This window comes from Desulfovirgula thermocuniculi DSM 16036 (assembly GCF_000429345.1).
GTDB lineage: Bacteria > Bacillota > Desulfotomaculia > Desulfotomaculales > Desulfovirgulaceae > Desulfovirgula > Desulfovirgula thermocuniculi.
Genome location: NZ_KE386887.1, coordinates 1 through 57671 on the forward strand (window position 1 = coordinate 1; position 57671 = coordinate 57671).

Consider the following 57671-nt stretch of genomic DNA (forward strand, 5'->3'; position numbering starts at 1 on the left):
TACTCTACGACTTCGGGCACCCGCACCACGCTGCCAATGTTGATGCCGCAGTGGCAGACAAACACCCCCACGCGGGGCGGCTCATTTCCCACCGGCCGCTCCGGCGGGTACTCTTTGACCCGCACCTCAACACCCCGGGCGGCGCTCAAAAGCCGGGAGACGTAGCCCGCCACCGCGCTGGCCTCGGTGACCGTCTCCGGGATGTCCTTGGGACCGGCAAAGATGCCACTGGCAAAGATCCCCGGCACCGAAGTTACACCCGGGCTTAGTTCATCACACAGGCAAAAGCCCGTGTCATCCGTTCTCACTCCTAAAAGAGAGGCCAGCTTTCTTGCCTTTTCACCGGAAGATAGGCCTACAGAAAGGACCACCAGGTCAAACTCCTCTTCACGCACCTGGCCATCGGGTAAAGCATAACGGATACGCAAATTGTTATTGGCAACCTCTTCCACGTTATAGATACGACTGCGCACAAAACGCACGCCGTATTCTTCCTCAGCCCGGCGGTAGTAGCGCTCAAAGTCCTTTCCGTAGGTACGCATATCCATGAAGAAGATGGTGGTTTCTAGGGAACCGTGACTGTGCTCTTGGGCGATAACCGCTTCTTTGATGGCGTACATACAGCAAACTGAGGAACAATAGTCGTGTCCGAGGCGAACATTCCGGGATCCAACACACTGAATCCAGGCAATGCGCCGGGGCTCCTTCCCGTCGGAAGGACGCACCAGGTGCCCCTGGTAGGGCCCGGAGGCGCTTAAAATGCGCTCGAACTGAATGCTGGTTACCACATTGGAGTAACGTCCATAACCGTAATAGGATAGTTGTGCCGGATCAAAAACTTCCCCGCCAGGACTGAGGATCACCGCCCCCACATCCACTTCCATTACTTCATCCTGCATCTCGTGATTAATGGCTTTGGCCAGGCAAACCTTGACACACTCCCGGCATTCCGAACAAACAGCACAGTTAAGACAGCGACTTGCTTCTTTTCTCGCCTCCTCAGAAGACAGGGTTTTTGCTTCCTCTACGAATCCTTTGACGCGCTCTTGCGGGTCCAGGTGGGCAACGGGTTGAGGCTCGCAGCGAGGTATTTCCTCAACCGCCTGACGCATTGGTGCAATTTTCTCTTCCGGCACCCGAAACTGGCGGCCCTGTTTTAAATCTTGTCCTGTAAGGTAACGGTGAATGGATTCGGCAGCTCTCTTGCCGGCAGCGATGGCGTCAATTACCGTTTGCGGCCCGGTAACACAATCTCCCCCGGCAAAAACCCCCGGAATATCGGTAGCCAGGGTGTCGGGATCCACAAGTATGGTGTTGCCTCCCAGGGCATTATCCTTCAAGCAGGACAAGTCCGGCCTTTGTCCTATGGCCAAAATGACCATATCCACGTCCATGAGGAACTCGCTACCCGCTATGGGCACCGGGCGGGGGCGGCTGCCGTCCTTTTTATCCTCAAGCCGGTTCTTCACGCATTCCATTTGCACCAGCCTGCCTTCCCGGCCAATGAAGCGAACGGGGCTGGTCAACATCATAAACTTAACGCCTTCCTCCCTGGCCGCAGCTATTTCCTCCGGCAGGGCAGTGATTTCCGCTTCCGAGCGGCGGTAAACGATGTAGACTTCCTCTGCTCCCAAACGCAAGGCCGTGCGGGCACAGTCCATGGCCGTATTGCCGCCGCCGATGACCGCCACCCGCCGCCCCACCGTCACCGGCTCACCCAGAGCCACCCGGCGCAAAAAAGCAATGCCATGCTCCACTCCTGGCAAGTCCTCTCCGGGCAGGCCAGGAGTGTTGCTCTGATGGGCCCCAATGGCTAAAAAGACAGCCTGGTAATCCTTGCGCAGCTCTTCTAAGGTGATGTCGCTGCCAAGCCTGGTGTTGTACCTAAATTCCACACCCAGGCGTGCCAGCAATCCCACCTCTAGGTCAACCCATTTTTTCGGCAGGCGGTACTCGGGAATACCTACCCGCATCATGCCCCCGGCCACCGGCAAAGCCTCGAAAACAGTCACCTGGTAGCCTTTCTTTACCAGATGATAAGCTGCCGAAAGACCGGCCGGGCCGGAGCCCACAACGGCCACCCTCTCCCGGCGGGGCGCCTCCACCTCGGGCAAGGGGAGTGAATCCATATCTTGGTAGGCCTGCTCAGCCGCAAAGCGCTTCAAGGCCCTAATGTTTACCGGCTCGTCCACGCTTGCCCGGTAGCAGGCAGACTGACAAGGATGGGTGCAAACGCGCCCGCAGACGGCCGGTAAGGGATTATCCCGGTAAATGAGCTGCCAGGCTTCAACATACTTTCCCGCTTTAATTAACTGCACATAGCCTTGCACGTTAACCCCGGCGGGACACGCCGCCCGGCAGGGGGAAATGCCCCGCTTGTCAATGGCATAGGCGCCGGGCGTGGCCTGGGGAAACAGCTTGTAAATGGCCTTTCGGCTACCGAGGCCGGCGTCAAACTCATTGGGTACCTCCACCGGACAAACCCGGGCACATTCGCCACAGCCAGTACATTTAGCAAGATCCACGTAGCGGGCCTTTTGTTCTAGCAAGGCTCGGAAATTGCCCGGCTCCCCTTTGAGTCCTACTAGCTGCGTATTGGCGAGGATTTTAATGTTTAAGTGCCTCCCCGCGTCCACCAGCTTGGGAGAAACAATGCACATGGCACAGTCGTTGGTGGGAAAGGTCTTATCCAGCCTCACCATGGTGCCGCCAATGGCCGGCTTTTCATCCACCAGGTACACCTTAAAGCCGCTTTCGGCCAAATCGAGGGCCGACTGCATACCGCTAATTCCCGCCCCAACCACCAGCACGGAACCCGAGATCCGCCTGCCGCTCCCCATAAATCACACCTGCCTTACTATAGCATAAGTGAAATGGATTTATAGTTTTTGCTTATGACTTCAAAAATTATTATCTTATGGTTCGCTGTCACTAAGGTTACGTTTATTTTAGCATGTTCATAACCGGTTATCAACTATGTTTCTAAAAAACTACGGCAATGTGTTTCGCAAAATTTACACTTTTTCAAAAGGTTACAGGATAAACCGCCTCTTCACGGGGGTACAGCCGCCGCCCGAAAATACCTCTAAAGAAAAAGGGCCGCACCCTGTACGTGCTGGCCCGGACTTTGCAAGAAAAAACACCAAAAGATTACGCGAGGTGGGCGAAAAGTGAAGACGGCTGCGGAGTACCTGGAAAGCATGAAGAACTTAAACCCCAGAATCTTCCTTGGTGGCCGTGAGGTCAAGCTCCTGGAAAACCCGACCACCCTTACCGTGGTCAGGGCCAACGCCAGGGTATACGAGCTGTCAACCGACCCTCGGTACCGGGAAATAATGACGGCCCTTTCTCCCTACACCGGGGAGCGGGTCAGCCGCTGCCTGCACATCGCCCAGAGCGTGCGCGACCTGGAAATGAGGGCCGAAATGGCTCTGCTCACCAGCCAGGTGCTGGGGACGTGCAACTACCGGTGCGTGGGAGCAGACGTGCTCAACGCCCTGGCGGGAGTAACCTGGGAAATGGACCGGGAACTAGGGACAGACTACCACCGGCGGTTTACAAGCTACCTCCGCTACCTGCAGGAAAACGACCTGGCCGTAAGCGGGGCGGTTACCGACCCCAAAGGGGAAAGGACCAAGAGGCCCGCCCAGCAGGACGACCCGGACGTGTACGTGCACGTGGTGGAGAAGAACGCCGACGGCATCGTGGTGCGGGGGGCCAAGGTCAGCCAGAGCGGCGCCATTGGCTGCCACGAAACGGTGGTCATCCCCACCATGGCCATGCGCCCCGGAGAAGAAGACTTTGCCGTGGCCTTTGCCGTGCCCAACGGCGCCCCGGGCATTACCTACATCTGCCAGTACACTCCCTTTACCGCCGAGCGGGAATTAATTCCTGACGTCAAGTACCTCGGCAATCCCCTTTACGGCCAGAGGGAAACCTGCATCATGGTCTTTGAAAACGTGTTCGTGCCCTGGGAAAGGGTCTTCCTGTGCGGCGAAACCCAGTACACGGGCAGGCTTATTGCCCGCTTTGCCAAAACCCACCGCATGAACTGCGGGGGCGCCTGCAAGGTGGGGTTTGCCGACCTGATGATTGGTGCCGCGCAGCTGGCAGCAGAGTATGCAGGCGTAAGCAAGGCCCCGCACATCGTTGAAAAGATAACCGAGATGATCCGCATCAGGGAAACCTGCTATGCCTGCACCATTGCCGCCGCCTACAAGGGCAAAGAAGAACCTGCCGGCTCCGGCTTTTACCAGCCCGATGATATTTTCGGCAACGTGGCCAAGCTGGCCGCCGCCGACGGCTTCTGGGATTTAATGAAATGGGCCGCCGACATCGGGGGCGGGATGGTGGTCACCGCCCCGTCGGAACTGGAGCTGGAAAACCCCCAGACCTCTAATTACGTGCGCAAGTTCATGAGGGCCACCGCCCCTGCCGAACCGAGGCTGCGCATTGCCAAATTCCTGCAGAACTGGTGTGCGGGCCTGCACGGGGCCGGTACCTGGCACGGGGCAGGATCGCCCCAGGCGCAGAAGCTGACCCTCTATGCCCTGACCGATCTCGAAAGCAAGAAAAAAATGGCCCGCGAGCTGGCCGGTATCGAAGAGTAATCACTCCTTTCGCTTGTGGAGCTGGATAACGGTAACCCCCGCCACAATAAGCAGGCACCCCAGGACCTGCCAGGGGGTAAGCGTCTCCCCGAGCAGGAAGTAGGCCAGCGTACCCCCTATCACCGGCTCCAGGGTGGCGGTAAGGTTGGCTTTCACGGGGGCCAGGTAATTAAGCCCTTTAAAGTAAAAGCCAAAGGGGAGGATGGTGGAAAAGACGGCAATATAAACAAAAAAGAGCCATTCCTGCCACCCGTACCCGAGAAAAGTATTCCAGGGAAGGCGGTAGAAGAGGGCATAAACAAGGCTCCCGGCGGCAAACCCGTAAGCCAGCAGGGTCCACGGGGAATAGTTTTCCAGGCCCTTTTTGCCGTAAAGGGTGTAAAAGGCAAAGGCCAGGGCGGCGGATAAGCCAGTGGCCAGGCCGTAAAGGCTGATGGCCAGGCCGCCGCCGGGGCTCCCTTTGACAATTAAAAAGCCTCCCAGGGTGCTGAGCATGAGGGCCAGGGCGTTGCCGGGGGCCAGCCTTTCCTGGCGCCGCAAGAGACCGTAGGCAAAAACAAAAACAGGCGCCAGGTACTGCATGAAGACGGCTGTGGCCACGTTAGTCAGGCTAATGGTTAAAAGGTAAGTTGTCTGTACGGAGGTAAGGCCCACGGCACCAAAGATAAAAAAATAGAGGTAGTGCTCCCTTTTCACGGCCAGGAGGGCGCGGCGGCCAATTCCCAGCACAACCGCCAGAAAAAGGAAAGAAAGGGTCACGCGCATCTGCACGAGATCCCAGACGTTAACCTGGCGGTTGAAAAGGTACTTGGCCACGTTGCTGGAAAGCCCCCACAGGCATGCGGCTCCCACCACAAATAAAAAGCCCTTCCACTCATCTTTTTTCACCATTAACCATCCTTTACCCTATCACTTCGCGGATGAGGTTGGAGGCGGGCGGCTTTTCTACTCCCAGGGCAAAAGCCTCCTCCACCTCCCTCCTGGCCGGGGGAATCCTTGCGGCGTCGCTGGCGTACAGCGTGGCCAGGGCTTCCCCGGACTTAACGTAGTCCCCTGATTTTTTATGCAGGACCACGCCCACCCCGTGATCGATGGAGTCTTCTTTCTTTTCCCTTCCCGCCCCCAGGAGCATGGCCGCCCGGCCTATTTTTTTTGCCTTTACGGCGCACACGTAGCCCTCCCCGCGGGCTACAACGACCTCGCGGTGGCGGGCAAGAGGTAGGCGATCCGGTTCCTCCACCGTTTTGGGGTCGCCCCCCTGCTCCCTCACCATTTCCTTAAACTTTTCCAGGGCCCTCCCGCTCCTGAGCACCTCCTCCAGGCGCCCCGCACCCTCCCCGGGCGTGGCGGCAGCACCGGCCAGGAACAGCATGTGACCGCCCAGCACCAGGCACAGCTCCACCAGGTCTGCCGGCCCGTTTCCGGCCAGTGCCTCGATGGCTTCCCTTACTTCCAGGGCATTCCCTACGGCAAAGCCCAGCGGCTGGTCCATGTCGCTGATTACGGCTGTGGTCTGCCTGCCCACAAGCCGGCCTATGGCCACCATGGTGGTGGCCAGGGAGCGGGCCTCCTCCATGGTGCGCATGAAGGCGCCGTCACCCACCTTTACATCCAGCACGATGGCCTCGGCTCCTGCGGCAATCTTTTTGCTCATCACGCTGGAGGCAATGAGGGGAACGCTGTCCACCGTGGCCGTCACGTCCCGCAGGGCGTAGAGCTTTTTGTCGGCCGGCACAAGGTTGCCGCTCTGGGCCACCACGGCCAGGCCTATCTTCCGCACTTGCGAGATGAACTCCTGCGGGGTGAGGCTCACCCGCAGGCCGGGTATGGACTCCAGTTTATCGATGGTGCCGCCCGTGTGCCCCAGCCCCCTCCCGGACATCTTGGCCACCGGCACCCCGGCAGCCGCCACCAGGGGAGCCAGCACCAGGGTGGTCTTATCCCCCACGCCCCCGGTGCTGTGCTTGTCTACCTTGCGCCCCGGTATGGAGGAAAGGTCCACCGTTTCGCCGGAGGCTACCATGGCCATGGTTAAATCCGCCGTCTCCCGGAAAGAGAGCCCGCGGAAATAAACGGCCATTAAAAAAGCGGCAGCCTGGTAATCGGGAATCTCTCCGCCCGCGTAACCCCGCACGAAAAACTCGATTTCCTCCCGGGAGAGCTCCTGCCCCTGCCGCTTCTTGAGGATGATGTCGTAAGCGCGCACGCTTCCTCACCCCCATACTTCCCGCGCAAAGCTCGTGCCCCGCGGGTAACGGAGGCCGAAAAGCTCCGCCACGGTGGCCGCCACATCGGCAAAGGTCTGCCGCGTGCCCAGGTCCACCCCTGCGCGGATCTTCTGCCCGTATACCAGAAGGGGCACGAACTCCCGGCTGTGATCGGTGCTGGCCGTGGTGGGATCGCAGCCGTGGTCGGCAGTGATGATGAGCACCTCCTGCGGCAAAAGGGCCTCCACGATTTCCGGAAGCCTCTCGTCAAAGTCCCGCAGGGCCCGCGCGTACCCGTGGGGATCGTTGCGGTGGCCGTAAAGCGTGTCAAAATCCACCAGGTTGGCCATGATGAGACCCGGCTCGCGGCGGTGCATGAATTGCAGGATGGCGTCCACGCCGTCCATGTTGTCTTTGGTGTGCAGCGCCTCCGTTATCCCCCTCCCGGCAAAGATGTCCTCAATCTTGCCTACCGCCAGGACCGCCAGGCCGTTTTCCTTTAAGAGGTCCAGTAGGGTGGGCTCCGGTGGGGGCAGGGAGAAATCTTTCCTGTTGGCCGTGCGCCGGAAGCTCCCCGGTACCCCCGTGAAGGGGCGGGCAATGACCCTTCCCACCGCGTGCTCGCCGGTGAGGATCTCGCGGGCAATCCTGCACATGCGGTAAAGTTCTTCTAAGGGGATGACTTCCTCGTGGGCGGCAATCTGGAAGACGCTGTCCGCGGAAGTGTAAACGATGGGGTAGCCCGTGCGCATGTGCAAATCGCCCAGCTCTTCAATAATGGCCGTCCCCGAGGCCGGCTTGTTGCCCAAGACGGGGCGTCCTATGCGCTCCTCAAAGAGCCTGATCAGCTCCGGCGGAAACCCTTGCGGGTAAACGGGGAAGGGGCGCTCTAAAATAAGGCCAGCAATCTCCCAGTGGCCGGTAGTGGTATCCTTTCCCGCCGAGGCTTCCGCCATGCGGCCAAAGGCGGCCAGGGGGCGGTCCTGCGGTGGGACGCCCTCTATAAAGGTAATATTGCCCAGGCCCATTTTGGCCAGGTGGGGCAGGTGCAGCCCCCCTACGGCCCGGGAAACGTGCAGGAGGGTGTTGCTGCCTTCATCGCCGTAGCGAGGGGCATCGGGCAAAGCACCGATGCCCACGCCGTCCAGTACGATCAGAGTTACGCGTGCGGCCTTTGCCTTCAAAAGTAAACCATCTCCTCCGGCTCATGCCCTTGGGTGGGCGCGGTTGTAGATCTCCCGCAGCTTGCTGCGGGTCAGGTGGGTGTAAATCTGGGTAGTGGAGATATCGGCGTGACCGAGCAATTCCTGCACCGACCTTAAGTCGGCACCGTTTTCCAGCATGTGCGTGGCAAAGGAGTGGCGCAGGACGTGAGGGGTGATGCTCTTGGCAATGCCCCCCCTGCGGGCATAAACCTTGATGATCTTCCAGCAGCCCTGGCGGGTGAGGCGCCTCCCCTGCTGGTTAATAAAGAGGGCCTGGGTATTCTTTCCCTTGGCCAGCCTGGCCCTGGCCTGGGCAAGGTAGGCGGAAAGGAAGTGCCTGGCCACCGAACCCAGAGGGATGATGCGCTCCCGGGATCCCTTGCCCATACAGCGCACGAAGCCGTGCTCCAGGTTGACGTCGGCCACGTTTAAGGACACCAGCTCGCTCACCCTCAGGCCGGTGGCATAGAGGAGCTCCAGCATGGCCTTGTCCCGCAGGCCCGTCGGCGTGGAAGTGCGCGGCTGGGCCAGGAGCTTGTCCACCTCTTCGGGAGTCAAAACCCGCGGCAGGCGCTGGCCAAGGCGGGGTGACTCCAGGTTGGCGGTGGGGTCTTCGGCAATAACGCCTTCCTGCAGGAGAAAGCGGTAAAAGGATTTCAGCGCCGCCAGGTGCCGGCAAATGGTGGCCGGAGTGCGACCCCGCGTTTTAAGCTGCAGGAGATAGGAGGTAACGGCATTGCGCCCTTCTGCAAGCGGGCTAATGCCCTGGGAGCGGCAAAAGGCCCAGAACTGGGTCAGGTCGAAGCGGTATGAGGCGACGGTATTGGGGGAGAGCCCCCTTTCCAGGGTTAAATAATGTAGGAAGGCCTCCACGTAAGCCTGCACGGAACCCACCCCCGGAGCCCTTATTGAGTACCGGCAAAGCGCAGCTTCCGCGTAGCGTGCCCCACGCCTTTAAATCTCCACCAGCTCGTACTCCCTGGTGCCCAGGCCCACCTCTTCCCCGTAGGTGAGCTGCCTCTCCCATACCGTTTGCGGCCAGAGGGCGCGGAACTTGTCCTGTACTTCCCGCCCCTCCAGGCGGCTGCCGGGCAGGACGGCCTCCCGGTTCACCAGGTCGGCACAGGCCTGGTCCAGGGCCACCGGATCCAGGGAAGCCAGGATGCCAATATCCCTCACCACCGGGGCATCGGAGAAGCCGTAACAATCGCAGTCGGGAGTTACGTTGAGCACAAAATTAATATAACCCACTTTTCCCTGCTTGTTTTGCAGCACCCCGGCGGCGTACTCGACTATCTTTTCCTGGATGGCCTCGGGCTCGGTCTTCCAGTTAATTTTAATGGCGCCCACCGTGCAGGTCACCGTACACTCCCCGCACCCGATGCACTTGCCGTGGTCAATGTAAGCCTTCTTTGTTTCCCGGGAAACGGCTATGGCCCCCGCGGGGCACCAGCGGGTGCACCGGGCGCAGCCCTGGCACTCGGCAACCGTTACCTCGGGGAGCACGTCGGAGTGCATCATCTGCTTACCGCTGCGGGAACCCGACCCCATGCCCAGATTTTTAATGGCCCCGCCGAAGCCGGTGAGCTCGTGGCACTTGAAGTGACTCATGACAATCAAGGCATCGGCGTGGTAGACGGCGCTGCCGATCTTGACTTCCTTAAAGTGTTTGAGGTTGACCGGCACGTTAACGTAGTCCTTTCCCGTCAGCCCGTCGGCAATGACCAGCGGGGCGTTGACCACTGCAAAATCAAAGCCGTTTAAGATGGCCGTGCGCAGATGATCCACGGCATTGGAGCGGCTGCCCACATACAGGGTATTGGCGTCGGTTAGGAAGGGGTTCCCCCCTCTTTCCCGGATCTTGTCCACCACGCGCCGCACAAACTGGGGCCGGATGTAGGCCGTGTTGCCCAGTTCCCCGAAGTGGAGCTTGATGCCCACAAGGTCTTTGGGGGCAATTAGTTCCCCCATCCCCGCCCGCTCAAAAAGCTTCCCCACCTTGTCCAGGAGGCTTTCCTTATGGGTGGCCCGCAGGCCGGCAAAAAACACCTTGGCGCCCAAAGGTTATCCCCTCCAAACCCGTACGTGTACTGGGTATGTGTACTCTATAAATATTTTTCTGTTCCTGCCGCAACTCCTTTTTACGTTTCCCTCTTCTTCCCCGGACGACCGTAGTAATAATCGCGCCAGAACTGCAGGAAACGGTCCAAAAACTTTCCTTCTCCCATGATGTCATACGTTCTGGAAGCAGGGTGGTAGGTAACGTCCCGAGGGGTTCTGTGGAGTCCTCCCTTCACGAAGGCCCACATGTGCTGAAAGAGGAGGGCGAAAATGGCCAGCACCACCAGCAGGCGCAGGCAAAACATGGCCCTCCGTTTAAGGCGGGAAATAACAATGATGAGCATACCTTCTCACCCCAGAAAGCCCAGCGCCAGTTTTGCCAGCCACGGGGTCAAAAAAGCCTCCACCAGAACGCCGCCGGCTGCCATGGCCAGGGCAAAGAACATGAGGGCGGTATAGTTGAGCAGCGACGGCCACACTGCCCCAAAGGAAGAGGAGGGGCGGGGGACCAGCAGCAGGGAAAAAGAGAGCGCTCCCCCGGCTCCCAGGAGCAAGGCGGGCAGGTAAAGCGCGTGCTGGGGCAAAAAAGTGCAGAGCGACAACACGGCCCCCTTGGGCCAGGGAAAGCAACGGCAGATCAGGGCCAGCGTAAAGCCGAGGGCAAAACCCTCGAAAAACACCAGGGCGAGAATGAAAGGGATACCCAAAAAAGACAGGCCCAGCAGGTAGAAAAGGAGAATGACCGCCAGTTTGGCGGATACCGCCTCCCAGAGAAGTTGGCCCGGTGCGGGAAAGATGCCGGGAACCTGCCTGGCAAACGCTTCCACAAAGCGGTAAAGCTTTTCGGCCTGTGCCGGGTGAAGGAAGTTTACCTTGAGCGCGCCCAGCAAGAGGCCAAAAACAAAGACTGCCGCCACGCCAAAGTAAAGGAGCCAGTCGCGCCGCAGGGCCTCCCGGATGAAGCGGTGCAAGCTCCACCCCCTGTCCAAACAGCCTTCATGCTTCTAATATATGGCATGCGGGGAGGCCGTTATGCTTCCCAACAGAAAACCCGGCCAGCGGCCAGGTTTTCGTTTAGCTTACTTGGGCCAGCTCTAGCCTCAGCTTGTCGGCCACCATGGCAATAAATTCCGAATTGGTCGGTTTGCCCCTCTGTAAGTTTATGGTATAGCCGAAAAACTTATTCATCATTTCCACGTTGCCCCGGTCCCAGGCCAGCTCAATGGCGTGGCGGATGGCCCTTTCCACCCTGCTGGGGGTAGTCTGGTACTTCTGGGCAATCATGGGGTAGAGTTCCTTGGTTATGGCCCCCAGGAGGTTAACTTCCTTGACCACGGCCAGGATGGCATCGCGCAGGTAATGATAGCCCTTTATGTGCGCCGGCACGCCCATCTCGTGGATGATGTTGGTCACGGCAATGTCCAGATTCTTGGTCCTGGTGGTGGCCAGGTAGGGCGAAATATTAACGCCGTTGGCCAGCTGGCGGATGCGCGTGGCCAGGACGCTGAAATCAAAGGGCTTTAATATGTAATAGTCGGCACCCAGCTCCACCGCGCGCTGCGTGATGCTTTCCTGCCCGAAGGCAGTAAGCATGATTACCTTCGGCCTGGCAGGCGTGCTGCTCAGCTTTTCCAGTACGCCGATGCCGTCTAAGTGGGGCATGATGATATCCAGCACCACCACATCGGGCTTTTGCTGCCGGATTTGTTCCAGGGCCTCCAGGCCGTTGTAAGCAACGCCAATCAGCTGGAAGTCTTCCTGCTGGTTAAAAAATTCTTTTAATAATTCACAAAAATCCCTGTTGTCGTCGGCAATAAGGATTTTTACATTCTTTTTTACCGTATTTGCCATGAAGCCCGCCTCCTAAACATAACTATTGGTATTTATATCCAATTGTCATCTTCGACGCATAAAAAAAATCTCCTGCTGCGGAGAATGAATAAAAAATTTACCATTTTTGCGAATACGTGACACCAATTGAGCCAGTTTTTTCTAATTTGCTTCGTTTTTCTCGCAATATCTCGTTTTTAGTCGAACTCCGCTTATTATGCCGCTTTTTCTTCCCTTGCGGGCATCAAATTTGCATCCAACAGCATCCACTCGGCCAGGACGCCGTAGCCCCGCGTGGGGTCGTTGATGAAGACATGGGTCACCGCTCCCACGAACTTCCCTTCCTGGATAATGGGGCTCCCGCTCATGCCCTGGACGATGCCGCCTGCCTGCCGCAAGAGTTCTTCGTCGACAATTTTAATGATCATACCCTTGCCTTCCCTTTTATTCTGGGGCATGACCTGCAGGATCTCCACGGGAAAGCGTTCGACGCGGTTTCCCTTCAGCACGGTCAGCATTTCCGCAGGCCCTTTTTTCACCTGGTAAACCATGGCCACCGGCAGCGGCTGGGGATACAGGGGGTTAGAAAGGGGTTCCCGCAGGGGGCCGAAAATGCCGCAAGGCGTATTTCTGGTTATCTCCCCCCAGATAACGCCGCCTTCCAGCGTGCCGATTTTCTCTCCCGGCTGGCCGCGCCGGCTCGGGCGGATACCCTGGATGGTGGCCTCCACGATGCGGCCCTGCGCAGCCGCCGCCCCATGGCCCGCAGCCGCCTCTATGATGGCATGCCCCAGCGCCCCGTAGACCCTGCTGCGGGGCTCGTAAAAGGTCAGCGTGCCGATGCCGGCAGCGCTGTCCCTCACATAAAGCCCGAGGCGAAAGCCCCCGGTTTTAGGGCAAAAAAGCGGCTTGACGCGGAAAACCAGGTGGCGGTCCCCCCTCTTTACTTCCACCCTTACCTCCCGGCCATTTTCCCCGCTGGTCTGGATCTCGTTCCTGACCTCCTGCTCGCTGTGCACGGACCGCCCATTAACGCTCACGATAATATCACCGCCGGCTATGCCCGCCTCCCGGGCAGGGCAACGTTTCTTTCCCGCAGCGTCGGTAATTTCGGCAAAGCCCACCACCACCACTCCCCGGGCATTAAGCAGCACTCCAATGGAATGGCCTCCCGGAACTACCTTTACCGGAGGAACGACATTAACGACCAGGCGGGATAGTGGTATCAGGCCCCACAACCTCACTTGCAGGTTTACCCGACCGGGGGAGGTGGCCACCGGGACGGAATCCAGGTCCAGGGCCGGCCCCGCAGCCGGCAAGACCTTTATCTTGAAAAGCCACTTTGGTAGCTCCCGCGGCAGGAGAGGGTCGCCCACCACCACGTGGCTCACCCCTGACGGGATAAGAGACCCGAGGCCCGCCCTTACAACAAGGATGAATGCCAGCACGAAAAGGAAAATTCCGAGAAAAAGCAACCTCTTTTTCTGCAGGCTCCATCACCTCCCTTTGCCGCACTCACCCCCACGTAATTAAGAGCATTTTCGAGATATTGCGTGCATTTTTAAGATTACCTAAGATAATTTCATTTATTCTAGCTAAATGTGGTTGCATGGTGTATTTTCTCGTCTTTTGCCTGCAAAAAGAAAAGCCCTTGCGCGCGCAAGGGCCTGGCGGGAAATTTGGCAATTTTTAATCAGCTATTTTTACGGCGGGCAAGATTTAAGAGGTGCCGGGCGTGCTCCCTCGCCAGGAAATCCTCTTCCTGGCCGCTCAGCATGCGGGCCAGCTCGGCAAGCCGCCCCCCCTCGTCCAGCTTTTCCAGCCTGGCCAGGGTCTGCCCCTCCCTGACCACCTTGCTGATGCGCCAGTGGGTCTCGGCCAGGCTGGCCACCTGGGCCGCATGGGTAATGCAGATTACCTGCCTCCTGGAAGCAATTTCCGCCAGCTTTTCCCCTACGGCCACCAGCGCCTTGCCCCCAAGGCCGGTGTCCACCTCGTCAAAAACCAGCGTGGGCAGCTCGTCGACCCCGGCCAGGATGGCCCGTATGGCCAGCATCACACGGGAAAGCTCCCCGCCGGAAATGAACTTGGCCAGGGGGCGCAGCGGCTCGCCGGGGTTGGGCGAGATAAGAAATTCCACCCGCTCCCGCCCGGCAGCAGAAGGCTGGTCCAGCTCCTCCAGGAGAACCCTGAACGCCGCTTTCTCCATCTCTAGGTCCCCGAGGTGCCGCATAACTTCCCTCTCCAGCACCGCCGCCGCCTGCCGGCGGGCCTGCGAGAGGGCTCTCGCCTTTTCCTCCCACTCCTCCCGGCAAAGCCGCAGTTCACTGCCCAATGCGGCCACCCTCTCCTCGCCGGTGGAAAGTGCCTCCAGTTCCGCCGCCGCTTCCTCCCGGTAGCGCAAAATTTCCTCCACGGTGGAGCCGTATTTGCGCTTCAGCTCCTTAATCCTGGCCAGCCTCTCTTCCACCTGCTGCAGCCGCAACGGGTTGTGCTCCACCCCTTCGCGGTAGCGGGACAATTCCCTGGCCAGGTCCTCCACCTGGTAAAGGGCGTTTTCCGCGGCGGCAAGCAGGGTGGCCACCTCCCCGTCCAGGCGGGCCAGCTCCTCCAGGTCGCGGCGCACGCCCCCCAGGAGGTCCACCACCGGCGGCGCTCCGCCGCTGCCGCCGTAAAGGACCGCATAGCACCTGCCGGCCAGGAAAGCTATTTTTTCCGCGTTGGCCAGGCGCTGCCTTTCTCTTGCCAGCTCCTCTTCCTCGCCGGGAACAAGGCACGCCCGGTCAATCTCCTTTATCTGGTAGGAGAGCATGTCCATGCGGCGCGCCTTTTCCTGCGTCCCCCTCTGCCATTCCTCCAACTCCGCAGATATGCTGCGCCAGTGCCGGTAAAGGGCGGCAACCTCTTCCCGTAAGGGCCAGAGCCCCCCAAAGCGGTCCAGCAGGTCCCGGTGCTTTTCCGGGGAAAAAAGGGACTGGTTTTCGTGCTGGCCGTGGATGTCCACCAGGGAGCTACCCACTTCCCGGTAGAGGCTCAGGGGTACCGGTTGCCCGTTGAGGCGGCACAGGTTGCGCCCGCTCCGGGACAGTTCGCGGGACATGATCAGGAGCCCGTCGTCTTCCGGCAGGACCCCCCACGCGGCCAGCCTTTCCTTTAAGGCCGCCAGCCCCTCCAGCGCAAAGACAGCCGTCACCCTGGCCTTTTCGCGCCCCGTGCGGATGTATTCCGACCAGGCACGCCCGCCCAGGGCCACCTGCAGGGCCTCCACCAGTATAGACTTCCCCGCGCCGGTCTCCCCGGTTAGTACGTTTAAGCCCGGGCCAAATTCGATGCTCTGGTGGTCGATGAGGCCGAAGTCCCGGATATCCAGGGAAACAAGCAACTCCCTCACTCCTTGGACAGCTCGCTAAGGCGTTTGAGGACCTTTAAAACCATTTTCTTGGGCTTTACCACGGCCAGGATGGTATCGTCTCCGGCTACCGTGCCGATGATTTCCGGCCAGGCTGCTTGATCTAGGGCGGAGGCTACCCCTTGTGCCTCGCCCGGCAGGGTTTTAATGACCACCAGGTTTTCGCTGCAATCTATGTACTGTACCGAGGTGCGCAGGAGGCGTTTGAGGCGCTCATCGCGGCGCGGCGGCACGGCCTCCCCGGGAGGCGCGTAGCGAAAGGAGTTCTGGTCAAGAGGGACCTTTACCAGTCCCAGTTCCCGGATGTCTCGCGACACGGTGGCCTGGGTTACGGGAAAGCCGGCCTCCCGCAGTGCCCGGGCCAGCTCTTCCTGGGTGGCAATGACCCGCTCGCGGATGATCTCAAGAATCTTTCTTTGCCTCATGGCCTTCATGGGCCGCACCTGCCTTTTCCAGGAAAAACACAACCGGGGCCCTGCCCGAGCGGTTCCAGAAAGAAATTCTCAGCACCACGAATTCTGCGGGAGGAACGGTGGCGGCGAAGTCTTCCACCGCCCTCAGCTCCTCCAACCCTCCCGGGTGGCCGGTGTAGATGACCATGGATATGCGCCCTCCGGGGGCCAGAAGCGCCAGGGCAGTCTGCAAGGCCTCCAGGGTGGAAGAGGGCCGGGTAACCACCCGGTGGTCGCCCCCGGGAAGGTAACCCAGGTTAAACATCACCGCCCGGACGTTCGGGGGCACATACCGGTCCATTTCCCGGTGGTCGGCGGCCAGAAGGGTGACCCGGTCCAGGAGGCCGTGGCGCTCCAAGAGGGCTTTTGTTTGCGCGATAGCCTCTTCCTGAATGTCAAAGGCATAGACACGGCCCTGGGGGCCTACCCCTCTTGCCAGGAAAAGAGTATCGTGGCCGTTACCGGCGGTGGCGTCCACGGCCAGGGCACCGGGCACCAGCACGGGGGCGATGAACTCATGGGCCAGTTTCACCGCATTGCCGGTCTGGAACTTCACGCCGGTATCCCCCCTCGCCGAGCTTCTGGCGCAAGAGATAGAAAAAGCTCCGCTTTTTCAGCCGGATGAGGCGTGCCCTGTGGGCGGAGCGGCAAATAGACACCGTGTCGCCGAGCCTTAGGCGGTAGCCCTGCTGGCCGTCCACGGTGAGCATGACTTCCCCCTTCTCCGAGCGCACCACCACCCGTACCTCCCTGCCGGCATCAATTACCAGCGGTCGTGCCCAGAGGGAGTGGGGGCAAATGGGCGTCACCACCAGGAGGTCCAGTTCCGGCGTCACCAGCGGGCCCCCGGCGGAAAGTGAGTATGCCGTAGACCCCGTGGGCGTGGCTACGATCAGCCCGTCTGCCGGGTAGGTGGTGACGAAGTCGTCGTCCACATACGTCTCCAGGAAAATCAGCCGGGCAAAGGCCCCCTTGGTAATCACCGCGTCGTTCAAGCCGATAATTTTTTCCATCACGGCTCCTTCCCGGATCACCCGGGCCTCCAGCATCATGCGCTCCTCAACGGTAAACTCCCCGCCGAGGAGCTTTTCCAGGCCGGAGAAAAGCTCCGGCAGGTCGATCTCGGTTAAAAAGCCCAGGTGCCCCAGGTTGACGCCCAGCACGGGAATGCCCCGGGGAGCCGCCTTGCGGGCGCTGCGCAATAACGTGCCGTCCCCGCCCAGCACCACCAGCACCTCCACCTGCCCCAGCAAGCGCTCCAGGGGCAGGCCCAGGGAGGCCAGGCCCAGCATGTTAGCCGCCCCGAGGGGTATGCACACCCGGCATCCCCTTGCCGCCAGCCAGTCAACAATCTGACCTACCAGGGGGGCGATATTCTTCTTTTCCAGGTTGACCAGTAACCCGATGTTCTTCATCGTTCCTCTCCTCCGCCGGCCCGCAGCGCGGCGTGAGCACGCGCCACCACCTCCGCCAGGGCGGAAAAAGCATCCACACCGTCCTTTCCCGTGCGGTCAAAGCAAACGAGGAACTCGATGTTCCCCTCGGGGCCGGTAAGAGGAGAGTAATCCAGGCCGCGGATCCCCCACCCCAGCCCTTTAATCACCCGGCATACGGCGGCAATAACCTCCCGGTGCACTGCCGGGTCCCTAACCACCCCTCTCTTGCCCACTTTCTCGCGCCCCGCCTCAAACTGGGGTTTGATGAGGGCCACGCCAAAGGCCTCCTCGGTGGTTAAGCCGGCAAGGCAGGGCAGAACCTTGGCCAGGGAAATAAAAGAAACGTCCACCACCGCCGCATCCGCCAGGCAAGGCAGGTCCTGCGCCCGCAGGTGGCGGATGTTGGTGCGCTCGAAGACGACCACGCGCGGGTCGCAGCGCAGCTTCCAGGCCAGCTGACCGTAGCCCACGTCCACCGCCAGGACCAGGCGGGCTCCGTGCTGCAGGGCGCAGTCGGTAAACCCTCCCGTCGAGGCCCCCACGTCCAGGACCACCTTGTCCCGGAAATCGAGGTTAAAACTGCGGATGGCCTTCTCCAGCTTTAACCCCCCGCGGCTGACGTAGGGCAGGGAGCCGACCACCTCGATCTTGGCCTCCGGCCCGATCAGCTTGCCGGGCTTGTCCACCGGGTGCCCGTCCACGCGCACCTGGCCGGCCATAATGGCTACCCTGGCCTTCTCGCGGCTTGCAAAGTAGCCTTTCTGCACCAGCCACACGTCCAGGCGCTGCTTGCCTTCGCCCACTACCCCTGCACCCCGGCCAAGCTCTTGCCCAGAAGTACCCTTTTGGCACCGACAAGCTCCAGGGCAGCGTTAACCAGGTTTTCCACCGTCAGCCCGCAGCGCGCCAGCAGGGTGGCCCGGCTACCGTGCTGGATGAATTCGTCGGGGATCCCCAGGCGGGTCACTTTTACGCCCTGAATCCCGCGGTCGGCCAGCAACTCCAGTACGGCCCCTCCAAACCCTCCCTGCAGGGCGTGCTCTTCCACCGTAAGGAGGCGCCGCGTGCGCACGGCATACCTAATGATGCACTCCTCGTCCAGGGGCTTGACAAAGCGGGCGTTTATTACGGTAGCCTGCACGCCCTCCCGCTCCAGCAGGGAGGCGGCCTCTGCGGCCAGAGGCACCATGCTGCCCACGGCCAGGACGGTCAGGTCGTCCCCTTCCCGCAGCACTTCCGCCTTGCCCAGCGGCAGGGGCAGGATTTCCTCGTCGAGGGGGCAGCCCGTGCCCGCGCCGCGCGGGTAGCGTAGGGCTGCCGGTCCGGGATGCATGAGTGCCGTCAGCAGCATGCGGCGCAGCTCGTTTTCGTTTGCCGGCGCCATGACCACCATGTTGGGGATGCACCTCAAGTAGGCAAAATCAAAAGCGCCGTGGTGGGTGGCGCCGTCTTCACCCACCAGCCCTCCCCGGTCGAGAACCAGGGTTACGGGGAGGTTCTGCAGGCAAACGTCATGGATGATCTGGTCGTACGCCCTCTGCAGGAAGGTAGAGTATATGGCCACCACGGGCCTGAAGCCCCCGGCTGCCAGCCCCGCCCCGAGGGTCACGGCGTGCTGCTCGGCAATCCCCACGTCAAAAAAGCGCTCGGGGAAGGCAGAGGCAAAAAGGTCCAGCCCCGTGCCGGAGGGCATGGCCGCCGTAATGGCTACAATGCGCCGGTCGCGGCGGCCCAGCTCCACCAGGGTGCGGCCGAAAACCTCGGTGTATGACGGGGGCTCCCCCGGTTTTTTCTTCACCTGGCCCGTTTTAATGTCAAAGGGGCCCACGCCGTGGTACTTGTCGGCGTTCTTTTCCGCCGGCGGGTAGCCCTTTCCCTTGCGCGTGAGCACATGCACCAGCACGGGCCCTTTGGTAGACCTGGCCTGCTCGAAGACCTTGATCATGGCCCGCAGGTTGTGCCCGTCAATGGGGCCCAGGTAGATAAACCCCAGCTCTTCAAAAAACATTCCCGGGACCACCAGGTACTTCAGGGCGTCTTTTATGCGCTCCACTGCCCTCGCCACGCGCGGCCCGATGGTGGGAATGCGCTTTAAAAGTTGCTCTATTTCTTCCTTTCCCTTAGAGTACATGGGGTCCGTACGCAGCCGGCTTAAGTATTGGGCCAGCGCCCCTACATTGGGAGAAATGGACATTTCGTTGTCGTTTAAAACCACAATTAAATTGGTCTTTACCTGCCCGGCATGGTTTAAGGCCTCAAAGGCCATGCCGCCGGTCATGGCCCCGTCCCCAATTACCGCCACCACGGCGTAGTCTTCGCCCTTTAAATCCCGGGCGAGGGCCAGGCCCAGGGCGGCAGAGATGGAGGTGCTGCTGTGCCCGGTGGCAAAAACGTCGTGCTCGCTTTCCTGCGGGCGGGGAAACCCGCTGATACCACCGTACTGGCGCAAGGTTCTGAAGGCGGCGCGGCGGCCGGTAATCATCTTGTGGGCGTAGCACTGGTGGCCGACGTCCCAGATGATCTTGTCCCGGGGGCTCTGGAAAACACGGTGAAGGGCCAGGGTCAGCTCCACCACTCCCAGGTTGGGCGCCAGGTGGCCGCCGTTTGCCGCCACGGTTTCGATGATTTCCTGGCGGATTTCCTGGGCCAGCCTCTGCAGGCCCCCTATGTCCAGGGAAAGCAGGTCGCGCGGGGAGTTTATAGTGGAGAGTATGGCACCCATTTTTTTCTCCTTCCCGGTTAAAGATGGCCTGGCGGCGTTATTGCTTTTTGCGCTGACGCGGGAAAAATTTTATGCCCGTCAGGGTCTCTAGGGCGGCCATTACTCTGCCCACCAGGAAGATGACCTCGTTGGCCCGCCGGAGGGCAAAGCTTTTCCCGGCTGCCTTGCCTCCCACGGTGAGGGCGGCAATGACGGCCGTCACCAGCATGTTTAACAGGACCTGGTTGGCGCCCTTCCAGTAAAGCAATATCTGCATAACCAGGGCAATGCCTAAGGCGCCGCTGACCGTCCCGGCAATATCACCTATAACGTCATTGCAGATGTTGGCCACCCGGTCGGCATGGCGTACCAGGTAAACACCCTCCCGCGCCCCGGGCAGCTTTTTGGCCGCCCGGGCATGAAAGGGGGATTCGCTGGCCGCCGTGGCGGAAGTTCCCACGATGTCGGCCACAATGCCGATCAGTATAATTATAACTAAAAAAAGGAGGGATATAAAAAGGCTTCGTACTTTACTGGCCAGCAATTCGGAAATCCAAAAGAAAATTACCGCCAGTAAAAACGAAGCCGCACCGACACCGATGACGTATCCCAAAGACATCTTCCGCCTGCTATTACCCAAAAGATTCACCTCTGGACAAGCCTGAATACGAAAAAAGGGGATAAGTGATAGCCACGCGGGTAGACGTTGTGGCTTAAGGTCCAGCAGGTTTTCCCAAGCGGTCACCGGCTGTCGCCAGACCGGCGGTTTCCCCTTAGGACCGCTTCCGGAGCGTCGCCGACTCCGGGGCTGGATTACCACTTAGACCACACTTTAATCCCCGCATGACCCCGGTTTCCCGGACAGCCTAGGAGCTTTCCTCCACAGGAGGGCCTTTTTCTAGCCTCTTTTGCAGTAGCGGTTTCAGCCCCCGCAGCCACCCCGGGCCCGTTAAAGGGACTGCTCTTTCTTACGGCATCCACCGCTACCACTCAAGGCAGGCTACACTGCACGCAGCTTCCACCACGTGCAGGTTCACACCCCAAGCCATAGTACGGCTCTTCGCTTTCCCACGCACTTGGGTCTCCGCGGAGCCGGGGTCCACGCCCGCATGCCCTTGCGGCTCGCCCCAACTCCTTAACTCCCAGTACCAGCCCCCGACTGGGCGTCGGCAGCCAGCACCAGGAACTTCATCGGTGTGCCCGCGGCGGATTTTTAGGCCCGCCTTCAAAAAAGGCCTGCCTGACTAGGATACTGCATCACTTATCCCCTTTGAAGAATTTTCAAAAAACCCCCTTGCAGTAGCATTATAGCACGCCCCCGCAGCGGGGGCAAACGAAGCCGCCAACCGTTTAAAGCACTGGCCGGTTGGCAGGACGCCTTTTAGGCACGTGCCATCTTTAAAGGTCACGCTAGCTCCTTTTATCTTCAAAGGAAAGGCCTTTGTTCATAAATCTAGAAATCCCGCTCTACCACAAACCTGGCCAGCTCCCTTAAAAAGTCGGCACGCCCATCGAAAATTTCCAGCGAAGCTATCGCGGCTTCCACCGCCTCCCTGGCCCTGTTCCTGGCCGCCTCCACGCCCATGAAGAAAGGGTAGGTGGCCTTGCGATTACGCAGGTCGCTCCCCACCGGCTTGCCCAGCTTTAACGGGTCGCCCTCCACGTCCAGGATGTCGTCCTGGATCTGAAAGGCCAGGCCTAGGTGCTCGGCGTACTTCGTAAGGGCGCTCAGCTGTTCCCCCGTGGCGCCCACCAGGATGGCCCCCGTTCGCACGGCGGCCCGGTAAAGGGCACCCGTTTTGTGGCGGTGGATGTATTCCAGCGTGGGCATATCCACGCGGGAGGCTTCCGTGAGGGTATCCACCACCTGCCCCCCGATAAGCCCGGCAGTGCCCGCCGCCGCGGCCACCTCCTCGATGACCTGCACCACCCTCTCGGGCGGCACCTGGCAGTACCCGGCGTTTTTGGCCAGAAGACCAAAGGCGTGCGTTAAGAGGGCATCCCCGGCAAGGATGGCCACGGCCTCGCCGTAAACGCGGTGGCAGGTGGGCTTGCCGCGGCGGAAGTCGTCGTTGTCCATGGCCGGGAGGTCGTCGTGGACGAGCGAATAGGTATGGATGAGTTCTATGGCGCAGGCCGCGGGGATAACCCTCATGGGATCGCCGCCCACCGCCTCCGCGGCGGCCATGACCAGCACGGGCCGCAGGCGCTTCCCGCCGGCAAAAAGGCTGTAGCGCATGGCCTGGTGGATTACCTCCGGGTAGGCGTCCGGCGGGGGCAGGAAGCGGTCCAGGGCCTCATCCACCAGGGCCGACCTGGCCTTCAGTTCGCGCCAGAAGTCCACACGCCTTACTCCTTTCCTTCGTTACGGCCGCCAAGCAGGTCGGCCAGGTGGGGATCGAAATCTTTCAGGACCGGCTCCCCTCGCTCGTTGGCCGTTAAAATGGAGATGCGCTCCTCAACCTTCTCCAGTTCCTGGTGACAGAAGCGGGCCAGCGCAATTCCCTCTCCGAAAAGCGCCAAGGACCTTTCCAGGGAGAGCTGGCCCTCTTCCAGCTCCCTCACCACCGCTTCCAGCCTGGCCAGGGCTTCCTCAAAGGTCATCTTCTTAATAGCCCCTCACTCCCCCGGGTCACCACCTTGTGCCTCACCAAACCTCTTTCGCAGGGCCGGCCCGTTCAGGTAGTCACAGAGCCGCCCCTGGTAGGTATCCAGTTCCTCCAGCCTGGCTTCAATCCGCTGCACCACCTGCCACCAGCTGACCCCCCAGTTGGCAAAGAGTAACTTGTCGTGCGGCCCGCGGCCTACCAGGCGCTGGATGACCGTATCCGGGCGCAGGTACTCCAAAAAGGTAACCGCCCGCGCCACATATTCCTCCATGGGGATGATGTTAATTTCGCCCTTCTGGTACATCTCCCCTAGCACGGTACCCCGCACCACGTACAGGGAATGCAGCTTGACGTAATCCACCTCCAGCGCGGAAAGCACCTTGGCGCTTTCAATGACGTCCACCATGTCGTCCCAGGGAAGGTTGAGGATGAGGTGCGCGCAGACCTCCAGGCCCCTCTTTTTCACCCGGCCCACCGCATCGATGAACTCCCCCAGGGTGTGGCCGCGGTTTATCCTCAAGAGGGTACGGTAGTTTACCGTCTGCAGGCCGAGCTCCACGTCAATGAGCAAATTTTTTTCCCGCCCTACCTCGGCCAGGAAATCAAGATACGGATCGCTCACGCAATCGGGGCGGGTGGAAACGGAAATGCCCACCAGGTCTTCCGTCTCCGCGGCGCTCCGGATGTACTTCTGAAAGAGCTCAAAAGGCAGGTACGTATTGGAAAAGGCCTGGAAGTAGGCAATGAACTTGCCGGCCTTGTAGCGCCGGCGGAAAAATTCCTTATTCCGCGCCAACTGCTCTTCCACCGTTACGGAGCTGGGCAGGCACTCAAAGCCGGCTCCCTCCTCGTCGCAGTAAATGCACCCGCCCACGCCCAGCGTGCCGTCGCGGTTCGGGCAGGTCACGGGCAGCTTCAATGGCAGCTTGTATACCTTCGTGCCGAACCTCTCGCGGAGGTAGTCCGAGTAGGCCCGGTAGCGCGCCTTTAAGGCCGCCAATAAGGCTCCCCTCCTTAGAGCTTATCATAGCATACGCGGGGACGGTTAGTTAAGATGCCTTTTGCCGGGCACAGGTTGACATTTGCCACCGCTTGAGTTTAATTTATTTAACCGGGGCTCCTTCCTTCTGGCCAGGTTAATCATCCAATCGCATTGCTTAAGTTTAATTTACCGGGAGGGGGAAACGTGTCGCGGGTGGACGAGCTGGTGCGGGAGATAGAGAGCCTTACCCTTGAGGAGCTAAAGCAACTCTTCGATCGGCTGGAGGACCTTCTGGACCTCCTGGGGTGGATTAAGCTAAATGAGGTAAACTTCTGTTGAAAAAGGCGGGCTCGCCGCGCAAGGCGAGCCCGCCTTTAAACTTTCTACTTCATCCTTTCCTGCACCACGGCCACGGCGGCGTCTTTCAGCCTCTTGGCCTCGGAGACGATGCGTTCCTTTTCGGCCAGCACGGCCTTCACGTACTCCTGATCCTTGATGAGGGGTATGTTGATGTCGGCACTCAAAAGCACGGCGTTAATGGCGGCCTCGCACACATAGGCGGCCACCCCGGCATCGCTGATGGCCATCTTATTGCCGATCTTGGCCAGCTTTTCGGTAACGACCAGGGCCTCCAGGAGGGTGCGGGCCACCTCAAGTGGGGTATCGGTGGCCTCTTTCAGGGCCTTTTGCATGAGCTCTTCCCGCCGGGCCTTTTCCTCCTCCGTGTTCTTGGGCAGGCGGTAGACCTCCATGAACTTGTTAAAGGCGGCCACATCCTGGGCCACGAGCTTTTCCAGCTTGTTAATGATGAAGTAGGCGGCACCGGCAATTTCCTTTGCCTGGGGCTCCACGTCGGCGTACTTGGGTTTGCCCACGGTGAGGTTGCCCACCATGGCCGTCATGGCCACCCCCAGGGCCCCTACGAGGGCGGAAACGCTCCCGCCGCCAGGGGTGGGGGAATCCGACGCCGCTACGGCCAAAAGCTTCCTAAAGGACATATCAAAAAGCTCGCTCACCGAGATCCCTCCTCACGCAAAAATTCACCGCAGTTTGACGCCCACTTAAGCCTTGCCCTGGAGCCGAATGGCCTTGAGCACGTTTTTCTGGATGAGCACGGTGGTCAGGCTGCCCACGCCGCCGGGCACGGGGGTGATGGCCCCGGCCACCTCCTTGGCCGCCTCAAAGTCCACGTCGCCGCAAATGCCGTCTTCCACCTGGTTGATCCCCGCGTCCACCACCACCGCCCCGGGCTTGATCATCTCTGCCTTGATCATGCGGGGCTTGCCCACGGCGGCAATGAGGATGTCGGCCTGGCGGGTATGGTAGGCGAGGTCGGCGGTTCTGGTGTGGCACACGGTTACCGTGGCGTTTTGATTTAGCATCATGAAGATGAGGGGCTTGCCCACCGTTTCGCCGCGTCCGACAAGGACGGCATTCTTCCCCTTGATCTCAATACCGCTGCGGAGCATAATCTCGATGCAGCTCTGGGGCGTCGCGGGGAAGAGGCCGTCGGCGCCGCTCAAAAGGTAACCGCGGTTAATGGGGTGGGACCCATCGACGTCTTTGAGGGGGGAAATGGCTTCCAGCACCCGCTGCTTGCTGATGTGCTTGGGCAGGGGCATCTCAATCATAATACCGTGCACGCTGTCGTCTTTGTTCAGGCGGTCGATGAGGTCCAGCACTTCTGCTTCCGGAGTATCGCCCGGCAGATTGAACAACTCGAAGGCAATGCCTACGTTGGCGCAGGACTTTTCTTTGGAGCGGGCGTAAACCACCGAAGCAGGGTCGTCGCCCACCAGCACGGCCACCAGCTTGGGGAGAATACCCTTTTCTTTTAGCTGCGCTACCTCCGCCTTAACTTCTTCGCGGATCTCCGCGGCAATTTTCTTGCCATCCAGAATGGTCGCCGCCATCAATCAAACCTCCTCCGGGAAAGTTTTTCGCTTGGTCCGGCACGGTTTCTTTGACACAGCAGTGGAGGCGCCCCCGGTAAAGCTCCACGCGAACCTCTTCTCCCACCGCAACCTCCTCCGCCCGCCGCAGCACCTCTCCCGTAGTGGCCCGCGTGCAGATGCTGTAGCCGCGGGAGAGAGTGGCCAGCGGACTTAAGGAGTGCAGGCGACCGGCAAGCAGTGCCAGCTCACTGCGCTTGCGGGCCAGGTGCAGCTCTGCCGCCTTTAACAGGCGGCGCAGAGCCTCGTCCACCGCCTGCGCGCGCAGGCCGCAGATGGCATCCACGGGCTGGCGGAAGACCCGGCTCTGGCAGCAGGCCTTAAGCCTTTGCCGGTAGACCACCACCTTTTCCCTCGCGGCCCGCACGAGGCGCGCCCGCAGCGCTTCCAGGTAGCGCGCCACCTCCTCCCGCACGGGCACCACCATTTCCGCCGCCGCCGAAGGCGTGGGGGCACGCGCGTCGGCCACAAAGTCGGCAATGGTGAAATCCGTTTCATGCCCCACGGCGGAAACGACGGGAATGGCAGAGAGGAAGATGCTGCGCGCCACCAGCTCGGTGTTAAAGGCCCACAGCTCTTCCAGCGAGCCCCCGCCGCGGCCCACGATGATCACGTCGCAGGCCTGCAGGCGGTTCAGCCACTGGATGGCCGCCGCCACTTCCCACGGGGCGCTCTCCCCCTGCACGGTCACGGGCACCACGATGATGTGCAGGCCCGGCCACCGTCGGCGGATGATCCTCACCATATCCCGCAGGACGGCACCGGTAGGCGAGGTGACGATGCCGATGCGGCGGGGCAGGAAAGGCAGCCTCTTTTTGTGGCGGGCATCAAACAGCCCCTCCTGCTGCAGCCTGGCCTTGAGCTGCTCAAAGGCCACGTAGAGGGCGCCGACACCGCACGGCTCTACCTCCTCCGCGTAAAGCTGGCAGGTGCCGTCCCGCGGGTAAACGGTAACGTAGCCCCTGACCTGCACCGCCATGCCGTCCTGCGGCTGGAAGGAGAGCCGGGAGGCGCGGGAGCGGAACATGACCACCTTGATGGTGGCATATTGGTCCTTTAAGGTAAAGTAAAGGTGCCCGCTGGAAACCCTTTTAAAATTGGAAATTTCCCCCTTCACCCAGATATTGAGGAGAAGGGGGTCGTTATCAAGAAGCTCCTTAATGTAGGCGTTTAGCTCGCTGACGGTAAAAAGCCTCATGCCGCGGAGAATGCCTTTAAGCCTTCTTGCTCATTAGGTAGGCGTGAATGGACCTGGCGGCAATGCGCCCGGCGCCCATGGCCAGGATGACCGTGGCCGCGCCGGTAACCACGTCGCCGCCGGCAAAGACGCCGGGCTTGGAGGTGGCTCCCGTCGCGGGGTCGGCCACGATGTTGCCTTTCTTGCCGATTTCCAGGCCTCTCGTGGTCCTGGGAACGAGCGGGTTGGGCGCCTGGCCGATGGCTACCACCACCGTATCCACTTCCATTATAAACTCGGAGCCGGGAATGGGCACCGGGCGGCGGCGGCCTGACTCATCCGGCTCGCCGAGCTCGTAGCGCAGGCACTCCATGCCCTTCACCCAGCCGTGTTCATCGGCCAGTATGCGCACGGGATTGGTAAGGAAGGCGAACTTGATGCCCTCTTCCTTGGCGTTTTCCACCTCTTCGTGGCGGGCGGGCATTTCCTTTTCTGTGCGCCGGTAGACAATCCAGGATTCTTCGGCACCCAGGCGCAGGGCGGTCCGGGCAGCGTCCATGGCCACGTTGCCCCCGCCAATGACGGCCACCTTTCGCCCCACCTTGATGGGCGTGTCCCATGCGGGGAAGAGGTAAGCTTTCATTAAATTGACGCGGGTGAGGAACTCGTTGGCGGAGTACACCCCGCAGGAGTTTTCCCCGGGTATGTTCATGAAGTAGGGCAGGCCGGCACCCGTGCCGATAAACACCGCGTCGTAGCCTTCTTCCTCCATCAGCTCGTCCACGGTGGCAAATTTGCCCACCACGGCGTTGGTGACAATCTCCACGCCCAGGTTCCTGAGGTTGTCTATTTCCGCCTGGACCACGCGCTTGGGGAGGCGGAACTCGGGAATGCCGTACATGAGCACGCCGCCCGGCACGTGCAGGGCCTCAAAGACCGTCACTTTGTGCCCCAGCTTGGCCAGGTCGGCGGCGCAGGTTAAGCCCGCCGGGCCCGAACCGACCACGGCCACCTTAAAACCGGTGGGCGGCGCCACTTCCTGGGGGAACACGCCGCGGGCAAGTTCCCAGTCGGCGCAGAAGCGCTCCAGCCGCCCGATGGCCACCGGCTCGTGTTTCTTGCCCAGCGTGCAGTATTTCTCGCACTGGTTTTCCTGCGGGCAGACCCGCCCGCACACAGCCGGGAGGGCGTTCTTTTCTTTGATCTTTTTAATGGCCCCCTCGAAATCCCGCTCGGCCACCATGCGTATAAAGGCCGGTATGTCCACCTCTACCGGGCAGCCCTGGCGGCAGGGCTCCTTCTTGCACTGCAGGCAGCGCTTGGCCTCCGCCACAGCCGTCTCCTCGTCGTAACCGAGGGCCACCTCGTTAAAGTTTCTTATCCGCTCCCGCGGGTCCTGCACGGGCATGGGATGCTTCTTGGGGATAATTTCCTTCTTCTCGGCCATCAGTTGCCACCTCCGCACTTGCACTGGCCGGTGTAAAGCTCCAGCGCCCGCTGCTCTTCCTGCCGGAAGGTGGCCGAGCGGCGGGCCAAAATATCCCAGTCGACCTGGTGCCCGTCAAATTCCGGCCCGTCCACACAAACAAACCTGGTCTGGCCACCCACGGTCACCCGGCAGCACCCGCACATCCCCGTACCGTCCACCATGAGGGAGTTCAGGCTGACAATGGTCTTTATGCCGTACTCCCCGGTCACCTTGCAGCAGGCCCGCATCATGGGCTGGGGGCCGATGGCCAGCACCAGGTTAATGTTCTCCTTCCCCCGCTGTTCGATAAGCTCCTTGAGGACGTCCGTAACAAAGCCTTTGCGCACGTAAGACCCATCGTCGGTGGTCACCAAAAGCTCATCGGACACTTCCCTCATGCGATCTTCCCAGAAGAGGAGTTCCTTGGTGCGGGCGCCGATGATGCTGATGACGTAGTTGCCGGCCTCTTTGAGGGCCCTGGCAATGGGGAAAACCGGCGCGATGCCCACGCCGCCGCCCACACAGACCACCGTGCCGAAGTTCTCGATGTGCGAGGGCGTTCCCAGGGGGCCCACGAAGTCCAGGATGTAGTCCCCGGCATTAAGCGTTCCCAGCAGCTTGGTGGTCTTACCTACTTCCTGAAAGACAATGGTAATGGTGCCCTTTTCCCGGTCAAAGTCGGCAATGGTTAGCGGGATGCGCTCCCCGTTTTCCTGCACCCTTAAAATAACAAACTGGCCAGCCTGGCATCTCCTGGCCACCCGGGGGGCTTCTACGACCATTTTCTTAATCACGGGCGAAAACACTTCTTTTTCTAGGATTTTAAACATCTCCTCCCGCTCCCCTCCCCTTGATAAAGTTTTTAAATTAAGCCTTGTTAAGGCAATAACTTTAACTAAGTTATTCGAGTTTTCTATGCGATTTCCTTCCGGAGGCAGGCTTTACGAACAAAAAGAAAATGAGGGCGCTTTACTTTCCCTCACCTTCAAACGCCGCGAGGAATCGGCCCGGGTCCTTGACCACCTGACCGAGGATGCCGTTAACAAAGCGGCTGGAGTCGTGCCCGCCAAAGGTCTTGGCCAGCTCCACCGCCTCGTTTACCGCCACGCTGTTGGGAATGTCCTCGCGGTGAAAGATTTCGTACAGGGCCAGGCGCATGATGTTGCGGTCCACCGCCGCCATGCGGTAGAGCGGCCAGTCGTGGCTTAAACCGGCAATTACCCGGTCCAGGGCCTCCCGGTGTGCGAGGGTGCCGAAAACCAGCTCCCGGGCAAAGGCCAGGTCTTTTTCCTCCACAAAGGTTACCTCCGGCAAGAAGGAGAAGGCCTCTTCGGGCGGCGCCCCTGTCAGGTCTACCTGGTAGAGGATCTGCAAAGCCACTTCCCTAGCGCGCCTCCTACCCATCGGGAAAGCCCCCCTAAACCAAGACGCAGCATTACTTTTCCTTGAAAAGGCGGGCAAGCAGCTCCCGCCAGTCCAACCGCTCGTCCAGCGACCTACCAACGATATAGCCGACAAGAACGCAGAGGGAGACAAAAAGGGCCTTCAGCACCCCGTAGGTAATGGCAAACCAACCGAAAACAAGCCCCAGGACGACTCCTATTATTTTGCCGCGGTGCCGCCCCCAGAACTCCGCCAGGTTGCCTGTTTCCATCGGCCGATACACCCCGTTTATTCCACCCGGGGCCTGCGGGCAGAAAAGCTCTTCACCGTAACGACCAGGTCCTCCACCACTACCCCGGTAACCTCTTTAATCCTGTTGCTCACCGCTTCCTGCACGCCGGCGGCCACTGCCGGCACGTTAACGTCCGAAGTTACGGCCAGCTCCAGCAAAATGCGTATGCCGCTCTTTCCCTGCTCCACCCGGGCAGCGGCCTCCCGCACGCCGCCCTGCGCCAGGGCCAGCTTTTCGGCCAGCTCCTTTATGGCCGCCAGGGCAATGCGTACCTGCCCCATGGCGGCCTCCTGCACGACCACCCGCGGGCGCCTTACCCTGACCGCCGCCCAGAAAAGGCGGGCGCCAACCAGCATCATCGCCCCCAGCACCAGCAAGGGGATCTCTGGTTCTTCCAATCCCGCGCGCAGCCACGCCCACAAGAGGTAGGGCGGCAGCGCCCCGGCCAGGCCGGCGGCCAGCACGCCCAAGCCCAGGGTAACGGCCAGCGCATAACACGCCAGGAGGCCGCGGTCAAATGGCCCCATAGCCAAAACCTCCTACCGCACCCGCTGTTCTTCCTTTCCCTCCTGCGGGAAAGCCACTCCCTGCACGTTTACATTGACCTCCACCACCGAGAGGCCGGTCATGGCCTCTACGGCCTTCTTTACGTTCTCCTGTATCTGCAGGGCCACGTCGGGGATGCGCGTGCCGTAATCCACGATCACAAACAGATCCACCGCCGCTTCCTTTTCCCCCACCTCCACCTTGACGCCCTTGGAAAGGTTTTTCCTGCCCAGCATTTCCACGATGCCGCCCACCACGCCGCCGCTCATACCGGCCACGCCCGGCACCTCCGTGGCGGCCAGGCCCGCAATCACCCGCACCACTTCGTCGGCAATGCGGATGGAACCGAGGCTTGTCTGCTCCTCCCGCACGACCGTTTCCTTACCGGCCTGTTCCACCGCGCTTTGCTCCTCCTCCTGTCATAATTTGCCTTGCACGATTATATCAGAACCACTGGGCGGGCGCAACCGCATAAAAGGTTCAGGTCTCCCCACCTTTTTTCCTGGCGTGACTTAGCTCCCGCTCGCTTCATGAGCTTCGCGGGCCAAACTAACGCTCAATTTTCGGGCTCCGGCGGGGTCCCCGGCTCATTCGGCTTCCTTGCCTCACGAGCCGGCCTCGGCCATCCAAGGCCTCGGCCCCGCCTTCGCCCTCAATTTCGCTAAGTTTGGCTTTCCGCTCAGCTCAAGTCGCTCGCTTTCGAGCTAAATCACGCCCTTAAAACTGGGGATCACTCAGCATAAAAGGCGGGCCCTAGCCCGCCAAGATACGTCTCTGGATAAAGTTTGTGTAGACTTCGCCGCGGCGGAAAAAGGCGTTTCCCAGGACCCGCCGGTGAAAGGGAATGGTGGTCTTGACGCCTTCCACCACGAACTCGGCCAGGGCCCGCTGCATGCGTGCTATGGCTTCCTCGCGGTCCCTACCCCAAGCAATTAGCTTGGCAATTAAGGAATCGTAATAGGGGGAAATCTGCCATCCCGCATAGGCCGCGCTGTCCAGGCGGATCCCCGGGCCGCCGGGCGGGAGGTAAGCGGTGATTGCTCCCGGTGAGGGGGCAAAGTTCTGGTCCGGGTCCTCGGCGTTAATGCGGCACTCGATGGCCCACCCCCTGATGCATATGTCATCCTGCGTGTAACCCAGGGCTTCCCCGGCGGCCAGGCGGATCTGTTCCTTGACCAGGTCGATGCCGGTAACCATCTCGGTTACCGGGTGCTCCACCTGGATGCGGGTGTTCATCTCGATGAAATAAAAGTTGCCGTGCTTGTCCAGGAGGAACTCCACCGTGCCGGCGTTGTGGTAGCCTATGGCCCTGGCCAGCTTCAGGGCTGCCTCCCCCATCTTTTGGCGCAGTTCCGGGGAAAGCGCCACGGAAGGCGACTCCTCGATGAGCTTTTGATTTCGCCTCTGCACGGAGCAGTCCCGCTCGCCGAGGTGAACCAGGTTGCCGTACCTGTCGCCGAGGATCTGGAATTCAATATGCCGCGGCTCTTCTAAATACCTCTCCAGGTAGACCATACCGTTGCCGAAGGTGGCCTGGGCCTCCGACCTTGCCGCCTCCAGGGCCCGCGCCAGGTCCTCGGGACCCTGGGCCACCCTCATCCCCCTGCCGCCGCCGCCGGCGGCGGCCTTCACGATTACCGGATAACCGATCTGGCCGGCCACCTCCAGGGCTTCCTGCACGTCGGCAAGCGGCCCCGGGGAACCGGGAACCACAGGCACGCCCGCCCGCTGGGCCATCTCCCGGGCCAGGGCCTTGTCCCCCATCTTTTCAATGGCCTCCGCCGAGGGGCCGATAAAGGTGAGGCCGCAGCTCTCGCAGATACCGGCAAAGGTGGCGTTTTCCGCCAGAAAACCATAGCCGGGGTGGACAGCGTCCGCCCCGGAAACTATGGCCGCGCTGATGATGTTGGTGAGGTTCAGGTAGCTCTTGGTCGGCGGCGGGGGCCCTATGCACACGGCCTGGTCGGCCATACGCACCGGCAGGCTCTCCCGGTCCTCCTCGGAGTAGACCACTACCGTCTTGATGCCCATCTCCCGGCAGGCCCTGATGATCCTGACGGCAATTTCCCCCCGGTTGGCAATGAGTATTTTTTTAAACATTGCTCCTTCACCCTGCTGGCTACATTTTCTGGATGAGGAAAAGCTCCTGGCCGTACTCCACTACTTGCCCGTTCTCCACCAGGATATCCACTATTCTCCCGGAAAACTCCGACTCAATTTCGTTCATCATTTTCATGGCCTCGATAATGCAGAGGACCTGGCCCTTTTGCACCACATCCCCCACCTGGACGAAGGGCGGCGCGTCGGGAGCAGGCGCGCGGTAGAAGGTGCCCACCAGGGGCGACCTGACGGAGAGCAGGCCGTTAGTTCCGTTTTGCGCCTCCGGTTTCGCCGCCCCGGGCACGCACAGTTCCTTAACCTCTTCTTGCGACAGGCAGGAGGGGGAAAGGAACTCTCCTATTTCCACCAGGCCGTCCATGCTGGTGTCCAGGGTTATATCCGCCTTTTTCCCGGCCGAACCGGAGGCAGACTTGCGAATGGCCACTTTGACCCCCGCAGCCTCCAGAGATAGCTCCGCTATGGCGCTCTGGTCAACTAGCTTGATTAACTCCTTTATTTCCTGCAGGTTCATCTCCTTTTCCCCCTTCGGGCTTTTTTCGCCGTTGCTTGCGTCCTTTTGCTCCAGAATGTATTCTAACCAGTTTTACCCTCCCCTAACCCGAAACATTGCAAGATCGCAATTATACCAGCTATGCCTCATTATATAAAAACCGGGCGCATCCCTGAAATAGGCCAAACGAAAGTATACAATATATCTGTTTGTAACTCCCTTTTACAAGCTAAAGCCTCCCCCAAAAGGGGAGGCTCCATTGACTCGGTTACATAATCAGGCGCATTAAGTGCTCGGGGAAGCGAGCTTGGGGGTGCCTTGCTGCTAAGCGGCGAAGCCGCACCACTGCCTTGGACACATCAAGCCCTTGGGGACAAGACCAAGTACACCGCCGGCAACCGATACACGCCCAGAGAAATCGGGAAGTTAGCACTTCGTCTAGTCGACCTAACTGTAACAAACGGAATGCGCGCGCAGGCGAAAGATCTCGGAGACGAGCAAGGCAGGCACCGCCACACCGTCCGCAGTTGGTACAACTCCGGGCGGTATGGAGAATAACTGGATCAAGCCATTTCAGACCCTGAAGAGTAATTTCCCTGAGGAGGGTGGAGTTCCTTTGCATAGGTGTACCTCCGGAAAAACTCACTCCTTAAAGGGATTGGGACCCAATTTTTGAAGTTGCTGAACAAATCTCTTAATTGCTGCCACCAAACTATGCCCATCCTCGATACCAGCGTTGAGCACCTGTACCCGTTGGGGTTCCACCAGCATACTCTTTAAGGTGTCGCGCAAATTATTGATCCGTGATTCGGCCAGAGAGGTGCCACGTCCAAAATGGCACTCCGTCGTTCGGCAACCTGCAACCAATACACCGTCAATCCCGTTGAGCAAAGCGTCATTGATCCAACCTACATTCACTGCGCCAGCACAGGGAACCCTAACCGTCAGAATATTAGCACCGTAGCTCACTCCCTGGACCCCAGCCCGATCCAGTGCCCGGTAAGCATCGTTGGCACACAAAAAGGCCAGCACGCATGGTTGCTCTCCCATGCTACCTGTGTCTACCGCTTCTATAAGTCCGGCAACCTCCCGGGAACTGAACCCGGGTAGATATATACACCTCAAGGGGCATCCACCTTGACAAATACCACAGCCACGGCACGCCAGCGGGTTTACCGATGGGTAACCATCCGCACCAAAACTTAGGGCACCGTAAGGGCACTCCTCAACACAACGCCCGCACCGGTCGCACTTGTGCCGCTCCACTACCGGTGGAAACACTGTTGGCTGGTTTTGAACGGTGGCCAGGCATTCCGCTGCCGCTGCCAGAGCGCTTTTGACGCTTGTGCTTACATCCATCGGTTCCTGAGCGCAACCGGCTACGAAAATGCCCGCGCGACGCACCTCCATGGGTGAACAGGGCAAGTGGCCGGTAACGAAGCCGGTTGTGTCCCTTTCCAGGCGGTCGAAAGCCGGAACGGTACCGGGCACCATGCCGACAGCCAGTACCACCAGATCAACTCGTACTGCTACTTGCGAACCGCTTAAAGTATCTTCGCCCGTTACTATCAGTTCTTCTTTAACAGAGTCCCATTCAACCGCATAAGGGTTACCACGGATAAAAACGGCCCCGTGTTCTTCCCTAGCCCGGCGGTAAAGTTCCTCCAGATTACCCGGAGTACGGATGTCCATATAAAAAACAAAAACGTCAACATCCGGATCCATGGTATGCACGTAATTTATTTGTTTTAATGTGGCCGCGCAGCATACACCGGAACAATATGCCAAGTGCTGTTTATCGCGGCTCCCGGCACACTGGATAAAGGCCACCCGCCGTACGGACCTTTTGTCGTAAGGCCGGATTAACTGTCCACCAGTTGGCCCGTCAGGGCGAGCCATACACTCCATCTCCACACTGGTGATTACTCCAGGCAAACGCCCATAGCCGTAATTGTTAAGCCGTATGGCATCGTAAGGCTCCCAACCGGTAGCCAGAATTATAGCGTCCACCTCAATGTTAATCCTGCTTTCCTCTTGGTCTAAGTCAATGGCTTCTGCCGGGCAAACCTCCGCGCACCGGCCACAGGACTTACCACGGCAAAGTTGACGATCGATGGCATAGATAAGGGGATAGGGAAATGGCCCTGGACCTTCAATAGCCCGACGTTTGCCTATTGGCAATGACGGGGAGTACGGCACCTCCACCGGGCAAACTTCAATGCAAGCACCACATCCCGTGCAGGTATCCTTGACGCAACGCGGGCGTTTCAATAGTTCCACCGTAAAGTTACCGGTGTTACCGCGAACATCGATTACCTCGGTCAAGGTATGCACCGTTACCCGTCCCGTAGCCAGCAAACGCCCTACCAGGACTTCCAGCCCGCACCGGGGCGAGCAAAAGCGCGGGTAGTAGCGGTATAACTGGGCGACCTTGCCACCCAGGTAGGGGGACTTTTCAACCAGCGTTACGTTAACTCCAGCCCGGGCTAGGTTCTCCGCCGCGGTTAAACCGGCAATACCTCCCCCAACTACCAGTACAGAACGAGTTGTTGAAGATGTAACCGGCTCAAAGGATTCCGCCGGGCGTATCCGCCCTACGGCCATTTTAAGTAAATTCCGAGCCTTTACCGTCGCCAGCGCCGGCTGGTCATGGTGGGCCTTGGCGCACTGTTCCCTTAGGTTACAACGTTCCAGTAAATGCTCTTGCAAGCCCAATTGGCGCACTAGGCGAAGAAAGGTATCTTGATGGACACCCGGTGAACATGCCCCTATTACTAAACGGTCTACACGACCCTGGCGCACATCTTCAGCCATTAATTCCAGGCCATCAGCGCTGCATAAGGCAGGATGATGGATGCTGGCAGTAACACCTTTCCACTTGCCTGCCTGTTGAGACAGCTTTTCCAGGTCAACAATCTTGCTAATCTCACCGTAACAATGGCACAGATATATACCGATTTTTGGTGGCACCGTGTTCCCCCCTAATTGAAATTGCCGTGGGGCCGGCAATGAACAGCCGGCCCCATAAGCCTTAGTCGTTTCTGGTTTTAAAGGTGAAGCGTTCTACATTACCGTGAATATCCACCACGGTCCAACTAATCTTATTGCTTCCCACCAACGGAATAAGCTTTGCCGGGTAATAACCCAACTGGTAGGGTAGGCGGGTTTCAATGGCCCCGTGGGGGCAGGCTTTCACACAGGACATGCAATCCCAGCAGTCACGAGCTGAGCGGCAGTAGGCTTTCCCGGTATTTTCATCTAAAACCATCAGATCTCCAGGACAAATCTGCACGCAAAGTGGTTCGCTTTCGGCACGGCAACCATCGCATTTCTGGGGATTAACCTTAGGTGGCACGAGCAATCAACCTCCTCTCGGACTTATGGGCGGTAGCGATCTCCTGGTACTATTTGCTCGTAGGGCCGGGTAAACACCTCTATCTTACCGGTTTTTGGATCGCGCCGGGAGTTCACAAAGCAGTCAAATCGGCTGTCGTCCCGCTCGGGAAAGTCCACTCTGTTCTGCCAACCCGGCCAACGGGTTTCCTCCCGGAACAACAGGTGATGTACCAGTACTTCAGCTACATCCAGCCGGTCAATTACTTCGTGAGCTTCCATTAACTCGTGTAAATCACGAGCAATAAGATATTTGGTTTGGTCCTTTAAAATAGCCAGATGTTTTAAGGCATATTCCAGCCGCTCCCGGTTCATCCGGTAAAACTGGTGTACCCCGCCCGCATACTCATCCATTAGCCGCTGGAGGCGTTCTTCCATTTCGCGGGGGGTAATGCCATCTCCCTCCCTGGCCTGCCTGATGGCTGGTGCATAAACCCGTGCCTTTTCTGCTGCTACAAGAGACTCATCGACTTGGCCCTTGTCTTCCAGGGATTCGAGGTATTCGATAGCTCCCCGGGCTGCCAATATTCCTTCAGCGGCGCAACCGCCGACAAATTTGTTCGGCACGCCACCGGCCACATCGCCGCAGGCAAAAAGACCGGGCAAGGTGGTAGCGCGCTTGACGTCAATCCAGTACCCGCTGGCCGTATGGCCTCCCACGATGTAAGGATCGCTGCCGTAAACCTCAATGGGCTCCTTGGTAATGTCCTGCCCGCGGGCAGCCAGGAAGAGCACAAAGCTGGGGCGCTCGTTCAGGTAGTCGATTTTAAGGTTCTTAACCTGTTCCGGAGTCATATGACGGGTATCCACGTAGCAGGGACCCCTGCCGGCCAGCCACTCTTCCATTGGTGCGTTGGCCCGCACAAAACGAGGAGCAGCATCCCCGCCCATGTGGGCGTACCGCTCGGCTAAAATTTTCTCCCCTTTTGCGTTAATCATGGGCGCCTTGTAACCCACGGAAATTGTGTCGATAGGCCCGTTGAAGTCTTTCGTACGCACAGCGCACCAGCGCATTTCAAAGGTGGTCATCTCCGCACCGGCCCGAATGCCCATGGCATAGCCGGTACCTACGTTGAAGGGACAGTACCAAATCTGGTGGTGACAATCATTGCCGTCGTTGGTGTAAGGCTTGTACAGTCCAGCTGCTCCCCCTGTGGCTACGATGGTCGCTCCAGCCTTGATAATATAGAACTTGCCGTCCCGAACACCAAACCCCATAGCACCAACAACGCGATCGCCATCGAGAAGGTAATTAGTGGCTACCACCCGGTTTAAAACCTCGCAACCGTATTCCCGTACTTTTTCGGCCAGGATCACCTTCATCTCCGAACCTTGGATAGCAATATCCCAGCGACCCCGGGCCAGATATTCTCCGTTTTCGTCCTTTTTAATGGGCAGGCCCCACTCTTCCCATTCTTCAATAGCCTGATTTAACAATTCAGCCATGGTAATGGTGAGGTCCTCTCGCAGGAGTCCCCCCGCTTGGGCACGGCTCCAGCGAACAAAACTTTCTATGGTTTCGTTCTTCTTAATATAAGTATTGATGGCATCCATGCCCGCGGCCAGGCAGCCGCTACGATCGATGTGGGCCTTTTCCATCAAGGTAACCCTCAGATCGGGACGGCGACGTTTGGCCTCAATGGCAGCATAACATCCCGCGTTGCCAGCACCAATGATTAAAATGTCGGTCTCGATCCTTACTTCGGCCACATCTTCAAGTTTTGTTGGTAGCTTTGCAGGCATATTCTAAAACCTCCCTAAGTTAATCTTTACTTTAAAGTAGCTACGACTGCGTACAACTTAAGCCATGCTTTAATCACCTCCATGTAACATATCCTCCCCAAACAGGTAAGCCGTTAACAGCATACCAGGGCATCATGATTAACACAAAGTAAAGGAGAGTTGCTACCATAACAGGTATTCCGACTTTAGCGTAGGTCTTTGTATCAAAAGTGCCCGTACCGTAAGCAATCACACAGGCAGTTACTTGTGTTGGCACGATGAAGGAGAAGGTATCAAAGTTACCTACCAACAGAGTAAAAGCAACAGGATTTAAGTTAAGCGTTTTGGCTAGGGATAACACTATAGGCGCCAGCATGGCAACTGCAGCCACGTTGCTGAGCATAAATATCCTGACAAGTGCGGTGAACACGATAAAACCGACTACGATGACCAGGAAATGTTGCCCCTTAAAGACAGGCCCTGCCAAATCAGCAATCCACTTCGCTAGGCCCGTATCGCTGATGGCATTAGCCAAAGAGAGTGCCCCGGCTAGCAAAAGCCACGTTCCCCAAATGGTCTTGTTTTGTAACGTTTTCCATGGTGTGGGCAACAATCCAGGGGCAAAGAAAACTCCCAGGGCAATTAAAGTGGCCAAACCGGTTTTTATCTTGTGCTGGGGTTCTGTGATCCAAAGCATCACCGCAACAGCAAAGACTGCCAGCACAAGCCACTCTACCAAGCTCATCTTACCTAGAACCTTTTTCTCGGCCTGAATTAAATCAGTTCCGCCGGGCACCGAAATTCCGCCCACATTCAACTGCTTCCTAATGATTAGGAACATGATAGGCAACAGACCCAAAATAGGCCAGTGTAACCAGAACCACTTGGCATAACTCAACTGGTAGCCCAGCTCTTTTTCAAACAAACCGGCCATTATAACGTTGGGCATGTGGGCAGTTAGAAGCAGGATTCCACCAACCATGGGGAAATAGCACAGGCCAGTTATGGCCAGCGCTCCCCTAGCCCTTCTGCCTTCAGGGGTATCCTCAAAGAGATCCATGATGCCTCTTACAATGGGGAGGAGTACGGCTGATCTGGAAACCGCCGCAGGAATGATGATGCTTAAAGCAATATTTACAGTCATTAATCCCTTGATTACCTGGTCAACTTGTGGCTTCACCCTGCTCAATACTGCCAGGGCAATCCTTCTATCGAGACCAGTACTCTGCATGATCGCGGCAAAAATGAAGGAACCCAGTACTAAAAACGAGACATCTTGAGTGAAACCGCTAAAGGCCTGGGGAATTTTTTCCTGTGCACGAGTTAATACCAAAAGGAGCGGGATTAGTAGTCCCGTTATACCTACTGGCATGGCTTCGGTAATCCACATAATGACAGCCCAAACGGCAACCGCAGCCGCTGCCAATCCCGCGGGCTTTAGCCCCGGTGGAACGGGTAAAGAGAGGATGGCGAAAAAGGCTATCCACGCTACCAAAAAACCCGGGAAGACAGTGTTAGGATCCAACCCAGCCTTTCTGGCATTTTCGACCATAAACCCGGGTACAAACCGTACATACCACTTGAGTTCGCCGTTACCCTGCATAAACTCGCCTCCGCTTTTCCCGGTGAAATTTACTTTTCAATTCTTACTTCTTTTTACATTTGTTGTTGTTAATTTTTCCTTAGCCGAAATAGAGCTCTCACTTCCCTTCACCAGTTATTTAGCATTTGCTTATAGTAAACTTAACAGAAACTTTTAAGTTGTGCAGTTTCTTGCCTTACCGAAGAACTGTTATTTTGCTTACAAAAAAATAAAGCCCAGTTAAAACTGGGCATTATTTATGTAAGCTTACTCTATCCATCTCCGTAATTTTTCGGGTCGAACTGCCCTAATTTCACGTCCTTCCACAACAATGGCTCCTTCTTGTTTGAATGTGTTTATAATGGTAGTAACTGTGGGGCGAGAAGTACCAATCATGCATGCGATTTCTTCATGAGTAAGGCGGAGGTTGATTTCTACCAGTTCCTTTTTTCCTGTTGTTCCTGTGCGCTCGGCCAGTTTAAGAAGCAGAAGAGCCAGCCGTCCTGCTACTGGCCATGAAACAATCTCACATATAATGCTCTGGGCCTCCCGGAGCCTCATCCCCAAAATTTGCCCTACTTTCACGGCTAGAGTTGGTTTTGAGGTAAGGAGTTTGAGAAAGTCATCCCTTTTAAACAATAGTAAATTTACATCCTCCACGGCCTCAGCAAAACAGATACGGTCCGCGCCGCACAAGGCCTCCGCCAAGCCAAAAAATTCTCCGGGATGACGTAAAGCCACAGTAATTTTTCGGCCGTCCCCGGCCAGGTAGTAAATTTTAACTAGCCCTTCTTGAATAAAATAAACCCGGTCCGCACTTTCCCCTGAGGAAAAAATTAATTGGCCTCGGGGATAGCTAATGGCTGTACCATGACCCTTCAACTGCTCTTTTATCTGCTCATCCTCTAATCCTGTTTTTTTCACCTTCATGAACCCTTCTCCCCCACCATATAATGTCAAGTAACTGACGAATTATTTGCAAGTTATCGGACACCTCTGCCTTCTTTCTTGTGATAAAATGCTTATGGCATCTGCCGAAGCTTTTCCCGGTGAGAGATTGCATGTTGCTTACTCCTAGATATTGTAACACTTTTTGTCCTTTTACGCTTCATGGAAATTTTTAGGGAGCACCAATTAAGGTTGCTCCCTATTTTTAACTACGACCGGGGAATGATGACCACATTTTGCTCGGGCACGCCGGTGCTCCGGGAGATCAGCTCGGCAATGCGCCTGGCCTCCTCGGAAGTTATGTGCGCTGCCCGCACCACCACCGTCGCGCCCTTGCCGTCCAGGTAAACGGCGGCGTCCTTGAAGCCCTTGGCGCGGATGAGGTTTTCCACTTCCACCTCCTGCGCCATGCCTTGCGAGAGGGCCAGGAGCTTCTCCTGGGCGGCCTTCCTTGCCTCGGCAGAGGACTGCGGGTTGTTGATGACTTCCCGCAGCACTTCCACCTGCCGGCTGCGGGCCCGCTCGCGGTCCAGGCGGTAGTCCACAAAGAAAGCTATCTCCTCTTTATCCGGGGCCTCCCTTGCCTGGGGGCCTTCCGGGGGCAGGGCGGGGCGCTCAACGCTCTGCGTCAGGCCGGCAGCCGGCGCATCACCCTCCCCACGGTGCTTGCCCGCCTCCGGCCAGCCCTGCCAGCCTGCCCACAGCAAGGCTAAGCCCAGCAGGGCCCAGAGGCCGGCCAGCAAAAAGCGCTTCCTGATGAGGACGGTACGCACCTATATTTCCCCCCTTTCCCGCGGCAAAACCATCACCTTGTGGGGCTCGATCCCCAGGGCCACCTGTACGGCCCGGAAGAGACGGTCCTTGACCACCGGGTCGCGGGCGCCGTCGGCCACCACCAGCACCCCGGCTATGCGCGCGGCCACCTCCTGCTTGACCACCGGCTTTTCGCCCTGCCCGGTGCGGAAGAGCACCAGCTGGTCGCTGCTGGTGTTCTCACTGGTCACCCTGGTCCCCCCGGCCTGGTCTTTTTCCTGCGTGGTTTTATGGCTGGTGGTGGTATTGACGGCGTACTCTTCCAGATTGGAGCTAGCCAGGCGCACCGTCACCTTCACCCGCCCTGCCCCCTCTACCTGGCCGAGCATCTCCCGCAGCTTTTCTTCAATGGCGGCCTCCTGGTGGGCCATGGTAAGCTCCTGGTGCTCCAGCCGGGGCTCGCCGGCGGCCTGCCCATTTTTTGCCTGCGGCCCCTTTAGCGGCACCAGGTGCCCCAGCAGTAAGAGCAAAACCCCCAGCGCCGCCAGGCCGCCCAGGAAAATCGCCTGCTGGCGCTGTTTCTTGGGCGGAAGCCCCCCCTCACCGGAGCCCCCCCAGAACCTTTCCCAGAAAGACATGTGCCCGCCCTCCTTTATGTCACGGCATTTCTACCCTTACCTTGATCTGCGAGGGGTTAAGATTGTAAAAATTGCCCAGTATACGTGTCACCCGCTCCACGGCCTCTTGCATCTCTGGTGGCAGCCCTTCCCCCGCGCCCCCACCCGGCTCTTGCCCGGGCTGCTCCATCCTGACGGTGACCGGCTCCACCGTCCGGTAAGGGGGCGCTTTTCCTGCCGGGGCAAGCAAGAGGCTGACCTCCCTTATCTGGCCGAAATGCTTGTCCTGCACACGGTCGTAAATCTCCACCTGTACCTCCTTTACCTCCACGTTGCCCCCCATGCCGGCCAGGGCGGAAATCTGGCGGGCGAGGCCGCGCCGGTACTCCTCCAGTGCCCTTTCCTGCTGCAGGGCCTGTAGCTCCTTGCCCGCGGCCATAATTTCCGGCAGCTTCGCGCTCCCCGGAGGCTGAACGGAAAGGGCCGGTTCGGGGAGCACTTCCTGCCACTCCCTCTTCACCAGTCCACCGATGGCCTGCAGCACGGCCACCACAATGAGCAGGCCCACCACCAGCCGCACGTAACGCCTCATCTCGTTCTGGGGCAAGAACATTTCCAGGAAAACCCCCAGCACCACAACCACCACCAGGTTTTGCACCAGACGCTGGACCTGTTCCACCGCCTCCCTCCCTCCTAGCGAAGCATCACGGTGAGATTGCCCACCCCGATGAGGATGGCCAGGGCAAAAAAGAAGAGCAGTCCCAAGGTAGCCACCGCGGCAAAAACAACCATCACACTGTTGCCCAGGTCGGAAAGGCAGTCGGCAACCTGGGCATCGCCCACAGGCTGGATGAGGGCCCCCGCCAGCTTGAATATGAAGGCCAGGGAAATGAGCTTGAGCATGGGAGCAATGATTATGGCCCCTGCGGCCAGCATTCCGGCCACACCAAGGGCATTTTTAATCAGGAGGGAAGTGCTCACCACCGCTTCCAGGGCGTCGGAAAACATGCGGCCCACAATGGGCACGAAGGCATCCAGGGAGAACTTGGCCACCCGCAGGGCCAGCCCGTCCCCCACCGCTCCGGCCACCCCCTGCACGGCCAGGAGACCCAGGAAGACGGTCCCCGACATGCCCAGCACCCAGAGGGTTGCCGTGCGCAGCAGGCCGGCCAGGTTCGACACTTTAAATTGCGGGGAAAGGTGGCCGGCCAGGGTGAGCACCGCTGCAAGGAAAATGAGGGGAAGGGCGACGTTCTTAATCAGCGTGCCGATAAAGGTCACCCCGACAATAATCACGGGGTGAAAGAGGGCCGCCGAAGTCATGTTGCCCAGGGCCACCAGCAGGGTGAGCATTATCGGCAAAAGGGCCTGCATGAAGCCGACCATCTTATCCACGGCTTCCCGGCCCACCTGCACGGCCAGGGCGAAAGGCCCTATGGCCATGGCTACCAGGGAGAGGTAGGCTACGGCATGGGTGAGCTGCCCGGCGGTCCCCTTCTCGAAAGCCGCCGTGAGGGCCTGCAAAACGGCACAAATGATGGCCAGGAGGACCAGCTTGCCGAGAAGGGAGGCGTTGGCCATTACCTCGCGGAAAACGCAGGAGGCGAGGTGGTACAAGACATCCGCCGGGGTGGCATGCAGTTCCCCGCGGACCAGCTTTACCACCAGCTCTTTAAACTGAAACCCCGGCAGGGCTTTTCTCACCTCCTCATCCAGGGAGTTCAGGTAACCCTCCACGCCGGCCAGATCCACCGCCTCTTTAAATGCCGCCCCCTGCTGCGCCCCGGCCGGAAGGGAGCAGAACAGCCACAGTGCGCCGGCCACCAGGAGGCACCATATCGCGCGCCCCATTCCCACCACCTCAGGGCAAAAGCTTCAGCAGGGACTGCAAGAGGGCCATGACAATGGGCACGGCCAGAACCAGGATGAGTATCTTGGCCGCAAACTCTATTTTGCTGGCCACCGCCCCTTCGCCGGCATCGCGGCATATTTGCGCCCCGAAGTCGGCTATATAGGCAATGGCCACTATTTTGAGCACGGTCGCCAGGTACACCATGTTCAGGCTGGCCCGGCTGGCCATTTCCTTTAAAAGTTCCACGACCGCCCCGATCTTCCCCAGGACCATAAAGAAAAGGATAAGGCCTACGGCAATGCTTAAAAGCATGGCCATCTCCGGCTTGTTATGCCTTATGGTCACTGCCAGCACGGCGGCCACCACTCCCAGGCCCACAATTTGTACAATCTCCACATTCTCGCCACCCTTCTTAAAAGAGCTTGAACACTGACTTTACCTGGTCAAAGAAATTGCCCAGAAGCTGCACCACCCAGAAAAGGGCAATGGCCATGCCGCCCAGGGTGGCTATGAAGGCGTAATCCTCCTTGCCGGAATTTTTCAAAACGTAATGGGCCACGGCCACCAGCACACCGATGCCGATAATCCTAAAGATCACGCCCACGTCATAGCCCATGCGCTGAAAACCTCCTTCACCAGAGCGTGAAAATCAGGGCCAGGCTGCCCAGAAAGCCGAGAGAGCGCCAGAGCTTAACGTAACGCGCGGCCTCTTCCTCCGCCCTCTTCACTTCCAGGTCCAGCTGTTCCATGGCCAGGCGCAGGTGCTTGCTCTGGTCGCCGGTGCTGGAAATGCCCAGCACGTAGCCGAGGCGGCGCAGGATGGCCAGGTCCCTGGCTGCCAGGGCGCTTTGGGCGTAGCACTCCCTCAGGGCGCCCTCCCAGGCCTCCTGCAGCGTGCAGCCGGCCCCAAGCCCCGCACCGGCGCGGGCAAAAAAGAGGGCCACCTGGTGCGGTAACCGCTCGGCCACCCGCAGCAGGGCCTCGGCCAGCGGGGTGGCCGTGTAGGTGATCTCCGTTTCCAGCATCTTTAGCGCTACCTGCAGGGCCCGCAGGTCCGCAGGGCGGCGGGCGTAAAGGCCGGCCACCACCGCGCCCAGCCCGCTGCCGGCAAAGAGAATGGCGGCACAGCCCAGGACCTTCAGCATGCCCTCACCCCCAAGGGAGAGAGTGTCTGGCCGTCCCAGATCTCCTCCACCGTGCCCACCCCGCGCGAGCGCCCCAGCAGTACAAAGCGCTGGATAACTTTTAAGGAAAATAGGTGCTGCAGCGCGGGGCGGCTGGCCAGCTCCCGCAGGGAAGAGCCGTGCACCGTAACCAGCACGCGCACGCCGGCGTGGAACACCTCCTCCAGGGCGGCCACATCCTCTGCCCTGCCGATTTCATCGGTAGCAATCACCTGGGGGGCCATGGAACGCAGGAGCATGGTCATCCCCTCCGCCTTCGGGCAGCCGTCCAGGACATCGGTGCGCGCCCCCACGTCCCGCTGGGGTATGCCGCGGTAGCACCCGGCTAGCTCCGAGCGTTCGTCCACCACGCCCACCCGCTGCCCGGGAAGCTCGAGCTCCGGCACGCCGTTGCTGACCTGGCGGATGAGATCCCGCAGCAGGGTGGTCTTCCCGCAGCGGGGCGGGGAAAAAATGAGGGTGTGGTAGACGGTCCTGTGCCGCCGGTCAATGAGGTGCGGCAAAAGGGGGGTGGCCAACCCGGGTACCTCCCGGGAAACGCGGATGTTAATGGAACCTATGTGTTTTAGCGTCCTCACCCTCCCCCCCTCGACCACCGCCTTGCCGGTCAGGCCCACGCGGTGCCCGCCGGGGAGGGTAATGAAGCCGTTGCGCAGCTCTTCCTCCAGGGCGTATAGCGACGAACCGGTTACCAGCTGGATGGTTCGTTCCATGTCCGGAGCAGTAACCCGGTAGGCCTGTTCCGGGTCGCCAACCAGGCAGCCGGCAGGGCTCAAAAACGCATCACCCTGCACCAGGCCCAGAGCCAGGGGGCGGTCCTGGCGTAGGCGGATCTCTTCCAGCTGCCCCAAAACAGCGGGGGGCAGGGTAGCCACCAGGGAGCGCAAGTGGGGCGGCAGCACATGCAAGACCTCGGCCACCGGGTCCGGTGGCGGGTCCGGCCTGCCTGAAGGGAGCATTCTGAAGAGAGATGCCGTGCCCATGTTTGTCCCCTCCCTGGTAAATAGATATTGGGATATATGGGAACATATGCCTCACCGGGACAAAAAAAAGAACCCCCTGCCACTTGCGGCAGGGGAGTCCTAATCTGCAGCCCGGTTCACTCCATCTCGTACGGCCAGGCCTGCAGCCCGCCTTCCAGGAACCTTACCCGGGTGTAGCCCGCGCCTTCCAGGATGCGCTGGGCTTCCCAGGCCCGCGTGCCCATGGCGCAGAGGATGACGATTTCCTTATCCCGCGGCACCTCTCCTATGCGCTGGCGCAGCTCGTTCAAAGGCACCAGCATGACCCTTTCATCCTCAATGTGCTTGGCGTTAAACTGCGCGGGCATGCGCACGTCCAGCAGCACCAGGTCCTCCCCGGCGTCCATCCTGGCCTTTAAGTCGCGGGCGCCTATGGTCTTGGCCAGACCGGAAAGCTTGTTGCGCAGCGTGTTGGCCGTGTGCTGCACCGGATCAATGGGCGTGGAGAAGGGCGGCGCATAGCCCAGGTCCACGCCGGCCAGGTCATCCACGGTGCCGCCGAAATAAAGGACCGTGGCCGCCACGTCAATGCGCTTGACCGCCTCGCCGCCGCCCACAGCCTGAGCGCCCAGCAGCCTGCGGGTGGATTTGTCCACCACCAGCTTGATGAGCAGGTTGTCGTGGCCGGGGTAATAGTGGGTGCGGTCGTGGGTGGAGTTAACCACCGTTTCCACATCGTAGCCCAGCTCTCTTGCCTGCAGCTCGCCGAGGCCGGTGCGGGCAATGTTGAAGTTCAGCGTCTTTAGCACGGCGGTGCCCAGCACACCCTTAAACCGGCTGGGGATGCCCGCCAGGTTGTCGCCCACCACCCTCCCCTGGCGGTTGGCCGTGGAGGCTAGGGGGATGTACACCTTTTGCCCGGAAACGAGGTGGGTGTTTTCCACGCAGTCGCCCAGGGCGTAAATGTCGGGGTCGCTGGTCTGCAGGTGCTCGTTGACGGCAATGGCGCCCGTTTGGCCGATCTCCAGGCCGGCAGCGCGGGCCAGCTCCACGTTGGGCCGCACGCCCACGGCCACGATGACCAGCTGCGCCTCCAGGGTTCCCCTGTCGGTCACCACCCGGCTCACGCGGCCGTCCTCGTCGCCCTCCAGGCGCAGCACCTTTTCACCCAGGTGCAATTCCACGCCCTGCTCTTCCAGGCGCGCCGCCAGCACCGCCGCCAGCTCCGGGTCCAGAATCCCCGGCAGCACCTGGTCCTTAATTTCCACCACGGAAACAAATATTTTGCGCTTGATCAGGGCATCCAGAGCCTCCATGCCGATGAGGCCCGCTCCGATGACTACTGCCTCGCTGACCTCTTCTAGGTCTTCCATGATTTTAAGAGCGTCGTCGGGATGGTTGAGGCGGTGCACCCCTTTGAGCTCCAGGCCGGGAATGGGGGGTATAACGGGGCTTGAGCCGGTGGCCAGTACCAGCTTGTCGTAGGGAAGGGTATAGCTTTCCCCCGTATCGAGGTTGGTCACCGCCACCTCTTTCTTTTGCCGGTCGATAGAGGTAGCCTCGGTGCGCGTCAGTACCTTAACTCCTTTTTCGCGTGCAAAGAACTGCTCGTCCCTGAGGACCCCGTAGGGGGTGCTAAACAACTGGTTGAAGTCCTTGACCTGGCCGGCAACAAAAAAGGGCATGCCGCAGCCCGCGTAGGATATGAGCCGGCCCCTCTCCACAATGGTTATTTCCGCATCCGGCATCAGCCGCCGGGCGCGGGCCGCCGCCTTCGGGCCGGCAGCCACCCCGCCGATGATTACAATCCTGCTCACCTACTGTTGCGCCTCCTCTTTATTTTTCTTTTGCTCATTGTACCCCCGCCGGTAGAGGCCCGTCAAGGGGCGCCCCTCAAAAGCAGAAGGCTCCGGCCAGGCCGGAACCTCATATGTCCTCTTCGCCCCTAATTTCCGCCCGCCCCTCCATGACCTCCGGTTCGTCGCCGCTCTCGTAGGTGTCGTCGTTGACGAAGACCACCTCATCGCAGTTGGGGCAGGTTACCTCAACGACACCGTCCTCCTCCAGGATGTCGCGGTCAAAGCAGACGATTTCACCGCAGCGGGGACACTCCACCTCCATGTAACCCTCCGCCTCCCCGTCGTAATCCCGCCGCGTGCCGTAAAAGTCGTCCTCCAGGGCATAGAGGTCGTTGTCAATGCTCTCCAGGTAATCTTCCAGCTCACCCTGGGCCTCCTTTAGCTCGTGAAAGGACTGGGCAAAATCGCTCAGCACGTCGAGGATCCCTGAAAGCAAGCGCCCTTCCTTGCTGTCCGGCTCCAGGTTCATCCCCGCCGAAAGACCCTGCAGGTAAGCCACCTTGGACTTCAGGTCGTCCATAAAAATGCAACCCCCCTTGGAATTTAATCTGGGCCAACTGACTATTCTAAAGTATTGCCCTTTCAGGGGGGTTTTAAAACCATTGCCGGCTATACCCGCTTAATGTAGTGGCCGGTACGGGTGTCGATCTGCAGCACGTCGCCCACTTCCACGAAGAAGGGCACCTGCACCACATATCCGGTTTCCAGGGTGGCCGGCTTGGAACCACCCGAGGCGGTGTCGCCCTTAATGCCGGGCGGCGTATCGATGACCTTTAGCTCCACGTAATTGGGCAGCTCCACGCCGATGGATTTCCCCTGGAACATGAGGAGGGTGAGGGTCATGTTCTCCTTCATGAAGTTGACGGCCTCACCCAGCTCTTCCCTGGTGAGGGAGAACTGGTCGAAGGTCTCCATATCCATGAAGTTGTAGGTCTTGCCGTCGTTGTAGAGGTACTGGACCTCGCGCCGGTCGATGTGGGCGCGGGGCACCTTCTCGCCGGCGTTAAAGGTTTTCTCAATGACCGCCCCCGTGCGCAGGTTCTTTAACTTGGACCGCACAAAGGGAGAGCCCTTCCCCGGCTTGACGTGCTGGAACTCGATGACCTGGTAGGCCTCGCCGTCCAGCTCAATGGTCAGCCCGGTCCGGAAATCGTTGGTAGAGATCACGGCTCGCCACAACCTCCCATCTCACACTATGATCATGGGGTCCTTGGGAATGCCGGTGAGCAACCGGCACCCGCCTTCCTCCACCAGCACCATGTCTTCAATGCGCACCCCACCCCACCCGGGGAGGTATACTCCCGGCTCGACGGTGATGACCATGCCCGGCAGGAGGGGCTTTTCGTTTTTGGCCGAAACGGAAGGCTCCTCGTGCACGGCCAGGCCCACACCGTGGCCGGTGCTGTGGCCGAAATTTTCCCCGTAACCCGCCGCCTCAATAACCTCCCGCGCCGCCCGGTCGACCTCGCAGGCCTTCACCCCCGCCCGCACCGCGGCAATGGCCGCGCGCTGCGCCTCCAGCACCAGCCGGTAAATTTCCTCCTGGCGCGGGTCGGGCGGCCCCACGGCCACCGTGCGGGTAAGATCGCAATGGTAGCCGCGGTAGCGGCAGCCGAAATCCATGGTCACCATCTCGCCCCGGCAGATGACCCTGTGCGTGGCCGCGCCGTGAGGCAACGCACCCCTGGGACCGGAGGCTACGATGGTATCAAAGCCTATCTTCTCCGCACCGTGGCGGCGCAGGAAGGCTTCCAGCTCCACGGCCACCTCCCACTCGGTGACGCCCGGGCGGAGGATGCCGAGCACGTGCCAGAAGGCCCGCTCGGCCAGGGCCGCCGCCTGGGAGATGGCCTCCAGCTCTTCCCCGTCCTTTACCTGCCTCAGCTCCTCCACCACACCGGACAGCGGCACCAGCTCTACACCTTCCAGCTTTTCCTCCAGCAGCTTTACCTGGCGGTAGGAAAGGTAGTCCCCCTCGCACCCCAGGCGGGAAACCCCCCAGCTCGGCAGGTTCTCGGCCAGCGTCCCGGCCAGGGAATCCTTGTACCGGACCACCGTAAACCCGGGACACTGGGAGGCCGCCTGGTCGGCGTAGCGGAAATCGGCCAGGAAGTAAAGGCCGCACTTCCCCACCACCAGCGCACCTGCAGAACCGGTAAAACCGCTCAGGTAGTACCGGTTTTCCGGCTGGGCCACCAGGAAGGCGTCCAGCTTTTCCTCTTCAAGCCTGGCCAGCAGGCGCTCAATCCTCTCCCGCACTTTACCGCTTCCCCCGCCCGCGGCAAACTAGCGGACCACAACAACACATTTTACCATATAACGGGCGGCCTGCAAAGGCATGTCTTAACCGCTTACGCTGACCCCGGCCACCCTGATGGTGGGGGAACCTTTGCCGCCGAAAAACTTGAGGTCGTTGCCCACGCCGTCGATGTTTTTAAGCAGGTCGAGGATATTACCGGCAATGGTTATCCCCCGCACCGGCCGGGTAAGTTCGCCGTTTTCAATTAAAATCCCGGTTGCCCCCACAGAAAAGTCGCCTGAGATGGGGTTGGCCGTGTGCATCCCCAGGACCTCCGTAACGTAGAGGCCGCGCGGGGTGTTGCGGATGAGTTCTTCCGGGGAAGAGGCGCCGGGCCGGATAAAGAAATTGGTGGTGCCCACCTCCGGGGTGGCCTTAAAGGAGCCGCGCACGCCGTTGCCGGTGGAGCTAACGCCCTCCTTGGCGGCGGTATAGGTGTTATGTAAAAACCCCTGCAGGATTCCCCCTTCAATGAGCACCGTGCGCCCGGTGGGCACCCCCTCGCCGTCAAAGGGGGCAGAGGCCAGCCCGCCCTCCATGGCCCCGTCGTCCACCACCGTCACCTGGGGGGAGGCCACCTCCTGCCCCACCCTGCCGGCAAAAAGGGAGCGCTTTTTTTGCACCGCCTCGGCGGTGAGGGCGGGGCCCAGGAGGCCGAGAAAGCCCGCCGCCACATAGGGCTCCAGGACCACCGGCACCCGCTGCGCCGCAAGGGACCTGGCCCCCAGCATGCGCACGGCTTTTTGAGCGGCCTCCCGGCCCACCTTCACGGGGTCCAGGAGGGCAAACTTGAGGGTATAATCCACGGCAAAGCCCGTCTGGGCCTCGCCGTCCTCTTCCGCCACCAGGGAAATGTAAAGGCCGCAGTACGCGCCCCGGTAAGAGGCTTTTATACCCAGGCTGTTGACCAGCCCCACCTCCACCTCCCCGTCGTGGTAGGCGGCTGTTTCCACGGCCCGCACGCGGCGGTCGTATTCCCTGGCCGATTTTTCCAGGGCGCGGGCCATCTCTATTTTCTCCTCCACGGTGGCCGCAAGGATGGCCCGGTCGTAGAGGTCCAGCACCGGATACTCCGGCACGGGTGCGGGCAGCCGGTTGCAGGGATCGGGCGAGGTGCTGGCGGCGTTGCTCACGGCCCGGGCGGCCAACTCCTCCACCACCTCCCTGCGCAGGTCGCTGGTGTAGGCAAAGCCTACACGCCTCCCCGCAATTACCCGCAGGCCCAGCCCCTGCTCGCGGGCCGTTTTCAGGGTTTCCACCTTGCCGTCCCGCACTTCCACGACCAGCTCTCGCCCAAAGCTTATGTAACCTTCCGCCTGTTCCGCCCCCAGGCTCCTGGCCTTTTCTACGGCCCAGAGGGCAATGTCTAACGTTCCGGACAACATAAGCCCCCCCCTTACGTGGATAAGTATTATTCCTTGCCTGCCGCATTATTCCTCTGCGTGGATATAAACGGGGCAGGGAAAGGGCAAAATATTAAAAAAGGAACAGAAAGGAGTGCTGGTAGGCCTTGGATATCCGTCAGTTGAGCGCGGACTGGGAATCCTGGAAGCGGTTCCTGGGCCAAGCTGTGGAGTTTGCCGAAGAACTGGGCATCTCCCGCGAGCGCATCGTGGGCCTGGCCCAGCAGGCCGGGCAGGTACTGGCCGACCACGTGCCCCCTGCATCGCCGGAGCAAAAAGTGATGAAAGAACTCTGGACCGTGGCCGATCAAAACGAAAAGCACGTCTTGGCCAACCTGATGACCAAGCTGGCCTCACAGCACAGGCAGGGAAATTACGGCGCGTTTTAAAGCACGAGGGTCCTTTCTCCAAAGGACCCTTTTGTTCTTACACCCGCTTTACCTTGCCTTTACTGCCGGCGTGGCCGGTGCCGCCCACCACCAGCTCTCCTATAAACATAGTCGGTTGGGCGTCACTGACCGGCACCCCTTGGCCGTCTTTGCCGCAGGTGCCAATGGTAAACCCCAGGTCCCGGCCGATCATGCGCACGTTGCGCAGGACTTCAGGGCCGTTGCCCGCCAGCGTGGCTCCCCGCACCATGGGGCCGACGTCCCCGTCCACGATTAGGTAGCCCTCCGCCACGTCAAAGACAAAGTCCCCGGTGGTGGTGTTTACCTGGCCGCCGCCCATTTTCTTTACCAGAAGCCCGTTTTTTACCTCCCGGATGATCTCCTCGGGGTCCATCTTACCCGGCGCCACATAAGTATTCCCCATGCGCGGTATGGGCTTGTGCTGATAGGACTCGCGGCGCCCGTGGCCGTTGGACTCCCTTTCTTCGCGGGAGGCGGTGACCCGGTCGTACATATAGTCGGTAAGCTCGCCGTTTTCAATGAGCACGGTCCTGCGGGCCGGCACCCCCTCATCGTCAAAGCGGTACGAACCGTAGCGGCCGGGGAGGGTGGGGTCGTCAATGACGGTGACGATGTCCGCCGCCACCTTTTGGCCTTTTTTGCGGGCGTAAACGGAAAGGCCCTTTTGCACCAGGTCCGCTTCCAGGCCGTGACCGCAGGCCTCATGGACCATGGTGCCTCCGGCCTCACCGCTCATGACCACGGGCATCCGGCCCGCAGGAGCGGGCCTGGCCTCCAGCAAACCCAGCGCCCTCCGCGCCGCCACTTCGGCCATTGCTGCAGGCTGGTGCTCCTTTAACAGTTCAAATCCCGCCAGGGCGCCTGCCGCCTCATAGCCCGTCTGGATGAGGGAGCCTTCCGCCGCCACCACCTGCACGGCAAAGCGCGTTCTGATGCGCTCGTCTTCCACATACTCCCCGCGGCTGTTGGCCATGACCACCTTTTGCACCACGTCCCCGTAGGTGGCGATTACCTGCTTGATCCTGTCGCCCCCGGCTTCCCTGGCCGCCCGGTCGGCCTCCTGCACGGCCCTTGCCTTTTGCTCGGTCTTTACTTCATCGGGGCGCTCCGCAATGGTGAACTCAACAACAGGCCTGAGCCGGCGCAGGTCGAGGGAACACTCTTTTCGCGGTCCGCTAAAGGCGTGGGCCACGATCCCGGCCGCCTGCAGGAGCCCCTCCCTGCTCAAATCGTTGGTGTAGGCGTAGGAGGTGGTGTCCCCGCTGACCACCCTGATGCCGGCGCCCACATCGGTGCCGGAATGTACGCGCTCCACCCTGCCGCCCTCCAGGCTGATACCCGTGGTCTTTTTATACTCCACAAAGATGTCGGCAAAGTCCCCGCCCTTTTCCAGGGCCTGATCCAGCACTTCTTTCAGCAAACCCTTTTCCACCAGCACAAAAAACACCTCTCCTGAAACCCGCTGGCTATAATTTTTCCCCGGCGCTAGCGCCGGTAAACCACCTCTTCCCCGACGGGCGCCCGGCCCCCCCGGCCGGCAAAGTAGTTGGTCCCCCACACGCCCAGGAGAATGAGCGCGGCGCCCGCCAGCTGCCAGGAACCAAGCCGCTCTCCAAAGAACAGGAAACCCGCCACGCACGAGGTCACCGGTACCAGGTTCAGGAAGACGGCGGCGCGGGAAGCCGGCATGTGCGCCACGGCGTAGTTGTAAAGGAAGAAGGCCGCCACCGAGGCTATCAGCCCCAGATAGAGCAGGCCGCCAAGCACCACCGGGCGCTGCCAGGCATGGACAAGGGCCGCGGCACAGCCGGTAAGCGCCCCTTCGGCCAGCCCGGCAGCACCGAAAGCCAGGGCCCCGGCCCACATCATCACCAGGGTTACCTCAAAGGCGGAAAAGTGGGACCCCGCCCGGCGGGAGAGGATGGTGTAAAGGGCCGCCGCCAGCACCGCCCCCAGGAGCCACAGGACGCCCTGCAGGTGGGACCCTCCGCTCTCCACAGCGCCTCCCGGGCCCGCCGCGGCCATGAGGGCCACCCCGGCCACCGAGGCCACCACGCACAGGCCCTGGCAGACATTGATCTTCTCCCTTAGCATAACGCCGGAAAAGAGGAACACGGCCACGGGCACTAGGGAAATGATGATGCTGGACTCGGAGGCGGAGGTTTGTTTCACCCCGTAGGTCTCGCAGGTAAAGTACAGCACCGGCTACCAGAAGGCCACCTTCAACAACTCCGGGAGGTGGTGCAGCCGGATGTTTACGGTCGCCAGGCGCAGCAGGACCAAAAGGGAAAGGGCCAGGGCGGCCAGCACAAAGCGCAGGCCCAGCAGCTGAAAAGGGGTCAAAAAGAAAAGCACGCCCCTGGTGAAAAGGAAAGAGAGGCCCCAGATGACGGACACCATCAGCACCGCCAGGGTGGGGTAAAGCTTTCTCGCCAACACCAGACCTCCTCGCTACGTAAAGCCCACTTTAAAATACATAAGTGCTCAAGCCCCTGAAGACGGCAGGGGAATAGCCTCCCCCGGGAAGAAGGGGTTACCGCGCCCCAGTGCCCAGCGCTTGACTTCCTCCGCCTGGAGCCGACCGGCCGGCGTGGGTTGAAAGTAAAGTAAAAGGATGGTTTTGGCCGTAACCGTGCCGTCTACAGCCACGCCACCCGCAGCAGGAGAAGCCCCCGGCCCGGGTGCCTCAACGCGGGTTATTTCCAGGCTGCGCAGCTCGCTCAAAACGGGCAGGTTCTCCAGGTAACCCAGAACTTCCGCCACCTGCGGGTACCAACCCTTGACCTCCACTTCCACCGGCAGGACCAGGATGTAGCCCCTGTCTTCCACGGGCGAAGGCTTGAACTTCATGACCCGTACCTCATTCTTTTCTGCCACGCGACCGAGCTCAACCAGAAACTGCCCGTCCCGCATCTCGGTATCGAAGCGGGTCATGAGCTCACCATACCTGCGCCTGGCTTCTTCCAGGGCCTTCTTCTCTTCTTCCACGGTGGCGGCCTGCAGGCTCAGGCGGGAAACCAGGCTCCCGGCATTGTCCAGCTCGGCCTTAAGGCTTTTAAATGCCCTGAGCTGCGGGCCGAGGACAAAATGATACGCGGCATAGGAAAAGGCCAGGCCTAGAAGTAAGGCCAGCAGGACAATCTCCCGCCGCCTTAGCCTGCGTCCCATCAACCCCCGTCTCCCCTTAACCGTGCGGTTATGCTGAAGTTATAGACGCCTTTTCCTTCATCATATTTGACCTCGTTTAGCTCTATCCCGGAAAAATAAGGCAGCCCTTGCAGGTGGTAGAGCAGCACGCCGACGGCGGCCAAGGAACGGCTTGAACCCTCAATGTTCAAGCTCTCAGGCGGCGGGACGACCTTTGAGGTTCCTGTCTGCTGTAAGGCGGCAGGCACATTACCCTGCTGTTCGGCCGAAGGCTGTTGAAGGCCCCCGGCCTCCATTGCCCGGGCGGCTCCCTGCAGGAGGGAGGGCACCGTTCCCGCCCTTTCCGCTTTTGCCGCCGGAGAAGCCGCCTGGCCCGATACCAGCTGCAGGGCATTTAACCAGGCGCCGTCCGGCATTACCGCGGCCAGATCGGCCAGCAGCGAGGACCATGCCCGCCTCCGCTGGATGAGTTCCTCCAGCTCACCGGCCCTGGCCTCCAAGACCTGGCGCTCTTTCTTCATCTCTTCTACCTTATTTACCGCCTGCTGCAGCCTGGGCACCTGATAGCGCAGGGCCTCCAGCTCTACGCGCATTTTATACAGTTCGTGCCTCCAGTACAACAGGCCGCCTACAAGCGCGCCGCCCACCAGGACGGGTAAGGAAATCAAAGCCAGGCGCTTCGGCTCGAAGGGAGGCCTGGGCTGGAGCTCTGCGGGAAGCAGGTTCACCCTGTAATTCAAGAAAGCACCTCCCTCAGGGCCAGGCCCAGGGCCACCGCAAAGGAGGAGTCCTCGGGCCCTCCTTCATTGCCACCACCGGCCTTCGAGATAAATGGCCGCCCGGCCTCTACGGGCAATCCCAGCTCGGCGCGCAGCATGTCCAGCAGCCCTTCCGCCCCGCTCAACTGGCCGGTTACCACCAGTTCCTCTACCGGGTATTCCCTCTCCTGTAGCTGGTAGAAATCCAGGGAGCGCCGCACTTCCCGCATGAGGGCCTCTAGGAGATTTTGCCCTCCTGCCTCTTCAGCCGTAAAGGCCGCTTCGCGCTCAATTTCTACCGTAGCATCTTCCCCCCCGTAGGAGAACGCGCGCACCTCTCCCAGGCCCACGGGTAGGGAGCGGAGGTAGGCCAGCTCCTGACCCCTGAGGATGATGAACTGGCTGAAAGAGAGGCCCAGGTTTAACACCGCCCTCACACCGCCGTTGTGCGCAGGGTGCCCGAAAGGGCCGTGAAAAACGCGCCAGAGGGCCAGGTGCTGCAGGTCAATGGCCACTATCTGCAGACCGGCCCGGCGAAAAATATGGTGGTAGCGGTAAACCAGCTCTCTTGGTGCCGCCACCAGGAGCACGTTTTGCTGGCCGCTTCTATTTTCCCCCAGGACCACCGGGCGCACCACCAGCTCGCCGGAAGGAAAAGGCAAAAGCCGCTCCGCTTCCCACACCACCGCCTGCTCCAGCTCCTTTGGCGGCATGGGAGGCAGTTGTAATTGCCGCAGGATTACCCTGGGCCCGCCAAGGGCGGTAATCACCCTCCTGCCCGCACGCGGGAGAGATTTTAAAGCCGCCCTTAAGACGGCAGCCACCTCCTCCACGTCCCCTTCTTCCCAGGCCTGCAGGCCCGGCCCGGGGTAGCGGTGCAGGGCCAAAACCTCCCAGCCCCGGCGCGAATGCCCCAACAAGGCCATTCTTAGCTCCCCGCCGTCAATTTCTACCGCCGTAAGTACCTTTTTGCGCAGCATAGACAGACCTTTCCGGTTTCAGTAATCACCCCCGCTGGGGGGAGAGGGGGAAACGCGCACCCTGCCGGTAACGGGCGCAACGATAACGTAGTACCTCCTGCCGGTGAGCCTTTCCCGCAGGGTAACCGTGCCACCGGCATTAGGAACTCCTTTTAAATCAAACCGGAGTTCATACCCACTTGGGGGAAAGTTGGTCGCCTCCAGGTCTAGGTAGACGGGCAGCCGCCGCGTTTCAGTAACCTTATAGTTATACATGAGGTGGTATACTTCATTAGACGTATCAAACAATATCAGGTAGATGCCGTTTTCGTCCATAGACGCGAGCGCCCGTTGCTGCCAGGTGCGGATGTCCGCGGCCATCTGGTGGGCCGCGCCGTAAAGGGAGCGGTTGACCAGCGCGCCCAGCACGGCAGGGAGGGCGACGAGGAGGAGCGTGCCGGAAATGGCCACGACGGCCAGGAGCTCCACCAGGGTAAAAGCATTTTTGCGCCGCGGCATTCGCCGAAACATGAGTTTATTTTCGCTGTCCCCTTGAAAAAGTCCTTTTTCGCGAACGGTCCAGCTAGAATACGCCGTACTGCTCCTCCCAGGAAACGATCTCTATGGAGAAGAAGCCCTGGGGCAGTGGGGTCAGGGCGGCGCCGGTAAGGAGGGCATCATCTTGCTCGACATTCACATGGCCGTCAACCTCTGTCGTCTTTGCCATTACAACCCCCTTCACGCTGGCACCCCCGCGGAATTCTACCCGGTAGGCGCAAATGACCGCCTTTACCTCCTTATTGCCCTGCACCTTAACTGCCCCGTCGACAACCAAAACCAGCACATCCTTGGTCGGATCCTGCGGTTTAACATCTCCCACAATATCGACGTT

Annotated in this window: 61 protein-coding genes (1 of these 61 running past the window's edge); 3 read left to right on the top strand and 58 right to left on the bottom strand. The window is 59.9% G+C overall.

Features of this window, described 5'->3' with window-relative positions:
* On the bottom strand, positions 1-2840 hold a 2840-nt coding region (locus tag G454_RS0115300; protein WP_027719246.1), incomplete at its 3' end, for an NAD(P)-binding protein.
* Positions 2841-3170: 330 nt separating this feature from the next.
* Here G454_RS0115300 and G454_RS0115310 point away from each other — a divergent pair.
* The gene (locus G454_RS0115310; RefSeq protein WP_027719248.1) at positions 3171-4610 is read left to right on the top strand and encodes a 4-hydroxyphenylacetate 3-hydroxylase N-terminal domain-containing protein; all 1440 of its coding nucleotides are present in this window, start codon (positions 3171-3173) and stop codon (positions 4608-4610) included.
* Here G454_RS0115310 and G454_RS0115315 read toward each other — a convergent pair whose 3' ends face one another.
* The 19 genes from G454_RS0115315 to mnmL form a co-directional block, all read right to left on the bottom strand.
* Positions 4611-5498: a DMT family transporter gene (locus tag G454_RS0115315; protein ID WP_211230131.1), complete on the bottom strand. Its 888-nt coding sequence runs from the start codon at positions 5496-5498 to the stop codon at positions 4611-4613.
* Positions 5499-5511: 13 nt separating this feature from the next.
* Positions 5512-6816 (bottom strand): pyrimidine-nucleoside phosphorylase, encoded by a 1305-nt coding sequence (locus G454_RS0115320; RefSeq protein ID WP_027719250.1) that lies wholly within the window; start codon positions 6814-6816, stop codon positions 5512-5514.
* A 6-nt stretch (positions 6817-6822) separates the two neighbouring features.
* Positions 6823-8001 (bottom strand): phosphopentomutase, encoded by a 1179-nt coding sequence (locus G454_RS0115325; RefSeq protein WP_027719251.1) that lies wholly within the window; start codon positions 7999-8001, stop codon positions 6823-6825.
* A 21-nt stretch (positions 8002-8022) separates the two neighbouring features.
* Positions 8023-8907 (bottom strand): site-specific tyrosine recombinase XerD, encoded by an 885-nt coding sequence (gene xerD / locus G454_RS0115330; protein ID WP_027719252.1) that lies wholly within the window; start codon positions 8905-8907, stop codon positions 8023-8025.
* Positions 8908-8976: 69 nt separating this feature from the next.
* A complete protein-coding gene (locus G454_RS0115335; RefSeq protein WP_027719253.1) occupies positions 8977-10083 on the bottom strand; it encodes a DUF362 domain-containing protein in 1107 nt (368 codons plus the stop codon).
* A gap of 80 nt (positions 10084-10163) precedes the next feature.
* Positions 10164-10427 (bottom strand): hypothetical protein, encoded by a 264-nt coding sequence (locus G454_RS0115340; RefSeq protein WP_027719254.1) that lies wholly within the window; start codon positions 10425-10427, stop codon positions 10164-10166.
* Positions 10428-10433: 6 nt separating this feature from the next.
* On the bottom strand, positions 10434-11054 hold the full coding sequence (spoIIM, locus tag G454_RS19805) for a stage II sporulation protein M (protein WP_051276570.1): 621 nt from the start codon (positions 11052-11054) through the stop codon (positions 10434-10436).
* A gap of 103 nt (positions 11055-11157) precedes the next feature.
* Positions 11158-11934, bottom strand: coding sequence for a sporulation transcription factor Spo0A (gene spo0A, locus G454_RS0115350; RefSeq protein WP_027719255.1), 777 nt, complete (start codon positions 11932-11934; stop codon positions 11158-11160).
* A 194-nt stretch (positions 11935-12128) separates the two neighbouring features.
* Positions 12129-13304 (bottom strand): SpoIVB peptidase, encoded by a 1176-nt coding sequence (gene spoIVB, locus G454_RS19810; RefSeq protein WP_211230132.1) that lies wholly within the window; start codon positions 13302-13304, stop codon positions 12129-12131.
* Positions 13305-13606: 302 nt separating this feature from the next.
* A complete protein-coding gene (recN, locus tag G454_RS0115360) occupies positions 13607-15295 on the bottom strand; it encodes a DNA repair protein RecN (RefSeq protein ID WP_027719256.1) in 1689 nt (562 codons plus the stop codon).
* Positions 15296-15300: 5 nt separating this feature from the next.
* Positions 15301-15756: an arginine repressor gene (gene argR / locus G454_RS0115365; RefSeq protein ID WP_027719257.1), complete on the bottom strand. Its 456-nt coding sequence runs from the start codon at positions 15754-15756 to the stop codon at positions 15301-15303.
* Entirely contained in the window at positions 15725-16330 is a 606-nt protein-coding gene (mnmM, locus tag G454_RS0115370) for a tRNA 5-(aminomethyl)-2-thiouridylate-methyltransferase MnmM (protein WP_027719258.1), read from the bottom strand. The genes argR and mnmM overlap by 32 nt, the downstream gene beginning before the upstream one ends.
* Positions 16290-17189, bottom strand: a complete 900-nt coding sequence (locus G454_RS0115375; protein WP_027719259.1) for an NAD(+)/NADH kinase — start codon at positions 17187-17189, stop codon at positions 16290-16292. The genes mnmM and G454_RS0115375 overlap by 41 nt, the downstream gene beginning before the upstream one ends.
* Positions 17186-18013, bottom strand: coding sequence for a TlyA family RNA methyltransferase (locus G454_RS0115380; protein ID WP_027719260.1), 828 nt, complete (start codon positions 18011-18013; stop codon positions 17186-17188). Before G454_RS0115380 ends, G454_RS0115375 begins: the two co-directional genes overlap by 4 nt.
* Positions 18013-19923, bottom strand: coding sequence for a 1-deoxy-D-xylulose-5-phosphate synthase (dxs, locus tag G454_RS0115385; RefSeq protein WP_425387453.1), 1911 nt, complete (start codon positions 19921-19923; stop codon positions 18013-18015). Before dxs ends, G454_RS0115380 begins: the two co-directional genes overlap by 1 nt.
* A gap of 46 nt (positions 19924-19969) precedes the next feature.
* Positions 19970-20524 (bottom strand): hypothetical protein, encoded by a 555-nt coding sequence (locus G454_RS0115390; protein ID WP_211230133.1) that lies wholly within the window; start codon positions 20522-20524, stop codon positions 19970-19972.
* 840 nt (positions 20525-21364) lie between these two features.
* On the bottom strand, positions 21365-22255 hold the full coding sequence (locus tag G454_RS0115395) for a polyprenyl synthetase family protein (RefSeq protein ID WP_027719263.1): 891 nt from the start codon (positions 22253-22255) through the stop codon (positions 21365-21367).
* A gap of 5 nt (positions 22256-22260) precedes the next feature.
* Positions 22261-22515 (bottom strand): exodeoxyribonuclease VII small subunit, encoded by a 255-nt coding sequence (xseB, locus tag G454_RS0115400; protein WP_035108147.1) that lies wholly within the window; start codon positions 22513-22515, stop codon positions 22261-22263.
* Positions 22516-22530: 15 nt separating this feature from the next.
* Entirely contained in the window at positions 22531-23520 is a 990-nt protein-coding gene (mnmL, locus tag G454_RS0115405; protein ID WP_027719265.1) for a tRNA modification radical SAM protein MnmL/YtqA, read from the bottom strand.
* Between the two features lie 186 nt (positions 23521-23706).
* On the opposite strand from mnmL, the gene G454_RS22655 reads away from it, so the two are divergent.
* Positions 23707-23841 carry a hypothetical protein gene (locus G454_RS22655; RefSeq protein ID WP_281168486.1) on the top strand — a complete coding sequence of 45 codons (135 nt, stop codon included), beginning with the start codon at positions 23707-23709 and terminating at the stop codon, positions 23839-23841.
* 44 nt (positions 23842-23885) lie between these two features.
* Here G454_RS22655 and G454_RS0115415 read toward each other — a convergent pair whose 3' ends face one another.
* The 30 genes from G454_RS0115415 to G454_RS0115550 all read right to left on the bottom strand — a co-directional run bounded on the left by G454_RS0115415 (position 23886) and on the right by G454_RS0115550 (position 51484).
* Entirely contained in the window at positions 23886-24518 is a 633-nt protein-coding gene (locus G454_RS0115415) for a cyclodeaminase/cyclohydrolase family protein (protein ID WP_051276574.1), read from the bottom strand.
* Positions 24519-24563: 45 nt separating this feature from the next.
* Entirely contained in the window at positions 24564-25415 is an 852-nt protein-coding gene (locus tag G454_RS0115420; RefSeq protein WP_027719267.1) for a bifunctional 5,10-methylenetetrahydrofolate dehydrogenase/5,10-methenyltetrahydrofolate cyclohydrolase, read from the bottom strand.
* Positions 25357-26652: an exodeoxyribonuclease VII large subunit gene (gene xseA / locus G454_RS19815; RefSeq protein ID WP_084413551.1), complete on the bottom strand. Its 1296-nt coding sequence runs from the start codon at positions 26650-26652 to the stop codon at positions 25357-25359. The genes G454_RS0115420 and xseA overlap by 59 nt, the downstream gene beginning before the upstream one ends.
* A gap of 16 nt (positions 26653-26668) precedes the next feature.
* Positions 26669-28078: an NADPH-dependent glutamate synthase gene (gene gltA / locus G454_RS0115430; RefSeq protein ID WP_027719268.1), complete on the bottom strand. Its 1410-nt coding sequence runs from the start codon at positions 28076-28078 to the stop codon at positions 26669-26671.
* Positions 28078-28929 (bottom strand): sulfide/dihydroorotate dehydrogenase-like FAD/NAD-binding protein, encoded by an 852-nt coding sequence (locus tag G454_RS0115435; protein WP_027719269.1) that lies wholly within the window; start codon positions 28927-28929, stop codon positions 28078-28080. Before G454_RS0115435 ends, gltA begins: the two co-directional genes overlap by 1 nt.
* Positions 28930-29068: 139 nt before the next feature.
* Complete coding sequence (gene nusB, locus G454_RS0115440) at positions 29069-29503, bottom strand: transcription antitermination factor NusB (protein ID WP_027719270.1); 435 nt, start codon at positions 29501-29503, stop codon at positions 29069-29071.
* A 31-nt stretch (positions 29504-29534) separates the two neighbouring features.
* Positions 29535-29753 carry a DUF2273 domain-containing protein gene (locus tag G454_RS0115445; protein ID WP_027719271.1) on the bottom strand — a complete coding sequence of 73 codons (219 nt, stop codon included), beginning with the start codon at positions 29751-29753 and terminating at the stop codon, positions 29535-29537.
* Positions 29754-29770: 17 nt separating this feature from the next.
* Positions 29771-30301, bottom strand: a complete 531-nt coding sequence (gene amaP, locus G454_RS0115450) for an alkaline shock response membrane anchor protein AmaP (protein WP_027719272.1) — start codon at positions 30299-30301, stop codon at positions 29771-29773.
* Positions 30302-30313: 12 nt separating this feature from the next.
* Positions 30314-30718, bottom strand: a complete 405-nt coding sequence (locus G454_RS0115455; protein WP_027719273.1) for an Asp23/Gls24 family envelope stress response protein — start codon at positions 30716-30718, stop codon at positions 30314-30316.
* A 355-nt stretch (positions 30719-31073) separates the two neighbouring features.
* Positions 31074-32420, bottom strand: coding sequence for an acetyl-CoA carboxylase biotin carboxylase subunit (gene accC / locus G454_RS0115460; protein WP_027719274.1), 1347 nt, complete (start codon positions 32418-32420; stop codon positions 31074-31076).
* A gap of 19 nt (positions 32421-32439) precedes the next feature.
* Positions 32440-32952, bottom strand: a complete 513-nt coding sequence (accB, locus tag G454_RS0115465; protein WP_027719275.1) for an acetyl-CoA carboxylase biotin carboxyl carrier protein — start codon at positions 32950-32952, stop codon at positions 32440-32442.
* Positions 32953-33199: 247 nt separating this feature from the next.
* A complete protein-coding gene (locus G454_RS22965; protein WP_084413552.1) occupies positions 33200-33553 on the bottom strand; it encodes a 4Fe-4S dicluster domain-containing protein in 354 nt (117 codons plus the stop codon).
* Between the two features lie 20 nt (positions 33554-33573).
* Positions 33574-35901 carry an FAD-dependent oxidoreductase gene (locus G454_RS21140; protein WP_035108148.1) on the bottom strand — a complete coding sequence of 776 codons (2328 nt, stop codon included), beginning with the start codon at positions 35899-35901 and terminating at the stop codon, positions 33574-33576.
* A gap of 61 nt (positions 35902-35962) precedes the next feature.
* Positions 35963-36286 (bottom strand): 4Fe-4S binding protein, encoded by a 324-nt coding sequence (locus tag G454_RS19825; protein ID WP_035108149.1) that lies wholly within the window; start codon positions 36284-36286, stop codon positions 35963-35965.
* Positions 36287-36309: 23 nt separating this feature from the next.
* Positions 36310-38067, bottom strand: a complete 1758-nt coding sequence (locus G454_RS0115475) for an adenylyl-sulfate reductase subunit alpha (protein ID WP_027719276.1) — start codon at positions 38065-38067, stop codon at positions 36310-36312.
* Between the two features lie 73 nt (positions 38068-38140).
* The gene (locus tag G454_RS19830) at positions 38141-39649 is read right to left on the bottom strand and encodes an SLC13 family permease (RefSeq protein ID WP_051276578.1); all 1509 of its coding nucleotides are present in this window, start codon (positions 39647-39649) and stop codon (positions 38141-38143) included.
* A gap of 246 nt (positions 39650-39895) precedes the next feature.
* Positions 39896-40558 (bottom strand): Crp/Fnr family transcriptional regulator, encoded by a 663-nt coding sequence (locus G454_RS0115485; protein WP_027719277.1) that lies wholly within the window; start codon positions 40556-40558, stop codon positions 39896-39898.
* Positions 40559-40785: 227 nt separating this feature from the next.
* Positions 40786-41349, bottom strand: coding sequence for a SpoIIIAH-like family protein (locus G454_RS0115490; RefSeq protein WP_051276580.1), 564 nt, complete (start codon positions 41347-41349; stop codon positions 40786-40788).
* Entirely contained in the window at positions 41350-41967 is a 618-nt protein-coding gene (locus tag G454_RS0115495) for a hypothetical protein (protein ID WP_027719279.1), read from the bottom strand.
* Positions 41968-41986: 19 nt separating this feature from the next.
* Positions 41987-42625, bottom strand: coding sequence for a stage III sporulation protein AF (spoIIIAF, locus tag G454_RS0115500; protein WP_027719280.1), 639 nt, complete (start codon positions 42623-42625; stop codon positions 41987-41989).
* Between the two features lie 14 nt (positions 42626-42639).
* Entirely contained in the window at positions 42640-43797 is a 1158-nt protein-coding gene (gene spoIIIAE, locus G454_RS0115505; protein ID WP_027719281.1) for a stage III sporulation protein AE, read from the bottom strand.
* A gap of 10 nt (positions 43798-43807) precedes the next feature.
* Positions 43808-44194, bottom strand: coding sequence for a stage III sporulation protein AD (spoIIIAD, locus tag G454_RS0115510; RefSeq protein WP_027719282.1), 387 nt, complete (start codon positions 44192-44194; stop codon positions 43808-43810).
* A gap of 16 nt (positions 44195-44210) precedes the next feature.
* Positions 44211-44414: a stage III sporulation protein AC gene (spoIIIAC, locus tag G454_RS0115515; protein ID WP_027719283.1), complete on the bottom strand. Its 204-nt coding sequence runs from the start codon at positions 44412-44414 to the stop codon at positions 44211-44213.
* 16 nt (positions 44415-44430) lie between these two features.
* Positions 44431-44943, bottom strand: coding sequence for a stage III sporulation protein AB (locus G454_RS0115520; protein WP_027719284.1), 513 nt, complete (start codon positions 44941-44943; stop codon positions 44431-44433).
* Entirely contained in the window at positions 44937-45941 is a 1005-nt protein-coding gene (gene spoIIIAA / locus G454_RS0115525) for a stage III sporulation protein AA (RefSeq protein WP_051276617.1), read from the bottom strand. The genes G454_RS0115520 and spoIIIAA overlap by 7 nt, the downstream gene beginning before the upstream one ends.
* A 140-nt stretch (positions 45942-46081) precedes the next feature.
* Positions 46082-47761: an FAD-dependent oxidoreductase gene (locus G454_RS0115530; protein WP_027719286.1), complete on the bottom strand. Its 1680-nt coding sequence runs from the start codon at positions 47759-47761 to the stop codon at positions 46082-46084.
* 109 nt (positions 47762-47870) lie between these two features.
* Positions 47871-48323 carry a CD1247 N-terminal domain-containing protein gene (locus G454_RS0115535; protein WP_027719287.1) on the bottom strand — a complete coding sequence of 151 codons (453 nt, stop codon included), beginning with the start codon at positions 48321-48323 and terminating at the stop codon, positions 47871-47873.
* 89 nt (positions 48324-48412) lie between these two features.
* The gene (gene efp / locus G454_RS0115540; protein WP_027719288.1) at positions 48413-48970 is read right to left on the bottom strand and encodes an elongation factor P; all 558 of its coding nucleotides are present in this window, start codon (positions 48968-48970) and stop codon (positions 48413-48415) included.
* 21 nt (positions 48971-48991) lie between these two features.
* On the bottom strand, positions 48992-50062 hold the full coding sequence (locus G454_RS0115545; protein WP_027719289.1) for a M24 family metallopeptidase: 1071 nt from the start codon (positions 50060-50062) through the stop codon (positions 48992-48994).
* Between the two features lie 84 nt (positions 50063-50146).
* Positions 50147-51484 carry a TldD/PmbA family protein gene (locus tag G454_RS0115550; RefSeq protein WP_245574433.1) on the bottom strand — a complete coding sequence of 446 codons (1338 nt, stop codon included), beginning with the start codon at positions 51482-51484 and terminating at the stop codon, positions 50147-50149.
* A 128-nt stretch (positions 51485-51612) separates the two neighbouring features.
* Here G454_RS0115550 and G454_RS0115555 point away from each other — a divergent pair, with 128 nt between their 5' ends.
* Entirely contained in the window at positions 51613-51894 is a 282-nt protein-coding gene (locus tag G454_RS0115555; RefSeq protein WP_027719291.1) for a DUF3243 domain-containing protein, read from the top strand.
* Between the two features lie 37 nt (positions 51895-51931).
* Here G454_RS0115555 and G454_RS0115560 read toward each other — a convergent pair whose 3' ends face one another.
* The 8 genes from G454_RS0115560 to G454_RS0115590 all read right to left on the bottom strand — a co-directional run.
* Positions 51932-53362: a TldD/PmbA family protein gene (locus G454_RS0115560; RefSeq protein ID WP_245574434.1), complete on the bottom strand. Its 1431-nt coding sequence runs from the start codon at positions 53360-53362 to the stop codon at positions 51932-51934.
* 38 nt (positions 53363-53400) lie between these two features.
* Positions 53401-54117: a DMT family transporter gene (locus tag G454_RS19835; RefSeq protein WP_051276582.1), complete on the bottom strand. Its 717-nt coding sequence runs from the start codon at positions 54115-54117 to the stop codon at positions 53401-53403.
* A gap of 3 nt (positions 54118-54120) precedes the next feature.
* Complete coding sequence (locus G454_RS20635; protein ID WP_051276584.1) at positions 54121-54351, bottom strand: hypothetical protein; 231 nt, start codon at positions 54349-54351, stop codon at positions 54121-54123.
* Between the two features lie 48 nt (positions 54352-54399).
* Positions 54400-55083 carry a type 4a pilus biogenesis protein PilO gene (gene pilO / locus G454_RS0115570; RefSeq protein ID WP_156896860.1) on the bottom strand — a complete coding sequence of 228 codons (684 nt, stop codon included), beginning with the start codon at positions 55081-55083 and terminating at the stop codon, positions 54400-54402.
* Entirely contained in the window at positions 55083-55802 is a 720-nt protein-coding gene (locus tag G454_RS0115575; protein WP_027719294.1) for a PilN domain-containing protein, read from the bottom strand. The genes pilO and G454_RS0115575 overlap by 1 nt, the downstream gene beginning before the upstream one ends.
* Complete coding sequence (gene pilM, locus G454_RS0115580) at positions 55799-56800, bottom strand: type IV pilus biogenesis protein PilM (protein WP_051276586.1); 1002 nt, start codon at positions 56798-56800, stop codon at positions 55799-55801. The genes G454_RS0115575 and pilM overlap by 4 nt, the downstream gene beginning before the upstream one ends.
* Before the next feature lie 18 nt (positions 56801-56818).
* Positions 56819-57298 carry a pilus assembly FimT family protein gene (locus G454_RS20640; protein WP_051276588.1) on the bottom strand — a complete coding sequence of 160 codons (480 nt, stop codon included), beginning with the start codon at positions 57296-57298 and terminating at the stop codon, positions 56819-56821.
* Positions 57299-57362: 64 nt separating this feature from the next.
* Positions 57363-57671, bottom strand: partial view of a hypothetical protein gene (locus G454_RS0115590; RefSeq protein WP_027719296.1) — the final stretch only. Its footprint extends 990 nt past the window's final position; 309 of the gene's 1299 nt are visible here — the last part of the coding sequence; the start codon falls outside the window, past its right edge; it ends in the stop codon at positions 57363-57365.

Coding starts and splice junctions, on each gene's coding strand:
- G454_RS0115485 (WP_027719277.1), bottom strand. CDS start 40,558: ATGAAGGTGAAAAAAACAGGATTAGAGGATGAGCAGATAAAAGAGCAG.
- G454_RS0115375 (WP_027719259.1), bottom strand. CDS start 17,189: ATGAAGAACATCGGGTTACTGGTCAACCTGGAAAAGAAGAATATCGCC.
- spo0A (WP_027719255.1), bottom strand. CDS start 11,934: ATGGCAAATACGGTAAAAAAGAATGTAAAAATCCTTATTGCCGACGAC.
- G454_RS0115495 (WP_027719279.1), bottom strand. CDS start 41,967: ATGTCTTTCTGGGAAAGGTTCTGGGGGGGCTCCGGTGAGGGGGGGCTT.
- accB (WP_027719275.1), bottom strand. CDS start 32,952: ATGAACCTGCAGGAAATAAAGGAGTTAATCAAGCTAGTTGACCAGAGC.
- G454_RS22965 (WP_084413552.1), bottom strand. CDS start 33,553: ATGCAAAGGAACTCCACCCTCCTCAGGGAAATTACTCTTCAGGGTCTG.
- G454_RS0115475 (WP_027719276.1), bottom strand. CDS start 38,067: ATGCCTGCAAAGCTACCAACAAAACTTGAAGATGTGGCCGAAGTAAGG.
- G454_RS0115435 (WP_027719269.1), bottom strand. CDS start 28,929: ATGTTTAAAATCCTAGAAAAAGAAGTGTTTTCGCCCGTGATTAAGAAA.
- spoIIIAC (WP_027719283.1), bottom strand. CDS start 44,414: ATGGGCTATGACGTGGGCGTGATCTTTAGGATTATCGGCATCGGTGTG.
- G454_RS0115535 (WP_027719287.1), bottom strand. CDS start 48,323: ATGGACGACCTGAAGTCCAAGGTGGCTTACCTGCAGGGTCTTTCGGCG.
- gltA (WP_027719268.1), bottom strand. CDS start 28,078: ATGGCCGAGAAGAAGGAAATTATCCCCAAGAAGCATCCCATGCCCGTG.
- accC (WP_027719274.1), bottom strand. CDS start 32,420: ATGTTTAAAAAAATACTCATTGCCAACCGGGGGGAAATTGCCGTCAGG.
- amaP (WP_027719272.1), bottom strand. CDS start 30,301: ATGGGGCCATTTGACCGCGGCCTCCTGGCGTGTTATGCGCTGGCCGTT.
- nusB (WP_027719270.1), bottom strand. CDS start 29,503: ATGGGTAGGAGGCGCGCTAGGGAAGTGGCTTTGCAGATCCTCTACCAG.
- G454_RS20640 (WP_051276588.1), bottom strand. CDS start 57,298: ATGCCGCGGCGCAAAAATGCTTTTACCCTGGTGGAGCTCCTGGCCGTC.
- G454_RS0115520 (WP_027719284.1), bottom strand. CDS start 44,943: ATGCTGAAGGTCCTGGGCTGTGCCGCCATTCTCTTTGCCGGCAGCGGG.
- pilO (WP_156896860.1), bottom strand. CDS start 55,083: ATGGGACGCAGGCTAAGGCGGCGGGAGATTGTCCTGCTGGCCTTACTT.
- G454_RS19830 (WP_051276578.1), bottom strand. CDS start 39,649: ATGCAGGGTAACGGCGAACTCAAGTGGTATGTACGGTTTGTACCCGGG.
- pilM (WP_051276586.1), bottom strand. CDS start 56,800: ATGCTGCGCAAAAAGGTACTTACGGCGGTAGAAATTGACGGCGGGGAG.
- G454_RS0115420 (WP_027719267.1), bottom strand. CDS start 25,415: ATGGCGGCGACCATTCTGGATGGCAAGAAAATTGCCGCGGAGATCCGC.
- spoIIIAA (WP_051276617.1), bottom strand. CDS start 45,941: ATGCTCCCTTCAGGCAGGCCGGACCCGCCACCGGACCCGGTGGCCGAG.
- argR (WP_027719257.1), bottom strand. CDS start 15,756: ATGAAGGCCATGAGGCAAAGAAAGATTCTTGAGATCATCCGCGAGCGG.
- xseB (WP_035108147.1), bottom strand. CDS start 22,515: ATGACCTTTGAGGAAGCCCTGGCCAGGCTGGAAGCGGTGGTGAGGGAG.
- xseA (WP_084413551.1), bottom strand. CDS start 26,652: ATGAGGCTTTTTACCGTCAGCGAGCTAAACGCCTACATTAAGGAGCTT.
- G454_RS0115445 (WP_027719271.1), bottom strand. CDS start 29,753: ATGGAAACAGGCAACCTGGCGGAGTTCTGGGGGCGGCACCGCGGCAAA.
- G454_RS0115340 (WP_027719254.1), bottom strand. CDS start 10,427: ATGCTCATCATTGTTATTTCCCGCCTTAAACGGAGGGCCATGTTTTGC.
- spoIIIAE (WP_027719281.1), bottom strand. CDS start 43,797: ATGGGGCGCGCGATATGGTGCCTCCTGGTGGCCGGCGCACTGTGGCTG.